Raw genomic sequence first — 57,671 nt, forward strand, 5'->3', positions numbered from 1 at the left:
GCGTTGGGTGGCGAAGCCGCCCTAAAACCATCCACCGCATTGTGTCTGACGGAATGCGGCGGTCTTATTGGGACCGCTTCGCGCTCCAACGCGGGGCAAGCCCGCTCGCCACAATAAGCAAGCCCGCTCACCACAGTTTCACTTTCAGCCACAATCTCATTCCCTGCCACAATCTCACTTTCAGCCACAATCCCATTCCCAGCTCCAACCCTCACAACGACGCAGTAATTCCCCCATCCACATAAAGAATATGCCCGTTGACGAAGCTCGCGGCGTCGCTGGCGAGGAACACGGCGGCGCCGGCCAGTTCGGCCACGTCGCCCCAGCGGCGGCTCGGGGTGCGCTGCACCAGCCAGTCGCTGAATTCGGGGTGGGTCACCAGGTTGGCGTTCAGTTCGGTCTTGAAGTAACCGGGGCCGATGCCATTCACAGTCAACCCATGCGGGCCCCAGTCGATGGCCATGCCCTTGGTGAGCATCTTCAACGCGCCCTTGCTCGCCGCATACGGCGCGATGCCCGGGCGGCCCAGTTCACTTTGCACCGAGCAGATATTGATGATGCGCCCACGCTGGCGCGCGATCATTGCTCGCGCCACGGCCTGGCCGACCAGAAACGCGCTGTCGAGGTTGGTGCTGATCAATTCGCGCCAGTGCTGCTCGCTGTAGTCTTCGAGCGGCCCTCGACGCTGCATGCCGGCGTTGTTGACGAGGATTTCCAGCGGGCCGAGGCGCTCCTCGATATCCGCCACCGAGGCCTGGATCGCCGCGCTGTCGGTGACATCGAATGCCTGGGTGTGCACCTCCAGGCCTTCCAGCGTGAGCATCGCGGCTGCATCGCACAAGTTGCCGCGATTGCGTCCGTTGAGCACCACCCGTGCGCCGGCCTGGGCCAGCCCACGCGCAATGGCCAGGCCGATACCGGCGCTGGAACCGGTGACCAGCGCGAGCCGGCCATCCAGGCGGAAGTTGTCTAAAACACTGTGCATGGAACCGTTCTCCGAACGCGCGGGTGATAACCAAACAGGGCTTGATGGGCTTAACTTCGCTGCAATCCAGGGAGTAGGTCCAATGTTCATTTATGATCTTGTGATCAATATCGGTGATCACCAGGGTAGGGTATGGAGCTCAAACACTTGCGGGCCTTTGTGGTGCTCGCCCAGGAGCTGCATTTCGGTCGGGCGGCAGCGCAGCTGTCGATTGTGCAACCGGCGCTGAGCATGCAGATCAAGTTGCTCGAAAGCGGCCTCGGCGTGCGCCTGCTCGACCGCAATCGCCACTCGGTGGCGCTGACCGAAGCCGGTCGCGTGTTCCTGCCGGAAGCCCAGGCCACCTTGCACCAGGCGACGCGGGCGGCGGATGCGGCGCGCGCCTCCACCCGTGGCGAGATCGGCCGGGTGCGCCTGGGGTTTGTGTCCTCGGTACTCCCGCAGTGGTTGCCCGAGTTGATCCGCGCGGTGCACCAGCGTTACCCGCGCCTCGAGCTGGAACTCAAGGACATGCCCGGCCCCGACCAGGCCATCGCACTGAAGAACGGCCTGCTGGATTTCGGCCTGATGCGCCTGCCGGCCGCGCACCCGGGGATCCAGACCCGCGCGGTGCTGCACGAGAGTTTTTGCGTGGCGTTGCCCGTGGATCACCCGCTGGCGGCACACGCGTCCATCCAGCCCGCCGACCTGCTCGATGTGCCGGTGTATATCCTCGCGCGGCGCTATGCCCCGGGCTTCTACGATGAGTTTATCCAGGCGCTGGGCATCCCCCTGCACATCGCCTCGGAGCTGGGCGAGTTCACCACTATGCTCGCGCTGGTCTGCGCCGGGTTGGGCGTTGGCGTGCTGCCGTTTCAGGCGACGCGGGCCCTGCCGGCCAATTGCGTGTCTCGGCCTCTGCAACTGGGTGGTTTCGAGACCAGCACGGGGCTGGCCTGGACCGCGTTGGACAGCGCCGTCAAGCGCACGCTGTTCGATCTGATCGTCGATTTGTTTGGTGAGTGATTGTTTCACCGGGTGAAATGCTGGATTGTAAAACCTGGTGATTCCATCGACCCGGGCAGCGATGGAACATGCGGTGTGTCGAACCCCTCTTTCGGAGCCTTCCATGTCCCAGCCTGCGATCAAACTCTACGGTTTTCCATTGTCCGGCCACACTCATCGGGTCGAGTTGATGCTGTCCCTGCTGGGCTTGCCCAGTGAATTTATTCTGGTCGACCTCAAGCAGGGCGCGCACAAAGCGCCTGAATTCGTCGCGACCCTCAATAGCTTCGGCCAGGTGCCGGCGATTGACGACAACGGCACGGTACTGGCGGACTCCAACGCGATCCTGGTGTACCTCGCGAGCACCTACGGCAAAGGCCAATGGCTGCCGAGCGATCCCATAGGCCAGGCGCGCGTCCAGCGCTGGCTGTCGGCCGCCGCCGGGCAACTGCATGCCGGCCCCGCTGCGGCACGCCTGGCCTTGGTGTTTGGTGCCCAGGTCGATACCGACACCGCGATCAGCCGTTCCCACGCGTTGCTGCAGTTGGTGGAGCAGCAATTGCGCCACAGCCGCTTCCTGGCCAGCGAACAGCCGAGCATTGCCGACGTCGCCTTCTACACCTACGTGGCCCACGCGCCGGAAGGCAATGTGTCGCTGGACGACTACCCTCATGTACGCGCCTGGCTCGCCAGCATTGAAGCGTTACCGGGGTTTGTCGGCATGCCGCGCACGGCGGTGGGGCTGCAATCACACTGATTTTCACGAGGCCTGTCGATGGACCGATTCCATGAAATGCAGGTGTTCCTGGCGGTGGCCGAGGAGGAGGGCTTTGCCGCCGCCGCGCGCCGCCTCAACACCTCGCCACCCAGCGTGACCCGCGCCATTGCCGCCATGGAAGCGCGGATCGGCACGCAGTTGCTTGCGCGCACCACCCGCAGCCTGCACCTGACGGAAGCGGGCCAGCGTTACCTGGAAGACTGTCGGCGCATCCTGGCTGAACTCGACGAGGCTGAGGAAGCGGCGGCGGGCAGTTATACGATTCCCTGCGGCCACCTGACGGTGACCGCGCCGGTGTTGTTCGGCGAGCTGTATGTCGCACCGGCGCTGGGGGAATATCTCGACCGTTTTGCGCAGGTGAGTATCAATGCGCTGCTGGTCGATCGCGTGGTCGATATGCTCGACGAAGGTGTCGACGTGGCCGTGCGCATCGGCCATCTGCAGGAGCCGGGGCAGCAGGCGATCAAGGTCGGTGAGGTGCGCCGCGTGGTGTGTGCGGCGCCGGCTTACCTGGAGCAGTACGGCCGGCCCCGGCACCCCTCGCAGTTGCGCGATGCGAAGATTGCGACCTCGTCCTCCAGTCAACTTGTCAGCGAATGGCGGTTTGTCGAGGATGGCCAGCCACTGACCGTGCCGATTGAGCCGCGCCTGGTGGTGACGGCGAACAATGCGGCGATCAACCTGGCGAGGCAGGGCTGGGGCATGACGCGGGTGCTGTCCTATCAAGTCGCCGCAGCGGTGGCGGCCGGTGAGCTGGAGATTGTCCTCGAGGCTTTCGAGCCCGCGGCGCTGCCGATCCAGGTGGTGTTCCAGAAAAGCCCGCGAGTGCCGGCCAAGATCAACACTTTCGTGGATTTCCTCACCCACCGCCTGGGCCAGGACGCAGCCCTGAATCCGGCGATGAAGCGGCGCGGATGATGGAGCGATACCGCGATATGCAGCTGTTCGCCGCGCTGGCCGGGCACCCGAGCCTGGCCTCGGCGGCGCGCAGTGTCGCGGTGTCCGGCCCGACCCTGATGCGCGCGGTTGCCCGCCTGGAAGCCCGCCTGCGCGTGGCGTTGCTGGTGCGCAGTACACGCGGCGTCAGCCTGACCGAGGCTGGCCAGGCCTACCTGGCCGACTGTGTGCGTCTGCTTGCCGCCGTGGACGCTGCACAGGCTTCGGCCAAGGGCATGCACGATCAGGCCCAGGGTAATTTGCGCGTGTTCCTGCCGCTGCTCTTCAGCCGTTATGTGATGGCGCCCGTGTTGGCCGGTTATATGGATCGCTACCCCGACGTGCACCTGGTGGCGCACTACCACGACTATTACCCCAACCTGCACGAAGAGGGGCTGGACGTGGCGATTTTGGTGGGCGAGCTGCCCAGTTCATCCCTGGTTGCGCGACCGGTCGGGCATGTGCGGCCGATCCTGTGTGCCAGCCCTGGCTATCTCGCTGCCCATGGCGAGCCGCGGCACCCGGACGCGCTGAAACAGCATCGACTGATCGCCAGCACCGACCCGGTCGATTGGGCTTTCAAAGGCGGCCCGCTCAAGGCGCGTGCGCGCTTGAGGAGCACCACGGTGCAAGGTGCGATCAATGCGGCCGTGCAGGGGGCGGGGCTGATTCGCTGCCTGAGCTATCCCGTGCATGAGCACCTCCTCAGCGGCGAGCTGTGTCGTGTGCTGCCGGACTATGAGCCGCCGCCGTTGCCGGTGCACGTGGTGTACCGCGACGGCCGCCATGCGCCGATGCGCGTGCGCAGTTTTGTCGACCATTGCGTGGCGGCGCTGCGGGATCATCCGGCATTTCAGTTGGTGTAACAGTCGATTGCCCGGCGTGGGCATTCTTCTGTGGGGTGCCAGCGCGCACCATTGGCCTATCCACTCGGAGGTGAGCAGCATGAATCCCATCGAACATTCCCCCTGGCATGCCGGCGAACGGTATCTCCAGCACAACGCCGGCGCCGCCGAACGCATGGCCGTGGTCGGGCCCAAGGTGATCCGCGATCACTTGCCGGAGCAGCATCGGGACTTCTATCCCCTGTTGCCGTACCTGGTGCTCGGCGTGGTGGATGAACAAGGGCTTCCCTGGGCGACGATGATCGAAGCCGCGCCAGGGTTCGCGCATTCACCCGACCCGCAGACCTTGCAGATCGACAGCGTGCCGTCCGTGAGCGACCCCGCCCGTGCTGCGTTGCATCGCGGCGCCAGCGTGGGCGTGCTTGGCATCGACCTGAACACACGCCGACGCAACCGCCTGAATGGCCGGATCGGCAGCCTGGGGCACGAGGGTTTTTCGATCGAGGTGGTACACACCTACGGCAATTGCCCCAAATACATCCAGCTACGGCCGGTGGTTGGCGTCGCACGCAGACCCGACACGCGGGTCGAGCGCCTCGACGGCCTGGATGCCGCGGCCCACGCAATGATCCGCAGCGCCGACACGTTCTTCGTCGCCAGCTACGTCGACGTCGCCGACGAACGCTCGGTGGACGTGTCCCATCGCGGCGGCTACCGCGGCTTTGTGCACGTGGAAGGTGATCTGCTGACCATCCCCGACTTCGCCGGCAACCTGTTCTTCAACACCCTGGGCAACCTGCACGTGAACCCGGTGGCGGGGTTGTTGTTCATCGATTTCGAATCGGGGGACGTCCTGCAGGTCACCGGGCGCACCTCGTTGATCCTCGACGGACCGCAAGTCGCCCGCTTCGAAGGCGCGCAACGCTTGTGGACCGTCACCGTGGAGCGTCTGGTGCGGCGTCCGGCAGCCCTCGCGTTGAGGTGGCGCTTCGTGGAGTTCTCGCCGCACAGCCTGGCTATGGGAAATGGGTAGCCTGGGGATTGGCATAGGAGGCTGCAGGGAACAACTGGTTGGTCATCTCGATGATCTTGTTCTGTGCGCTGATGAACTTGTCCGGGCGCCCGCCACCCCAGGTCGCGTCATACAGCGCCTGGCCGACGCGGTGACCGTTTTCAAACACCTGGATGTCGGCAAAGGTCATGTACAGCGCAAAGTCCCAGCTCCAGGTGCCGATGTAGGTGGTCGACAGTGCACAACTCGCGGGCGGACTGCCCGGCGGCAACTCGCGGGTCTGGAAACCCTTGCTGCGCAGCTGCGCGGTGTAGGTGCTGTTGAACCCGCTGCGCAGGCCCGCGGCGGGAATCATGCAGATTTCAGCGGACTGGGCGGGTGACAAGGCCACCGGGGTAACGGTCTGCGTAATGCTGCACCCCGAGAGGAAAAGGGCGGTCAGCACAACAGCGGAAGCAGATAGCGGGCGCATAGGGACGGTCCATGTCATGAGTGGTGGCTTAATGATAGCTGATCCCTTGCAGGAGCCCGGCTTGCCGGCGATTGCATCAGGGTCGCTATCGCCAGCAAGCGCGATGGCCCTTCGTGGGCTCAAGGCATTCGTGCCCTGCGGTTAAAACTCAATTGCGCCATCGCCGGTGTTTACCCCCGGGTCATCAGGCAATACTGCGTCGGGATTTTTCCCGAGGTTTCAAGCATGAACAACCCGAGCCGACTGGCACTCCTGATCACTGCTGCGGCGGTTCTGACTGCCTGTGGCGAATCGTCCAAGCTGCCCTTCCAGGCCGGTGTCGGCCCCACGCCCCAACTGCCGGAGCCCAGCACTTCGTTGATGCCCACGCTCAAGGTGTCCAAGGCCGTGGGCTGGCCCGAGCAGGTGCAGCCGCGTGCCCCCGAAGGCTTCACCGTCACCGCGCTGGCCGACCATCTCGACCACCCGCGTTGGGTCTACACCTTGCCCAACGGCGATGTGCTGGTCGCCGAAAGCAATCACCCGCCGATGCCAGAAGGCACGACCGATGGGGGCACCGGCTTGATCGCCTGGGCCCGCCGCACCGCGATGGGCATCGTCATGGGCCGCGTCGGCGCGGATACGCCGAGCGCCAACCGCATCACCCTGCTGCGCGATGCCGATCACGATGGGCATGCCGAGGTGCGCAGCGAGTTCCTCACCGGTCTCGCGTCGCCCTTCGGCATGGCACTGGTGGGCGATGAGTTGTACATCGCCAATGCCGACGCGGTGGTCAAGGTGCCTTATACGCCGGGCCAGACGCACATCGACGCCACCCCGGTCCACGTCACTGACCTGCCGGCCGGCATCAACCACCACTGGACCAAAAACCTGCTGGCCAACCCGGAAGGCACGCGGCTCTACGTGACCGTGGGGTCCAACAGCAATGTCGGCGAAAACGGCCTCGACGCCGAAGCAGGCCGCGCGGCCATCTGGGAGCTGGACATCGCCAGCGGCGCGAAACGCCTGTTTGCCAGCGGCCTGCGCAACCCCAACGGCCTGGCGTGGAAACCCGGCTCCACGCAGCTGTGGACGGTGGTCAACGAACGCGACGAAATCGGCAGCGACCTCGTACCCGACTACCTCACCTCGGTGCAGGACGGCGCCTTCTACGGCTGGCCGTGGAGCTACTACGGCGCCCACGTCGACATCCGCGTGCAGCCGCCACGCCCGGACAAAGTCGCCCAGGCCATCGCCCCCGACTACGCCCTCGGCACCCACGTCGCGCCGCTGGGCCTGACCTTTTCCGACGCCCGCAGCATGCCGGCGGCGTTTGCCGATGGCGTGTTCGTCGGCGAGCACGGCTCGTGGAACCGCAACCCGCAGGCGGGCTACAAAGTGGTGTTTATCGCCTTCAAGGACGGCCAGCCGACGGGCACACCGGTGGACTTCCTCACCGGTTTCCTCAATGCCGAGGGCGAAGCCCAGGGCCGTCCGGTGGGCGTGACCCTGGACGCGCAAGGCGCATTGCTGGTGGCGGATGATGTGGGGAATACGGTGTGGCGGGTGATGCGGGACAAGCCTTGAGGCTGGGGTAGTTGCCCTGCTTAAGAATCAAGCCAGTGCTGAATGTGCGTCGTTAGCCGTTCGACACCTATGCCGCCCTTTGAAAATTCGCTGATCGCACCCACCGCGTTCTCTCTCAAGTACTCCTCGGTCTCCAGCGCAGTGATGCATGCACGGCCCGGAAGCAGCAAAAGACAGGGGTTGGGAATATTGCCGTCCACCCTGAGGCTGTCGTGGTAAATGTGCGCAGACTCCATGGCCTCCAGTACGTTGCTGCGGCCACTGCGCCATTTGGCATCGAGGATCATGCTACGGGTTTTCAGGCTCTGCTTTTGGACGAGCAGGATATCGGGGTAGCGTTCGCGAGAAAGGCTGCGTGCGAACGGCTTATTGAGTTTTGCGATCGATCGGAATCGTGCTTGGAACAGCACCTCCAGAGTGGACGCATCGGGCAGTAGGAACAGGTACGCGAGTTGAGCGTGGGGTACGGGCTTGGAGATTGGCGTAGGCTCGGCGCCTGTTAACCGCGCAATAATTGCCAGCACCTCGATGTAGCACCACGTCTCGAAAATTCCCCACGTGGGCTGACTGTGTAGTCGGTCCGCCGGGTTATCGCCAGCCACTCCGGTCATCAGCGCTGCGCAGCCAAGCCGGTAGGCCTTTTGGTATCGGGGGTGGGCAGCTATTTGTGTGAGGCCACTTGCACTGGCACCGCTATCCGACACTTGGCTGAGCGTTGGGCCTTGAAGAAGACTTTGGCTAAGAGAGAAAAAACCGTCGAGGAGCTCCAGGCGACGTTCGCTGCGTGCTGCCTGGTCTTCTTTGGACCCTGCCAATGAGTGGCTGCGAACCTTGATTGCCAGATTTGCGCAGGTGACAGAGAAGCGCTTGAGCAGCGCTCGCAAGGTACGGTTTGCAGGCGTGTCGCAGGTGTGTCTCGAACTGATGCCATGGATGAGCAGATCAGTGTCATGCGTGGGGCCGCTGCCATTGAGCAACGAGACAAGTCGACGGTCCCTCAACGCGTCAGTGGGCAGTCGTCTGATTTGAGCAAGCGGAACGGGTTGGCGGGAAGCACTGAGTCTTTGATGCGGCTCGTACAATGCACGCTCCGCTGCTGTTAGAAATGCCTTTGCATACTGACGCAATCTTGCCAACAGAATAGTGTCGGCCAGCAGAGTTTTTTGAGCCCCGTTGCCGAAGCCCAGCGTCGAGGCGCACTCTCCTAATAGCAGTGCCGGGTCAAAGGTGCGCAAGGCGCCAATCATCTCGTTGAAAACTTCGACGGTTGATTTTTGCGCTTTGGCGTCAACCTGCAGTCGACAAGTTTTGACAGTGCCGCATACGGCAATGACTTCGACCGTAACGTGACCGGCATAGAAACCGGGTTGCCACTCGAAAATACCGCCTTTGGAGAGCAATTCGAGATCATCGATAATCAACCTTGAACCTTGATCAATGCTGATTTGATACCGAAGGTATTCTTCATAGCCCTCCGACAGTTCATCCGCGCTAATCGTGTTCCAAGCTTCAGTACTGTGTAAGCGGATACGTAACATAGTCACGGACGCCTACCGCCAAAACCGTGCAGAACCCGTCACCTGCAAGTCGTCCTGCATACTGCTGACTTTTTCGGCACATCGTGCCAGACCATGGGAGGTGAGACAGTCCAACACTGCGGCCAGGGCTTTCTGAAATGGCGCAATCCCTTCACCGCGAATCTTCGGCAAGACTTTGGCGTAGATAACGTCATCAAGAGCGGTTTCCAGAGACATAGCGCCCTGGTGCTGGAACGTCAAATAGTTGATGACGTCATTGATGGTCCGCCAGCCAAAATGCAAGCGCACCGGCTCAAGCGCTTTGACCAGACTCACCATTACTTGCTTGAGTTTTGCCAGGTGCTCTGGGGGGAGTGTCGAGTCACTCCAGCCAGGAAACGCGTCGACGTCAATCTTCCAGAATTCGAGGGTATAGGCGCGGTCGAGCACTTTGTCCGAAAGGCCGTGGGTGGTCTCATCCATATTCACTGTGCCGATAATGGCCAGGTTGGCTGGATAACGCAGTAGTTCCGGGATATGCAGGGTATCGTCGCCCAATTGGTGCAGGTCCAGATCTCCCCCTGTTTCCATCGCCGACAGGATAGGCGCGAGGTATTGCTCGGGATGTGACAGGTTCATCTCATCGAGAATGACCACATAAGGCGTTTGCGGATCCTCGCAGGCTCGCATCAAGACGTCGAGGAACGGCGTACTGCGGTAGGCACTATCACTTAGAGGGTTGACGTAACCCAGAAGCGCACCCGCGTCGTACCATCCGGGCTGGACCGGAATGACTTTTATATTAAGGGACTGCCCTGACGCACTGGCACACAGCGCATGGGCGTAGTGAAGAGCCAACTGGGTTTTGCCAGAGCCGGATATGCCGGTCAACACGGCGAAGTGTCGTAGCGGATGCGACCACAAACCCGCATGAAGTTGGGCGACAAGCTGTGGGTCAAAAGCCATTTGCTGCTGGGCGGTACGTGCTTGTAGTCGGGAAAGGAGGGCGGGCCAGGCAGGCAGTACCAGGTTTTCATGTTCGTTGGCCTGCGATGGTTCGGCCAGGATCACCAAGCCCTCGGACAGTTTTTCCGGCTTCCAGGTAATCATTTCTGCCCAGCGTCTACCGCGCTCGCTCAACAGTAAATGCTTGTCGCTGTCCTGTTGCACCACCTCCATGCTCGCCAGCCAGTTGAGAATCGAGTACGGAACTGCTGGGGATGTCCAGCCAGGATGCACTGTTTGCAAAAGCGCGATCAGCTCAGGCTTGCTGCTGGGTTCTCTACTTAAATGATCAATAACGTGGTCAATACCGAGTATGCGTGTCAGCAGATGGTCCGCCAATTCATCCGGTTCCTGCGTTTCCAGCAAATTCAACCCGCGTGCGTTCAGAATGTAGAGATCACCTTCGCGCTTGCAGATATCCAGTTCGCGTACGATTACGTTTTTTGCTGAAAGTATCGCTCGGTCTCCGGCGTCGGGGCTCAGCACCCTGAGAATGTCCGAAAGCTCACTGCTGGTGACACCCTCATTCAGCTCTGCAAGGATTCCCAATACGCTGGGTAAACCTCCGCCGAAGGGTGTCAATCCTTTGCGGCGCAGTGTGGCCGGCAGGGGAGATAAACCCAGTTCCGTGGGCTCAATCTTGCCTTCCTCCACGGGGTCAGTGGTTGTGTTGAGTTTTTTGTACAACAGCCATGGCAGGCACAGACGCAGTGACCATGAAACGGGTGTGTCGGTCGATTCAAGTGCGCTATCGATGCGAGCTCGAATATGTTGGTGCATTTGCACCGGATGATCTTTCGCGTCTCCGCCCAATTCCCGGTGGAGTTCAGTCAACCTTCCGACGTCAGCGATCGTTGTGTAGTGGTTTGGAAAAAACGCACACATGATTCGGTTGATCTTGAGTCTGGGCGTTCGTTTGCACAGGGCGTGCATACGTTCGCTCATCTCGTTGTACAACGACATCAACGTGCGTTGAACCAACACAGGATCATCAGGTAGCGGGGCGGAAAATTGGGTGGCGAACCACTGCACAAAGTCCGGGTCTTCAAGTGCTGGTTCAATAGTGACGTGCCCGTTACCCGTCTTGCTGAGAGCTTGGGCGTTCCACAGATGACGCAGGAACGTGCGTTCAGTGAGTTGCTCGGGTTTGCCGGCTTCGGCCTTGGCGATAAACGCCTCGACGTTTGAAGCCCATTCCAGGTTGCCTGGCAACATGGCCGGGCCCGCTAGAATCGCCTGCAAGTGAGTATTCAAAACCGCATCGTTCTCGATCTTCACGCCAACATCCTCCCTGGTGGGCGTCGATAGTATCAAAGTGATATCTCGCGAGGCATCAAATAACGTCACAAGTGTTGCGGGATGTTGAACTGTCAGATTGACGACTATTGCTGGGTTAGCCTTATTTTCCTACTGACAACAAGGATTAGTCATGCAACGAAAGGTCATCAATCCCACGACGGTATTCAACTCCTTGCAATATGGTTTCAGCCAGGCTCTCGAAGTCCCTGACGGCCGGCGCATTCTGCTTTCCGGCCAAGTGGGCGTAGATGCCGAGGAATGCACGATGGGCCTGGGCATTGCCGAGCAGACTGCGACCGCCTTGGACAATATCGAAAAAATCCTGGCCGAGGTCGGCGGCGGCCTGGCCAACGTGGTCATGCTGCGGTTATATATCGTCGAGTCCGCACGTGAGCAGCAGGAGCCGATAGCGCAAGCGTTGCGTGAGCGTTTCCCGCACAACCCGCCGCCCTCGTCGTGGATCATCGTCAGCGGGTTGTCGTTGCCGCAATGGTTGATCGAGATCGAGGCGGAGGCAGTGATTGCGCGCAGGTGAACAAAAAAGCCATGGCAGCGTCGGCTGTGTTCTGTAGTGAGCCCGCTTGCCACACAAAAGCTTTCTTGCCACAGGGGAGCAAGCGCCAGGCCTCAGTACCGAATCATCACCGACTTGAGCTCGGTGTAGTCCTCGATGACCGCACTGCCAAACTCCCGACCAATCCCCGCAGAACGGTTGCCGCCAAACGGTACTGCGGGGTCGAGCAGGATGTTGTGACTGACGCCGGTGCAGAAGGGCATGTGCTGACAGTGCGCCAGCAACGAATGTGGGCCTTGATCGACGCCGACCCCAGCCTGGCCTCCGGTGCCGCGTGTGTGGCGCTGACCGCAGACGCCGAAGGCGTGGACGCGCTGTTCGAAGCGCTCAGCCGTGAGATCAACGGCGAGCAACCGGGGCGCGCCGCCGCGCTGGAGAGCCTGACGCGCTTGATCATGATTCGCCTGCTGCGCCTGTGTGCCCATTCGCTGCCGGCGCGCCCGACAAGGCAGTCGGAGTTGCGCTGACGTCCCAAGCGCCGCCCAGTGCCGTGTACAGGTTCACTTCGGCCACCAACTGCGCGAGCCGATCGATGATCAGCGCCTGCTGCGAACTGAACAGCGAACGCTGGGCATCGAGGAACGTCAGGTTGCTGTCCACGCCACTGCGGTAACGGTGTTGGGCCAGGTCGTAATAAGCCTGGTTGGCCGCGACGAAGTCGCGTTGGGCCGCGAGCTGGTCGGTGAACGTCTGGCGGGCGGCGAGGCCATCGGCGACTTCCTGGAAGGCGCTCTGGATGGATTTTTCGTACTGCGCCACGCTGATGTCTTTTTGCAGCTTGGCGTAGTCGAGGCTGGCGCGCAGGCTGCCGGCGTTGAAGATCGGCAGGTTGACCTGCGGCTGGAACGTCCAGGTGCCCGAACCGCCCTTGAACAGCCCCGATAGTTCGGTGCTGGTGCTGCCGGCGTTGGCCGTGAGGGTGACCGACGGAAAGAACGCCGCGCGGGCTGCGCCGATATTGGCGTTGGCCGCCTGCAGCTGGTATTCGGCCTGGAGGATATCCGGACGGCGTTGCAGCAGATCGGACGGCAAGCCAGCGGGCAGGCGCGCCACCAGTTCGTCGGCGAGTGGGCGTGACGGCAGGTGTTCATCCACCGGGCTGCCCACCAGCAGCGTCAGGTTATTCAGGTCCTGGGCGACCTGGCGCGCGTAGCGGGCCACGCTGGCGCGGGTGCTGTCGACGCTGGTACGCGCCTGCACCACGTCCAGCGCCGAGGCCTTGCCGGCGATTTTACTGCGCCGGGTCAACTGCCAACTGTGCTCGTCGGCGGCCAGGGTTTGCTGGGCCAGGGCCAACAGTTCCTGGTCGGCGCGCCAGGTCAGGTAGGCATTCGCGACATTGGCCACCAGGCTCAGTTGCGTGCTGCGCCGCGCCTCTTCGGTGCCCAGGTAAGTCAGCATCGCCTGTTCGCTGAGGCTGCGCACACGGCCGAACAGATCCAGCTCGTAGGCGCTGAGGCCCAGGGTGGCGGAGTAGTTCGAGGTGATCGCGGACTTGCCCGTACCGGTCACATCCCCCGGCAGTTTCTGGCGCTTGCCGGCACCGGTGGCGGACACGGCGGGGAACAGGTCGGCACGCTGGATGCGGTACTGCGCCTGGAAGGCTTCGACGTTCAGCGCGGCCACTCGCAGGTCGCGGTTATTGAGCAGCGCCGCGCCGATCAGTTGCTGCAGCGCCGGGTCGTGGAACATGCCGTGCCAGTCCGAGGTGGGCATGGCGCGGTAGACCCCACCCTGGGGGTACTGCGCCGGCACGGGGGACTCGGGCCGCTGGTACTCGGGGATCAGCGAGCAACCGCCCAGCATCCAGGCCAGCGCAAAGGGGATGAGCGCGGGTCGGTTCATCAGGCGCCGACCATCCATTTGGCCAGGCCGTGTCGGCCGCTCACACCAAGCTTGGCGGCGGCGCGCTTGAGGTAGGTTTCGATGGAGCTGTTTTTCACGCTGAGTTTTTCCGCCATCTGCGGCACGGTGCCGCCCGTCAACAGGCCGAGGCACACCTCTTGCTCGCGCGCCGACAGGGTGATGTCGCCCAGGGACAGGCGTTTGTAGAACGCGTGCTGCAACTGCGACTGCTCCAGCAGGGTGTGGGCCGGCTCCAGCACGGGAGACGGCGCCTGGCGCAGGCTCTGGGCGTGGCACTCGATCAACGGCAGCAACGTGTCCGACAGGCACTTGAGAAACGACAGCTGCGCCAGGGAAAACCCGCGCTGGGTCGGCGGGCGGTAGAACGAAATCACGCAGCGCCGATTGCCCTGGCGTGACACCAGGTTGCACTGGTGCGAGGTGCCCCGTGGGTGCGCGCTGTCGGCCTTGGCCTTGAGCTGGATCAGCAACGGGTCCTGCATGCCGAGCATGTCGCGCAGCAGTGGGTGGTCGTTGATCGAGTGCAGGGTCAGGGGCGGCGGCAGGTCCTGGTTCTGGCCGGCACTGCCGAGCAATTTGATATCGAGTACGCGGTCGCGCAACTCGTCCAGGGTCCATTCACTGAGGTCCACCAGGTGGATCGGTACCCATTTGTCCACCAGGTGCAGCATGTGGGCAGCAAAATCCGCGTGCCCACAGTTGGCAATCAACTCGCCCATTTCGGCATAAAAATGCGTGCTTTGCGTGTTGGCAAAACTGCTCGTCAAACTCATAGCCATCTCATCCTTGATGTCGAAAACCGTCACAAACTCCCTGGGCCTCTACGGGGCGATCCGTTCTTCATGAAGCAGAGTCGGCACTCGAGCGTGTAGTTAGCCTGGGGATTCGTCCTACGTATGTAGCAGAAACGAGGGACACAACGTGCCATAAAAACATCGTCATTAATTCGACGTTTCTGACGGTCCATTCCGGCCGAGATAAATCGAAAATGGTTTTTAGAGTGAATTAACTAGCTGATAAATAAGATAAAATAATCCTTAAAAATCATTCCTGAAAAAATGACATCGGCCGGATATAGCCAATTTCCTACAGCCCTTTAATCGTTTCAGCAGTGAGCCATCAGCCAAGCCCGTTTCGCGCCTTCCGGCTGTCCGGGTTTCGGGTGTCAGAGGGCCTGCGGACCCCATGCTCAAATCCGGCCATTTCGCCGTCCCCGAGTGGCCAGCGCCTGATACCCATGAGAAGGATCTTATGAAGCATTCTCCCAGCTTCCCCCTCACCGCCGCCCAGCAGGACATCTGGCTCGACCAACTGCGCGCGGGCGATTCGCCGCTGTACAACATCGGCGGCTATGTCGACTTCGCGGGTGCGGTGGAGCCCGCGCTGATGCAGCGCGCCATCGAGCAGTTGGTAGCGCTGCACGATGCCTTGCGCACCCAACTGCACAGCGACGCCGACGGCTTGCCGCGCCAGACCTTCGCCGCCAGCTTGACGGTGCACGTGCCCTTGCACGACCTGTGCGCCCATGCCGATCCGCAGGCGGCGGCCCAGGCCTTGATGCAGGCGCACATGGCCCGGCCCTATGCCTTGGACGGCGGGCCGCTGTGGCATTTTTTCCTGGTCAAGCTCGATGACCATCACTATCGCCTCGGTACCCAGGCCCACCACCTGATCCTCGACGGCTGGGGGTTCGGCCAGATGCTGCAATCGCTGGCGCAGCTGTACAGCGCGCTGGAGCAAGGCCGGCAGCCTGAGTGCCTGGCACCGTCCTATGGCGACTTTATCGAGGCCGACCAGCGCTACCACGCGTCCGCGCGCTACCCCCGCGACCGTGCCTATTGGCTCGACCGCTACCCGACCTTGCCCGAGCCATTGCTGGTGCCACGCCACGCCACGCCGATAGCCAGTCACACACTGGTCGAGCCGTTCCCGGTGGCGTTGCTGGACCGCATGGAGGCGGTGGCCAGCCGTTACCAGGCCTCGGCGTTCCATGTGCTGCTGGCGACGCTGTATGTGTATTTCACCCGCGCCTACCAGCGCGAGGAGTGGGTGGTGGGGCTGCCGATTCTCAACCGTTCCAACGCGGCTTTTCGCGCCACGGTCGGCTTGTTCACCCAGGTCAGCGCGGTGCGTTTCAGCTTCAGCGAACAGCTGACGTTCGGCGCGCTGGTGCGCGGTGTGCGGGATCAACTCCAGCAGGATTTTCGCCACCAGCGTTTTCCCCTGAGCGAGATGAACCGCGAACTCGGCCTGCGCCGCAGCGATCGCGGCCAGCTGTTTGATCTGTCGGTATCGTTCGAACAGGACGACCACGATCTGCGCTTTGGCCAGGTCCAGGCGCGTGCCGTCAAAGTCTCCAACCACCATGAAGCGCTGCCCCTCGCCATCCACTTGCGCAGCAACCGCTGCCAGGCCACCGCGAGCCTGCATTGCGTGTACCACCAGGCGTACTTCCAGCACGACGAAGTGCAGGCGCTGGCACGACGGTTTAGCTGGCTGCTGGAACAAGGCCTGGCGGACACCGCGCAGCCGATCGGCGAGTTTTCCCTGGTCACGCCTGCCGAGCACGACCAGTTGCAACGCTTCAATGCCACCGCGCAGCCCAGTGCCGAACCGTACACCCTGCACACCCGTATCGAAGCGCAGGCCGCGCGCGCACCGGATGCCGTCGCCGTGGTGCAGCAGGGCCGGCAACTGAACTACGCCCAGCTCGATCAACAGGCCAACGCCCTGGCCCATCAGTTGCTCGAACATGGGGTGCAGCCGGATGATCGCGTGGCGATCCTGGCGCGGCGCAGCCCGGACACGCTGGTGGCACTCCTGGCGATTCTCAAGTCCGGCGCCTGCTACGTGCCGGTGGACCCCGCGCATCCGGCGGAACGCCTGCATTACCTGCTGCACGACAGCGCGCCGGTGGTGGTGCTGACCCAGCACGCGCTGCTGGCGCGCCTGCCGGCGCTGGACGTGCCGGTAGTCCTGTTGGATCGCCCGACCTCTCACCGGGCCGGCAATCCGCGCGTAGCGGTCAGCGCGGCGAACCTCGCCTATGTGATCTACACCTCCGGTTCCACCGGGTTGCCCAAGGGCGTGATGGTCGAGCACCGCACCGTGGCCAATCTGGTCGACTGGCACTGCCGGGCCTTCGACCTGCACGCCGGCAGCCACACCGCCAGCGTCGCCGGTTTCGGGTTTGATGCGATGGCCTGGGAAGTCTGGCCGGCCTTGTGCGTCGGCGCGACGCTGCACCTGCCACCGGCCCACGATGGCGCGGAGGACATCGACGCGCTGCTGCACTGGTGGCGCGCCCAGCCGTTGCAGGTGGGGTTTCTGCCGACGCCGGTGGCCGAATACGCCTTCAGCCAGCAGCAGGGCCATCCGACCCTGCGCACCTTGCTGGTCGGCGGCGACCGCCTGCGCAGCTTCAACCAGGCGCAGACCTTCGAGGTCATCAACAATTACGGCCCTACGGAAGCCACGGTGGTCGCGACGTCCGGCCGGGTGGAGGCGGGCCAGCCCGTGCATATCGGTGGGCCTGTCGCGAATGCCCGCGTCTACCTGCTGGACGCCCGGCAGCGCCCGGTGCCGATTGGCGCAGTGGGGGAGTTGTACGTCGGCGGCCGGGGCGTGGCGCGTGGTTACCTGAATCGGCCCGAACTGAACGCCGAGCGCTTTCTCGATGATCCTTTCAACGCTGGCCGGATGTACCGCACCGGTGACCTCGCGCGCTGGCTGCCCGACGGCAACCTTGAGTACCTGGGGCGCAATGACGACCAGGTGAAAATCCGCGGCGTGCGCATCGAACTGGGGGAAATCGAAGCGGCGCTGGTCACCCATCCGGCGGTCAAGGACGCGGTGGTGCAGTACCGTGAAGGGCAACTGCTGGCGTGGTTTATCCCGCAGCATGCGATTGCGCCCGAAGCCCTGCGCACCCATCTGCACGCCTCGCTGCCGGACTACATGTTGCCCGTGGCCTATGTGCAGCTGGACGCGTTGCCCCTGACCAGCAACGGCAAGCTGGATCGCAAGGCGCTGCCGACACCGACCCAGGCGGCCTTTGTGACGCGCCTTTTCGAGGCCCCCCGTGCAGGCGTGGAAACCACCCTGGCGCAGCTCTGGGCCGAGCTGTTGCAGGTGCAGCAGGTGGGTCGGCATGACCACTTTTTTGAACTTGGCGGGCACTCGTTGCTGGCGGTGCAACTGGTGCAACGCATGCGCCAGGCGGGGCTGCAGGCCGATGTACAGGTGCTGTTCGGCCAGCCGACCCTGGCCGCGCTGGCGGCCGTGAGTGAAGGTCGCGATGAGCGGGTACCGGCCAATCGGGTGCCGGCGGATTGCCTGCGGATCACCCCGCAGTTACTGGTCCTGGCCGAGCTGGATCCGCCGAGCATCGAGCGCATTGTCGCCGGCGTCCCCGGTGGCGCCGCCAATGTGCAGGAGATCTACCCGCTGGCGCCGTTGCAGGAAGGCTTGCTCTACCACCATCTCACCGACGAGCGCGATCCCTATCAGCAACACGCGTTGTTCAGCTTCGCGCGCCGTGAACAGTTGGACGCCTTCGCGCAGGCGCTGCAGCAGGTGATCAACCGCCACGATATCCTGCGCACCAGCCTCGCGTGGGACGCCCTGGAGCAGCCGATGCAGGTGGTGTGGCGCCATGCGCAATTGCGCGTCGAACCGCTGCGCGAACCGGCTGAACCGCTCGACTTGCGCCAGGCCCCGCTGATGGCCCTGGACTACGCCGAAGAGCCCCAGCACCGGCGTTGGATCGCGCGCCTGCGGTTTCATCACCTGATCAACGACGCCACCTCGACCGCCGTGCTGGTGGATGAAATCCGCGCTCACTTGCTCGGTGAGCAGGCCCAACTACCGCCATCGGTGCCGTATCGCAACGTGGTGGCGCAGGCCCGCATGCCAGCGCGCCAGGCCGCCCACGAGGCGTTCTTTCGCGAGCGCCTGGCCGCTGTGGATGAACCGACCCTGGCCTTCGGTGTGCAGGCGCGCCAGGCGGATCGTACGCACATCGACGCCTTCGAACAGCCGGTCGGCGATGCCCTTAACCAGCGCCTCAGGGCCCAGGCGCGTGCGCTTGGGGTCAGCGCCGCCAGCCTGTTCCACCTGGCCTGGGCCCAGGTGCTCAGCCGCGTGGCCGGCCGCGAGGATGTGGTGTTCGGCACCGTCTTGCTCGGCCGCCTGCAAGCGGGCGAGGGCGCCGACCGCGCCCTGGGCATGTTCATCAATACCCTGCCGCTGCGCCTGCGCCTGGCCGGGCAGACAGTCATCGAAGCCGTGCACGACACCCATCGGCAACTCAGTGCCTTGCTGGCCCACGAACATGCCTCGCTCGCCCTGGCCCAGCGTTGCAGCGGTACGACACCGTTGTTCAACAGCTTGCTCAACTACCGCCACACCGGCGCCGACCCACAGCCGAAACTGGTCCCCGGCATCGCCTTGCTCAGCAGCGAAGACATCCTCAGCTACCCGTTGATGCTCACCGTGGACGATACCGCCAGTGGCTTCCAACTCAAGGCCAAGGCGCCGCGCCAGGTCGGCGCCGAGCGCTTGCTGGGCTACCTCGACAGCGCATTGGACGGCTTGGCGGCGGCGTTGGAGCACGCCCCGCAAACGCCGTTGCGCGAGGTGCAAGTGGTGCCCGCCCACGAGTTGCAGACATTGCTGGTGGGCTTCAATGCCACCGCCAGCGACTACCCCGACACCCTTACCGTGCAAGCATTGTTTGAAGCCCACGCGCGGCAAATCCCGCATGCCATTGCGGTGCAGGCCGGCGAGCAGCACCTGACTTATCGACAGCTCAACGAACGCGCCAACCAGCTTGCCTACGCTCTGCGCGAGCGCGGCGTGCAGCCGGATTCGCGGGTGGCGCTGTGCGTCGAGCGCGGGCTGGACCTGGTGGTCGGCTTGCTGGCGATCCTCAAGGCCGGTGGCGCCTACGTGCCGCTGGATCCGGGCTACCCGCGCGAGCGCCTGGCCTACATGCTGCACGACAGCCAGCCAGTGGCGTTGCTGGTGCACGCCGCCACACGCGAGGTGATGGGTGACGTGACAATCCCGGTGATCGACTTCGACCGCTGCGCCTGGAGCCAGGCGCCGGACGGCAATCCACGGGTACCGGGCCTGAGTGTCGCCAACCTCGCGTATGTGATGTACACCTCGGGCTCCACCGGTACGCCCAAGGGGGTGATGATCGAACACCGTGGCCTGGGCAACCTGCTGCACTGGGGCTCGCAGCTGTGCCCGAATGCCGAGGGCGGCGCGGTGTTGCAGCGCGCGCCCTTCAGCTTCGATGGCTCGGTGTGGGAGCTGTTCTGGCCGCTGGCCAACGGCATGCGCCTGGTGCTGGCGCGGCCCGATGGGCATCGCGAGCCGGCGTACCTGGCGCAGGTGATTCGCGAGCAGCGGATCACCGTGATCAAGTTCGTGCCGGCGATGCTGCAGCAGTTCCTCGAACTGCAAGAATCCGCCCTGTGCACCAGCCTCACCGACGTGCTGTGTGGCGGCGGCGAACTCACTGAAGCCCTGGCGCGTGGCGTGCAGGCGCGCTTGCCCCAGGTGCGCTTGCATAACGTCTACGGCCCCACCGAAGCCACGGTGGACAGCAGCGCGTGGACCCTGGCCCCCGGCGCACCCGTGCCCGCGCGGCAACTGCCGATCGGCCGCGCGATCAGCAACACCCGCCTGTATGTGCTGGACGAGCACGATGCGCCGGTGCCGCTGGGCGTCAGCGGCCAGTTGCATATTGGCGGCGTCGGTGTTGCGCGCGGCTACCTGGGCCTGGAGCAAATGACCGCCGAGCGCTTTATCGACAGCCCGTTCGTGGCCGGTGACCGCTTGTATCGCACCGGCGACCTGGTGCGCTATTTGCCCGATGGCAACCTTGAATTCCTCGGGCGCAATGACTTCCAGGTCAAGCTGCGCGGCGTGCGCCTGGAGCTGGGGGAGATCGAATCGCGCCTGCTGGCGCACCCGGCGTTGCGCGAAGTGGCGGTGTTGATTCGGGATGAACGCTTGGTGGCGTACTTCACCGTGCGCGCCGAGCCGCCGAGCCTGGAGGCATTGCGCGCGCATATGCTGGAGCAATTGCCGGAGGTCATGGTGCCGGCTGCGTTTGTGCAACTCGACACCTTGCCACTCAACCCGGCCGGCAAACTCGACCGCAAGGCGCTGCCGGAGCCAGGGATGGAGGCGGTGGTCAGTCGCGCTTACGAGGCTCCACTGGGCGAGGTGGAAACCTTAATGTCGGGCATCTGGGCCGAGGTCTTGAAGCTGGAGCGGGTAGGGCGCCACGATCATTTCTTCGAGCTGGGCGGGCATTCATTGCTGGCGGTGAACCTGGTGGCGCGCCTGCGCAAGGCCGGGTTGGCAGTCGATGCGCGGACGCTGTTCAGCCACCCGACCCTGGCGCAGCTGGCCGCCGCCACCGTGATCCCGGTGCAACGCGTGGAAGCGCCGCCCACGGCCATCCCCCACCTCAACCGCCGCCGTCGACTCTGACCCAACAACCTATGGGCGCCGGCTTGCCGGCGATGGCGGTCTATCAGCAACGAGTAAAGTCGATGACCCGCCGCCATCGCCAACCCGCCACCTCCGGCAGGTTGGCCACGGTCGAACGCGCCAATACATGCGGCCTGCCTACAGGTCCTATACGTACGAGGATAACTGCCTACGGCGCGCTGAAAGAAATTCGCTTAAAGAACGACAGTTGTCTCACATTCCCGGGAACTATTTCGTCGCCGTCACCAATAACGTGAGCGTCCCTGATGCATTAAGGGGGACGTTCCAGTGCAATTGAACTTTGAAAACAAGGTAGCCATGAGCTTTTATATTAACGATAACCCTGCAATTTCCCCGCTTTCTCAAGTCGCCCAAAACACGCAACCCGGCATCACAAATAATCAGGATAATCCCGACGGTGAAGCGCGCTTGCAGCAGGTCCTCAAGGACAACCCTATTCTGAACCGGGGAATCCTGTCGAATGACGATGCTTTCAGGCCTGACAAGCAAAGGTTGTTTGAGGGTCTAAAAAAACACGTAGGTGATTTCACCGACGCCAATAAAGATCCAAGCAAGCGCGCCGATGCGTTGCAGAAGTTAGCCGATAAAGCCAATGAAATTGATAAAGACTCAAGTCTTTACAGGCATTCGGGCAGCACACCCGGGGATGGTTTTTTGGATCAGAAATCCGAGGTAGAAGCACTGCGCAAGTACAGCGAAGAACCCGTGCCGGCCCAGAAACAGTCACAGTAACCCGGTTCTACTGGCGGTCGCCCTGACCGCCAGTGTTGCGCAGCAGCGGCAACACCTCCGCCCCCACATGAATCGCCTCTTCCAGGTGCGGAAAACCGGACAGGATAAAGCTGTCCACGCCCAACTGGTGATACTCCTCGATCCGCTCAGCCACCCGTGCATAACTGCCCACCAGCGCGGTGCCGGCGCCACCCCGCACCAGGCCGACCCCGGCCCACAGGTTGGCTGACACTTCCAGCTCCCGCGCCCCACGGCCACGGCCTTGCATCAACTGGGTCTGCCGGCTCTGGCCGACGGACTCATACGTCGCCATCTGCCGTTGCGCCTGGTCGATGGCGTCCTTGGGGATTTCCTCCAGCAAACGCTCTACATGCGCCCATGCCGCCTCATCGGTAGGCGCGGCGAACACGTGCAGGCGCAGGCCGAAGCGCAGGGTACGGCCCTGGGCGGCAGCGAGGTCGCGCATGCGCTGGATGCGTTCGGCGATCATCGCAGGCGGCTCGCACCACATCAGGTAGGTTTGCCCATGGGCCGCGCCGACGCGTTCGGCGGCTTCGGACGCGCCGCCGAAGTAGATCGGCGGCGCAGTCGCCCCCGGCGCCATGGGCGTGTGGATGCCGCTGCGGTAATAACGGCCGGGGTGCGTCGATGGCTGGCCGGCCCAGACGGCCTGGAACACTTGCAGGAACTCGGCGGTGCGCGCGTAGCGTTCGTCGTGCTCGAGAAAGTCGCCGAGGGAGCGCTGCTCGAAGCGGCTGGAACCGGTCACCACGTGCAATGCCAGGCGGTTTTCGCTGAGCAGTTGCAAGGTCGCCGCGCGGTGCGCGGTGTAGGCGGGCAGCTCCAGGCCAGGACGCAGGGTCAGCAGGAATTTCAGGCGACGCACTTCCTGGGCCAGCACGGCGGTGATCAGCCAGGGGTCTTCAAAGCCGCTGGCGGTCGGCACCATGATGCCGTCGAAGCCGGCCTGTTCGGTGGCGCGCACGATCTGGCGCAGGTAATCCAGGGTCGGCGCGCGTTCACCTTGCTGGAACAGCCCGACCTTGGGCAAGCCGCTGCTGGTGAGGTGGCGCCCGTCGCCATTGGTGGGCAGGAACCAGTCCAGCTGGATCGGTGGGCGTGCATCAGTGTTCATGAGCGCTCCTTGCGCAAGAGAGGGACAACCTGTTCGCCAAAGCGCAGCACTTCGCTGACCGCAGGGCCACCTTCCAGGATCAATTGGCTCAAACCCAGCCCGTGCAGTTCCTGCAGGCGCGTAGCGATCTGTTGCGCCGTGCCGACCAGGATCAGCGGCTGGCCCGGCGCCAACTGCAGCAGGTTCGGGTGCACTTCCCATTGGCGCAGCGGGTGACGGGCGCGGGGCAGGGTGGCCAGCAGCTCGTCGGGCAACGCCGGCACCGGCAGCAGCGTGGCGGCGGTTTCCCAGGCGAGGTCTTCGCTGTCGCCAAGGATCAGGCCAAAGGTGCAGGCAAACTTGAGCGACGGTTGAATCGCGCGCCAGCCCTGGATTTCCTTGGCCAGCGCCTTGGGAGGGCCGGGCGCAAGCAGGCAGGTCTGGGCATGCGCGGCGAGCAGCGTGTGGCTCTGGCTGTCGTCCAGCACCAGCGCGGGCGCGGGCAACTCACGGCGGGCGACGCCGGCGTTTTCCAGCTGGAAGTAACGGCCTTGGTAGTCGAGGCCGGTGTCATTGGGCGCGAGCAGTTGCTGGAGGATGTCCAGGTATTCGCCGATGCGTTCGCTGCGCTGGTCGCGGTTGAGCCATTCGCCAAACGCGCTGCGCTCACTGTTGGGCAGGTGCAACTGCACGCGGTGGTTGCTGATCGATTGCAGGCTTTGCAAGGTCGTGGCCAGCGCCGCCGGCAGCATCACCTCGGGCGGCACGCTCACCGACAATTGCACCCGCCGCGTGTGCGCGCACAACGCCGCCGCCACGCCCAGGCTGTCGGCACACAAGGCCCCGCCGGGAATCCACAGGCCGTCGAGGCCGGCGTATTCCACGGCTTGGGCCAGCTGAATCCACTGCCCCGGCCGCGCTGCCCAGTCAGGGGTACACAGGGGCATCAGCCAGCTGAATGCTAAGGGCATGCACACGCTCCACTCTTCATGGTCTTTTCCAACCCAAGGCCGGGGCAATGTCCCTGGCGAGGATTTCCAGGCGCTTGAGAATCTGCGCCTGGGTCGAACTTTCGGCCTGGACGACAGCGATCAGGTCATCAGCATAAGGCAGCAGCGAGGGATCGTGCTGCATGCTTTCAATCACTTCATCGGGATGGCCGTGGTGCACATTCATCAGGCGCAGGTGTTCCTGCAGGTCGACGGCCTGGTCGATCAGGCCTTCGCGTTGCAGGCGCGGGATGTGCCGCTCGATATCCACCGCCAGCTCCGCCTGGGCGCTGGCGCGGTCCGCCGCCGGGAACACCGCCCGGACCACGCCGATACGCGGCGCGCGGCCTGGATGTGACCAGGCCTTGAGGTACGCATCGGCCAAGGGCTTTTGCACGGTCAGCGGATCATGGGTCGCGGTGCCCAGCAACAGGCCGTTGCCCTGTTCGGCGGTGTAGGTGGCGCCGTCGATGCTGGCGTGGGAGTGCCACAGGCGCTGGCGCAAACCGCGCGCGGGTGGCTGCAGTGTGAGCCCACCCGTCAGTGGCTCGCCCTCCAGCAGCCGTTGAAGCGTTTGCTGGCGCTCGGCGAACTCCGCCTGGCGTCGACTCGGGTCGCGCTCGAACGCGCTGAAATTGTCCAGGTTGGCGCCGCCGCTGCCCAGGCCCAGTTGCACACGGCCGCCGCTCAAGGCGTCGAGCACGCTGGCGTCCTCGGCCAGGCGGATCGGGTCTTCGAACGGCAATACGATCACGCCGGTACCCAGCTCGATACGCTGCGTGCGCTCGGCCACCGCCGCCAGCAACACCAAGGGTGACGGCAGGCGCCCAAAGCCGTTGCTGAGGTGGTGCTGGGCAATCCAGCCGCTGTCGAAACCGAGGGCTTCGGCCACTTCGAATTGTTCGATCAGGTCGCGGTAGACCTGCTGTGGATCATCGCCAAAAGCGTGGCTGAGAAAGCCCAGTTTGAACGTCATGACGGGGTTCCTGTGGGCTGCCAGCCCAGGGCTGGGGCAATGTGTTCGCGGATGATCTCCAGCGCGCGAATGGCATCGCGCAACGGCGTGCTGACGGTCTGCACCTGCAGGATCAACTGGTCGTGGGCGGTCAGCGCCGGACCTTGCTGCAACTGCTCGATCATCTGCTGTACCGGGCCGTGCAGGACGCCGAGGCGCTTGAGGGTCGTGTCGAAATCGTCATCGATCGCGCCCTTGAACACGCCAATGCGTTGCTGGCGCTGCACATAGGCGCGGATGTCGTTGCGGGTGGCGTCGTCCGGTGCCGGGAACAGCGCCTGCACCCGCGCGACCCGCGCCGGGGTGCCGTTGTCGCCGGTCCAGGCGTTGCGGTAGCGGTTCACCAGGTCTGTGCCGGCGTCGGCGGGCTGGTGCGGGTTGGGCGCCATGATCAGGCCGTGGCCGCGTTCGGCGACCAGTTCCACGCGGGAGGTCGCCTCCCACAACCGATGGCTCAAGCCGTTGGCGCGTGGCAGCAGGCGCGAGCCGCTGTCGGTCAAGGGCGCGTTGCCGAGTGCGTTGAGCAACTGGTGCAGGTGTTGTTCGTAGTCACGGTGGCGCGCGTCATGTTCGCGGCCGAAGGCGAGGAACGTCTCGGGGTCGAAACCTGCGCCGAGGCCCAACTCCAGGCGGCCATTGCTCAGCAGGTCGAGCACCGCCGCGTCTTCCGCCAGGCGCAGCGGGGGTTCCTGGGGCAGCACGATAATCCCGGTGCCGAGGCTGATGTGCCGCGTGCGTTGGGCCACGGCGGCAAGCAATACCAGCGGCGCGGGCAGGCGTCCGTGCTCACTGGCGAAGTGGTGCTGCGCCACCCAGCCGCTGTCGAAGCCCAGCGCCTCGGCGACCTTGAACAGTTCCAGGGTGTCGCGGTAGACCTTGGGGTCAACGCTGGGGCTGTAGACCCGGCTGAGGAACCCCAGGGAAAAGCCGCCACTCATGGGTTCACCTCCTGCGCCAATTGCTTTTGCAGCGCCGGGCCGGCGCTGACCGATTCCGGCAGGCCACTGAACGGGCTGATGGTCAGGTAACCCTTGTTCAGCCAAACCGCTTCGTCGTTCTGTTGCGCAGCCGTCGCGGCAGGGCTGTACTGGAAACCGATACCCGGCTTGCCCGGCAGGTTGAACTGCTTGAGGTCGTCGGTGTAGAGCGCCTCGAAACCCACATAGCTGCCGACCCGGGTGAGTTTCACGCCTTTGATCTGCGCGTCCTTGGGCAAGTTAATGTTCAGGCCCAGGCCCGGCGGCAACAGCGCGCCGTTGGGCTGGCGATGTTGATCGAGGGCCTTCACCAGTTTCGCCACCAGCAGGGCGGCGCGCTGCGGGTCTTTTTCCTTCAGGTCGGTACTCACCGCCAACGCCGGGATCCCGGCCTGCAACGCCACGCTGGCAGCATTGAAGGTGCCGGAGGCCATATTGATCGCGCCCAGGTTGTTGCCGGGGTTGGGACCGACGATCACCAGGTCGGGGTGCGGCAGGATTTTATTCAGGCCCATCAGCAGCGCCATCACTGGTGTGCCGCTGATTTCGATCTGCACTTCCTTGCCGGCGCAGTCGGCGCTCTGGCACACGCCTTTTTCAAGGGTGCTGAGGTAATAGCTGTCCGGATAGGCCGGGTCGCTGTCGTGGCCAACGGTCACTTCGCGGCCGAAAAAGAACGCGCCGCCACGTGCACTCTGGTCACTTTGCGGCGCGGCAATCTTGACGTTGTGGCCCTGGGCCTTGAGCTCGGTGTACAGGGCGCGAATATTGGGGTGTTGATAACCGTCGTCGTTGCTCAGCAAAATGTTCAAGGCAAACGCCTTGGAGGCGATCAGGCTGCCAAAGGCGAGCATCCATGCGCTGCGTTTCATGCGGTGGCTCCTTGGGTAAAGCGGTTGGGCGGGCGCGGCAGGCCGAGGTTGTCGCGCAGGGTGGTGCCTTCGTATTCGAGACGGAACAGGCCGCGCGCCTGCAGCAGCGGAATCACCTGCTCGACGAACAGGTCGATGGCGCCGGGAAAGTACGGGAAGAACACATTGAAACCATCGCAGGCTCGAGCCTGGAACCATCGCTCGAAGTAATCGGCGACGTCCTCGGCGGTCCCGATCACCGGGTTGCCGCCAGCCAGGCGCAGGTACAACTGGCGGATGCTGAGGTTTTCACTGCGCGCCAGTTCCAGCACTTTGTCGCGACGGCTGCCACGCTGGCCCACCGGGGTGTCCGGCAGCGGGCCGTCGAGGTCATGGCCGGACAGGTCGATGTCATCGCCCAGGGTGTCGGCCAGTAGGCGCAAGCCCAGCACCGGGTCGATCAGCGCCTGGAATTCCTCGAACAGCGCCTGGGCCTGCTCGCGGGTGTCGGCGATGAACGGGGTGACACCGGGCAGGATTTTGACGTGGTCCGGGTCGCGCCCGAGGGCGGCGGCGCGTTGCTTGATGTCCTGGTAGAACGCCTGGGCGCTTTCAAGGCTATGGGCGTGGGCAAAGATCAGTTCGGCGACGCGCGCGGCCAGTTGCTTGCCCGGCTCCGAAGCACCGGCCTGTACCAGCACCGGGTGGCCCTGGGGCGGACGTGCCACGTTGAGCGGGCCCCGGACGGCAAAGTGTTCGCCCCGGTGGTTGAGGGTGTGCAACTTGGCCGGGTCGAAGTATTCACCGCTGGCCTTGTCGCGGGTGAAGGCGTCGTCGTCCCAGCTGTCCCACAGGTCCTTGACCACGTCGTGGAATTCTTCGGCGCGCTGGTAGCGGTCGCCATGGTCCACGTGGTTTTCCCGGCCGAAATTCCAGGCTTCGTCGGAGACCACCGAGGTCACCAGGTTCCAGGCGGCACGGCCCTTGGACAGGTGGTCGAGGGAGGCGAACTTGCGCGCGATATGGTACGGCTCGTTGTAGGTGGTGGTGGCGGTGGCGATCAGGCCGATATTGCGGGTCACGGCGGCCAGGGCCGACATCAGCGTCAGCGGCTCGAAGTGTTCGGCGCGGGCGGTGCGGCTGAGGGCGTCGTGGTGATGGCCCCACAGCGCGACCACATCGGCGATGAACAGCGCGTCGAATTTGCCGCGCTCGGCGGTCTGCGCGATGTGCTTGAAGTGCTCGAAATCCAGGCTGGCATCGGCCTGGGCGAGGGGGTGACGCCAGGCAGCCACGTGGTGGCCGCTGTTGGCGAGGAAGGCCCCCAGTTTGAGTTGATCGGTGCGGCGGGTCATGAACAGGCTCCCATCGAGGTCAGGCACGGAGCCGGCGAACCGGCCCCGTGGGCTGGGTCAGAAGTTGTAGGTCACGCCGGTGTACCAGTAGCCGCCGGTGGTGCCGTAGGGCGAGAAGTTGCCGTAGGGGAAGCCGCCCGAGCTGCTGGCCAGGTCGGTGCGTTCCGGGTACTTGTTGAACAGGTTGTTGGCGCCGGCATTCAGGGTGATTGCCGGGGTCAGGTGGTAGTCGATATTGAGGTCGGTGATCCACGCCGGCGAGAAGGTGCGGTCGTAGATTTCAGCCGTACCGTACTGGGTGTATTCGCCGTAGCGGGTCAGGTTGAGGCCGACTTCCAGCTTGTCGTAGGTCCAGGTGGTGCCCAGCAGCAGCTTGGATTGCGGCAGGCCGTACTTGAGGTTGCCCTGGCGCTGACGGTCGTAGCCACCGTCCGGGCCGAGGGCCTGGGCAGCGACGGCGGACGCGTGGATGTCGTCGATCTGCGTGGTGTTCCAGTTGAAGCCCGCAGAGTATTTCAGGCTGCCCCAGGCGCCGATGTCCTGGCGATAGTCGCCGACCAGGTCGATACCTCGGGTGGTGGTGTCCAGGGCGTTGGTGAAGTAGGTGACGGCCTGGTTCGGGTTGAGCCCGGCGGCGGCGAGAATCGCGCTGATCTGCGGGGTGCCGCCGAGGTAGCCGGTCTGGGCGATCCGGTCCTTGATTTTGATCTGGTACGCATCGAGGGTGATGTTGGTGGCGTCAGTGGGTTGCAGGGTGATGCCAAGGCTGAAGTTGGTGGATTTTTCCGGCTTGAGCTTGCTCGCGCCCAGGGCCTTGGCCACGTCGGAATCGACCGCCACGTTGCGGTAGTCGAACAGCTGGCCATTCACGCTGGTCTGCGAGGTGGCGCTGTAGATCTGCTGGGCCAGCGATGGTGCGCGAAAGCCGGTGCTGACGGTGCCGCGCACGGCCAGGATCGGGGTCAACTGGTAGCGCGTGGAGAGCTTGCCGTTGGTGGTGTTGCCGGAGCCATCGTCGTAATGCTCGTAGCGCCCGGCCAGGTCGACGTGCCATTTATCGGTGAAGTCCTGGCCGATTTCGCCGTAGGCGGCCAGGCTGTCGCGGCTCTTCTCGGCGGCGTCGGCGGGCGTGGTGCCGGCACCGGAAATGGTCCCAGGCGGGATCAGCGCGCCGTTGGCACCGGTGCTGAACGGCCCGCTGGCGTAGGAGGCTACGTCACCCTTGCCGATCTTGTAATCCTCGTAGCGATGTTCCAGGCCCCAGGAAATCTGCGTGGGCTTGTACAGGCCGAGGTCGAAGGCGCGGGTCAGGTCGAGGTTGTTGGTCCACTGGCTGAAGGTTTTTACCCCGGTGTCCACCGAGGTCGGCGACGTCGGGCCGTAGCTCAGGTTGTAGGTGTCGGTGAGGGTGGCGCGCGCGTGGTCCTGGCCGAACGTGCTGGACAGGTCATAGTCCCAGCCGGCGGCCTTGCCCTTGCCGCCGAACGCGACCTGGAAGTCTTCTTCGATAAAGCGCAGGTTGTCTTCAATCCCTTCCGGATAGGGCGTCTGGATGCCGTTGAAGCTCGACGGCTGGTGGAAGGCCAGGGGCTTTTCCGAGTTGCGGTGGGTGTAGGTGGAAAACGAATACAAGGTCAGCGCATCGTCCACCGGCAGCTCGGCGTTGTAGCCCAGGCTGAAGTTCTTCGCCTCGGGCAGGCCGGTGCCGTAGTAGGTGTGCTGCAGACTGGTGTTGCCGGCAGAGTCGGTGTACGGCGCGTTGTCGGAACGGTCGGAGATGTTTTGTTTTTTCACGTCCAGCGCCAGGTTGATAAACCCGTCGTTGGGCAGGGCCAGGCCGATATTGCCGGTCTGGCGCGCGGTTTCGCCGTCGCCGTTTTCATAGTTCTGGCCGTAGCTGGTGGACAGGCTGCCGCCGTGGTCGGTCTGCTTGAGTACCACGTTGACCACGCCGCCGATCGCATCCGAGCCGTACTGGGCCGAGGCGCCATCGCGCAGCACTTCCACGTGATCCACCAGGGCGGTGGGGATCATGTCCAGGTCCACCGGTTGCGAGCCGGAGTTGAGGTAAGTGCCGTTGTTGAGCAGCGCGCTGTTGTGGCGGCGCTTGCCGTTGACCAGCACCAGCACCTGGTCGCCGTTGAGGCCACGCAGGCTGATCGGGCGGACCACCGAGGTGGAACCGAAGCCGGAGGACGCCGGCTGATTGAGCGACGGCAGCACCTTGCTCAAGGCGCGGGTCAGGTCGCCCTGGCCGGTGGCGAGCAGTTGCTTGGAGGAGATCACATCCACCGGCGCCGGGCTTTCGGCGAGGGTGCGCGCCTGGCCACGGTTGCCGATCACCACCACGGTGTCCAGGGGGTTGTCGCTGGCCGGGGTGTCGGCGGCGAGGGTCAGGCTGCTGTAACTGGCGGCCTCGCACAGGGCGAGGAATAACAGCGTGTGGGCGAAGGCCTTGCGGGGCCTGCGGCCGGCGGCGCGGGATGCATTCATGATGGGCAACACTCCAATGGGTAGGGTGGCTTGTTGAGTTCAAGCTCTGGTGGGAGGCTTGAGAGCAAGGCCTGTGCCATGTGGAAAAGTTTTTTAAAAACAATGAGTTGATGAGTTGTTGAACAGGACGCTGGTGTTTTTCTAACAGGCGCGAAGGCAGGGTGTTGGTTTTTGTGCAGGGGTTTTTCCGGGCCATCCGGTTTTGCCTCGCGAGGCCGGGGCGCCGATGCTTGGCACACCCCTTGCTCTCCCCACGCCATACCTAAACCCAAGGAAGCTTTTTCTGTATGCCTAGACCCGGCCCGCGCAACGCCCTCACTGATATCCCAGGCCTTACGGTCGGCCACGCCACGGACCTGCACGTCGACACCGGCGTCACGGTGATCCGCCCCGATGGTTTCTGGACCGCCAGTATCGACATCCGCGGCGGCGGCCCCGGCGGGCGCGAGACGGCCGCCCTGGAGCCGGAAAACATGGTCGGCCAGCTGCATGCCCTGGTCTTCGCCGGCGGCTCGGTGTTTGGCCTCGGCGCCGCCGATGCCGTGGCCGCGAAGCTGTCCCAGGACCAGGTCGGGTTGCACCTGAAACCGGGCGCCCCGGCGATCCCCATCGTGCCCGCTGCGGTGTTGCATGACCTGGCCAATGGCGGCGACAAAGCCTGGGGCCTGGAACCGCCTTATCGGCGCCTGGGCTTTGAAGCGCTGGCAAATGCCGCCGAGGACTTCGAGCTGGGCTCGGTCGGCGCTGGCCGTGGCGCCATGGCCGGGGTGTTGAAGGGCGGGCTGGGCACGGCCTCGCTGGACCTGGGCGACGGGCTGATCGTCGCGGCCCTGGTGGTCGCCAACCCGATCGGCTCGGTGTACATGCCCGACGGCAAGACTTTCTGGGCCTGGCCCTGGGAAGTCGCCGGTGAGTTCGGCGGCCAGCGGCCCGAGGGCGTGATGGACTGCAGCGACCCGATCCCCGAGCTGTCGCGCCTGGATTCCATGGGCCGCCTGCAAGCCGGGGCGAACACCACGTTGGTGGTGGTCGCCAGCACTGCGCGCCTCAGTGTTGCCGAGTGCAAGCGCGTGGCGATCATGGCCCAGGACGGCATCGCCCGCGCCGTGCGCCCGGCGCATTTGCCGTTCGATGGCGACACGGTCTTTGCGCTGGCGTCGGCGGCAGTGGAGCTGACCGACGGACCACGGCGGCAGGTGGAGATTGGCTGTATTGGTTCGGCGGCGGCCGATTGTGTGGCGCGGGCGATTGCCCGGGGGGTGTTTGCCGCGCGAAGCCAATGAGCAGCACGGATTCCTGTAGGGGCTGGCTTGCCGGCGATGGCAATCTGTCAGTTGGGCCACATGCCGCTGACCGACCGCTATCGCAGGCAAGCCAGCGCCTACTGTTTGGATCTGTGAACATCAGGCAAAGCGTGCAAGCCGCTCCTGGGCTTTTGCTGCCTGCTCCGGCAATCCCAGCGCCTCATACACCCGCACCAGGCTGCGATTGGTCGGCACGTCCCAGCCGTCATACCGGCGGCGCAACTCCAATGCCTGCTGGGCGCCGGACCAATCCCCGGCTTGCAAGCGCGCATCCAGCTCGACCTGGGCGAACAAGTCGCGCTGGGCGTGGCTGCCGCCAATTTCGTTCAGGCGCGGCAGGGCAATGCCCAGTTGTTCAAGCGCGACGTGGGCATCGCCGCGTGCATGGGCGAGCAGGCCACGCGCCAACGGCAGCGTCACTTCGCCCCACACCGGCCGTGCGTGAAGGCTGTGGTGCTGCAGCGCCGCCAGCAGGGTGTCTGCCTCCGGCTGGCCCGCGCGAGCCAGGCCATACAGGTACTGCACGCTCAAAAACGGCTGCACGGTGTCGGCGGTACGGCGTTGCAGGTAGGGCGCCAAGGCCTGCCAGCGCTGGCCCACGTCGATGCCGGCCAATTCCAGGCGCGCCAGCAGGGACACGGCGCCGACTTGGTCCTGGGAGTACTCCGGGAGGATGCCCCACACATGCTGGTCGTAAATCGCCAATACGCGTTGATCCTCGCCCCGGGCCAGGTAAAACAGCGCGAGGTGCCACCAGTTGTGGGTGTACATGAAGGAGTTCAGGCCGTCCCAGTGGTGCTTGACGCTTTCCAGGAACGCGGTGCCTTCCTCGATGCGCCCGTGGGTCAGCAACACGTGGGCGAGGGCGTGTTGAGCCCAGGGCTCCGACGGTTGCAGGCGCAGGGCTTCGCGGGCGCTGGCTTCGGCTTCTTCGAGCAGGTGGCACTGCTCGTAGGCGAAGGCGAGCAGGCCGTGGCTGTGGGCAATGTCGGGCGCGCCGGCACGGGCCTTGAGCCCGATGCGCAACAGCGCCGGCCAGTTGCCGCGGTTGAACTCCAGGTACTGGTTGAGCTTGGCGGCGAACAGGTCGCGAGGGTAGCGGTCGAGCAGGTTTTCGCTCAACTGCAGGACCTGATCGAGGTCGTCCTTGATCCAGGCATGCAGCGCGTTAAGGTACAACTGGGCGCGCGGGTGGTCGGTGTTCACGGCTACGCCGCGCTGGCGGTATTTTTCCGCCAGCGCCGGGCCTTGCGGAGACTCGATGAACATCAGCAGCAAGCCGGCAAACGCATTGGCCAGTGCCGAGTCCGGGTTGGCATCGGCGGCGGCAAGGATGCCTTCGGCGCGGGGCTGGTAGCCGAGGAAGCCGCCGATGAAATCGTCCAACCCCTGGCGGGTGATGGGGTCGGTGGTGTCGATGGGGTTGCCCAGGTAATCCAGTGGCATGGTGAAGAGGCTCTTGGTTTCAGATGGGTTTGGAGGGGCAAACCTTGTGCCAGCTGACACCGTGGCGCTCATGTGGGCGCTGGCGTGCCGGCGAGAGCGGTGGGTCGGCGATGGATTTGTTGGCTGAGACACCACCATCGCCGGCAAGCTGGCTCCTGCAGGGGCTGTTGCTTTTTGCACACTCACGCAGGCCGCTGTGGTTTTTTCATCACCTTGCCGGGCCTTTGGCTCAGCAATCCCCCGCCAATACCCCCATGGCACAGCCCTTGCAAAATCCCTCGCCTGTCTTTCCAGTCGAGGAGCCTTCATGCGCCCATTTTCTTTCCGCCGTGCCCTCACCTCCGTGGCACTGTGCACCGCGTTGCTGGCCGGCCAGGCACTGGCGCAACCCCTGGAGGGCGGGGTGCTGAACCTGGTGGCCCAGCCGGAGCCGCCATCGCTGATGCACGGCGTGGTCAGCCACGTGTCCACCCAATACGTGAGCGGCAAGGTGCTGCAGGGCTTGTTGACCTTCGACACCGACCTCAACCCCAAGCCGGTACTGGCCAAGGCCTGGACGATTTCCCCCGACGGCCTCACCTACACCTTCGACCTGCAGGACGGCGTGCATTGGCACGACGGCCCGGCGTTGACCGCCGATGACGTGGTGTTCAGCTTCCAGACCTTCTACCCCGAGGTCGACAAGCGCCTCGGCGGGATCATCACCGAATACGTCGACAGCATCACTGCCAAGGGCCCGCTGCAAGTGGTCTTCCACCTGAAGAAACCCTTCGCGCCATTGCTCTCGGCCCTCGGCAGCGGCCTGCGCCCGGTGGTGCCCAAGCACCTCTATGAGCACACCGATTTTCGCAACAACCCCTACAACCTCAAGCCGGTGGGCACCGGGCCGTTTGTATTCGTGGAGTGGAAACGCGGCGCCTACATCAAGCTGGCCAAGAACCCCAATTACTGGAAAAAAGGCCTGCCGCACCTCGACAGCATCATCTTTCACGTGATCCCCGATGGCTCTTCGCGCGCCGCCGCGTTCGAGCGCAATGACGTGCAAGTGCTGCGCAGCGGTGATGCGGATTACGCCGACCTCAAGCGGCTCAGCGCCTTGCCGAATGTGCAGTCCTCGGAGAAAGGCTGGGAGCTGTATGCCGGTCTGGCCTTCCTGCAGATCAACACACGCAAGCCACCGCTGAACAACCCCAAGGTGCGCCAGGCGATCCTGTATGCGCTGAATCGCCAGTTCATCGTCGACAATATCTTCTTCGGTTCGGGCAAGGTCGCCCAGGGTGAGTTTGTCTCGACCACGCCGTACCACGACCCGCAGTTGCCGCAGTACACCTATGACGTGAAAAAGGCCAAGGCGCTGATTGCCGAATCCGGCGTGGACGTCGGCGCGGTGCGCATCCGCCTGCTCAATGGCGAGAAGGGCGGTGCCTGGGAGCGCCTGGCCGAATACACCAAGCAGGCCCTGCAGCCGTTGGGCTTCAAGGTGCAGGTGGTGACGTCCGATGCGGCGACCTGGTTCCAGCGCGTGAGTGATTGGGACTTTGACCTGACCTACAACTTTATCTTCCAGATCGGCGACCCGTACCTGACCAGCGCCTACCTGTTCCGCTCCGACTACATCCTCAAGACCTCGCCGTTCGCCAACGTCAGCGGCTACAACAGCCCCGAGGCGGATGCGCTGTGGAGCAAAATCGCGGATACCCCGGAAGGTCCCGAGCGCAAGCAGCTCTTCAGCCAACTGGAGAACGTACTGAACACCGACCTGCCCATCGCGCCGATCTTCGAAATGCGCTACCCGACGCTGTTCCACACCCAGGTGAAAAACCTGCTGCAGACCGCCACCAGCCTTAACGAAGACTACGAAAGCGTGTACCTCGAGGCGCCGGCACCATGAACGGCGTGCTGTATATCGGTGGGCGCCTGGGCAAGGCGCTGCTGATGGTGGTGGCCGTGCTGGTGTTGAGCTTTTTGTTGATTCACCTCGCGCCGGGTGACCCGGCGCTGCTGCTGGCCGGCGAGGCCGGGGTGGATGATGTGCAGTTCATCGAGCAATTGCGCCAGACCATGGGTTTGGACAAACCGCTGCTCCAGCAACTGCTGATTTACCTGGGCAATATCGCGCACCTCGACCTCGGTTACTCCTACCGCAACCAGACCGCGGTGTGGTCGCTGATCGCCGAGCGCTTGCCGGCGACCCTGGCGTTGATGGGCTCGGCGTTCGTGCTGTCGTCGGTGCTGGGGGTGACCCTTGGCGTGCTGGCGGCGCGCGCGCGGCAGAAGCGCCATTGGCTCGATGGCCTGATCTCCCACGGCGCCTTGCTGCTGTATGCGATGCCGCCGTTCTGGCTGGCGATGCTGCTGATCCTGCTGTTCTCGGTGAGCCTGGACTGGTTGCCGGCGTTTGGCATGGAGACCGTGGGCCGCGACTTTTCGCTGCTTGATCGCCTGCAGCACTTGCTGTTGCCGTGCCTGTCGCTGAGCGTGATGTTCCTCGCGTTGTACATCCACCTGACCCGCGCCGCCGTGCTCGATGCCCTTGCCCAGGAGTACGTGCGCACCGCGCACGCCAAGGGCTTGCACCCACGGCGGATTCTCTGGGTGCATGTGCTGCGCAACGCGTTGTTGCCGGTGGTGACCTTTGCCGGCTTGCAACTCGGCCAACTGGCCAGCGTCGCCTTGCTGGTGGAGGTGGTCTATTCCTGGCCTGGTATCGGGCGCTTGATGTATGACTCGCTGGCCCAGCGCGACTATGGCGTGTTGATGGGCGGCTTCCTGGTGATCTCGATGCTGGTGGTCGGTTTCAACGTGTTGACGGACGTGCTCTGCCGCGTGCTCGACCCGCGTATTGGCGCTGGAGGGCGGGGCTGATGCGGTTGTTGAAGCGCTTTGTGCGCCAACCCTCGGCGCTGATCGGCGCGGTGTTTTTGCTGGTGCTGGCCGCCTTGGCGATTGCTGCACCGTGGCTGACCAGCAGCTCGCCGTGGGAAATGAACGGCCAGCCGATGCTGGCGCCGTTCCATGATCCGGCCCATTGGCTGGGCAGTGACCTGCTTGGCCGCGACCTCGGTGTCGGCTTGCTGTATGGCGCGCGAGTGTCACTGGCCGTGGGCGTGCTGACCAGCCTGGCGACTTTGCTGATGGGCCTGCTCGTGGGCGCCATCGCCGGCTACTTCGGCGGTTGGGTCGACGGCGTGCTGATGCGCATCGCCGAGTTCTTCCAGATCATCCCGCAACTGGTGCTGGCGGTGATCCTGGTGGCGGTGCTGGAGCCGTCCCTGGGCACCATCGTGCTGGCGATTGCACTGGTGGCGTGGCCGGCCGTCGCGCGGTTGGTGCGCAGTGAATTCCTCACCCTGCGCCAGCGCGAATTCGTGCAGGCGGCGCGGGTGTTGGGCCAGTCGCCGTGGGGGATCATCAGCCAACAGATCCTGCCGAATGCGCTGGCGCCGTTGCTGGTGGTCATGACCTTTGTGATGGCCACGGCGATCCTCACCGAATCCGCCCTGGCATTCCTCGGCCTCAGCGACCCCGAGGCGATGAGCTGGGGCTACATGATCAACGCCTCCCGTGGCCTGCTGCGCGATGCGTGGTGGATGAGCTTCCTGCCGGGGCTGGCAATTGCATTGTGCGTGCTGGCGGTAAATCAGGTCGGCGAAGGCCTGCGCGTGGCATTTGAACCAGAGAGGTCGCTATGACGTTATTGAGTGTCGAGCACCTGCGCATCGCCTTGCCGCCGGGAGCCGACCGCAGCCATGCGCTGTATGACCTGTCGCTGCAGGTGCGCAGCGGCGAATGCCTGTGTGTGGTGGGCGAGTCCGGGTCGGGCAAGTCGATGTTGGCCAAGGCGCTGTTGCGTCAGTTGCCGCGCCCGTTGAGCGTGCAAAGCGGGCGACTCCTGTTTCGCGGCGAAGACCTGGCGGCGCGCAGCGAAGCGGCCATGCGCGAACTGCGCGGGCGCCACATCAGCATGGTCTTTCAGGAGCCGATGAGCGCGCTGAACCCGCTGTTGCGGGTGGGCGAGCAGATCGATGAAACCCTGCGCGCCCACGGGGTGAAATCCGCCAGTGCACGGCGCGCCCGGGTGGTGGAGTTGCTCGGCTATGTCGGCCTGCCGGACCCTGAGCGCCTGCGCCTGGCCTATCCGTTCGAGCTTTCCGGTGGCCAGCGCCAGCGCGTGGTGATCGCCATGGCCCTGGCGTTTGATCCGGCGCTGTTGATTGCCGATGAACCGACCTCGGCCCTGGACGTGACCACCCAGGCGCAGATCCTCGAGCTGTTGCGCCGCATCCAGCAGGACAAGGGCATGGCGTTGCTGTTTATCACGCATGATTTTGCCGTGGTCGAGGCGATTGCCGACCGCGTGCTGGTGCTGGAAAAGGGCCAGGTGGTGGAGCAGGGCAGCGCCCGGCAGGTATTGCGCGAGCCGCAGGCCGCTTACACGCGGCAATTGCTTGCGGCAGTGTCGGCCCAACCCTTGGCACCGCGCACCACGGTGGACGGTGCGGTGGTGCTCAAGGCCGAGCGACTGGGCAAGGTGTTCAGTCGCCGCACGGGCTGGTGGAGCAAGCACACCACGCGGGCGCTGGACGCCGTGGGGTTGCAGGTCCGTGAAGGCGAGACCCTCGGCATTGTCGGTGAGTCGGGCTCGGGCAAATCCACCCTGGGCCGCTGCCTGGTGCGCTTGCTGCGCGCCGACAGCGGCCAGATCGAATGGCTGGGCCAGGACGTTGCAGGGTTGTCCGAAGCCCGCCTGCGCCCGTTGCGCAGCGAAGTGCAAATGATCTTCCAGGACCCGTTTGCCTCGCTCAACCCACGCCAGACCGTCGGGCGCATCATCATGACCGGGCCGTTGGTGCAGGGGCGCACCCGCGCCGACGCCGAACAGCGGGCGCGGGCCTTGCTGGAACTGGTGGGCCTGCCCGCCACGGCGTTCGAACGCTACCCCCATGAGTTCTCCGGTGGCCAGCGCCAGCGTATCGGCATCGCCCGCGCCTTGGCGGTGGAGCCCAAGGTGCTGATTGCCGATGAGTGCGTTTCGGCCCTGGATGCGTTGATCCAGGTGCAGATCCTGGAGCTGCTGGAGTCGCTGCAACGGCGGCTGAAATTAAGCATCATTTTTATCACCCATGACCTGCGTGTCGCGGCGCGTCTGTGCGACCGCATTGCGGTGATGCAGAACGGCCGGGTGGTCGAGCAGGGCGACACGGCGACGCTGTTTGCCGATGCGCGCCATCCCTATACCCGGACCTTGTTGCACTGTGGCGGTCGGCGTGCCGACGATAGCGCCCTGTCGAGCGCTGCCACGTCCGAATCTTTCATCGCCGGCACACCGGCGCCTACCCAAGGCTGTGTATGACGTTCTCTTTTGCCGATCTACCCGTGGTGCGCGGCGAGTTGCTGGAAATCCGCCCCAATCGCACCTTGAGCATTGCCCACCACGTGGGCACCACCCAGGCCGACACCGTGGTGTTTTTCTGCCATGGCGCCGGCGGCAACAAGGACCAATGGCGCCTGCAATGGCCGGCGCTCAAGGCCGCAGGCTACAGCCTGGTGGCCTGGGACCTGCTGGGCCATGGCGACAGTGGTCGGCCACGCAATGCCCAGGCCTACGCCTGGTCCGAGCTGGTGGCCGACTACCTGGCGATCCTGCAGCGCTACGCCGGCACGCGTAACCTGCTTGTCGCGCATTCCTTCGGCACCGGCCTGAGCCTCAGCGCGTTGCTGGCCAAGCCCACCGCGCGCATCGACGCGGCATTGCTGTTGGGCGCGCGCCTTCACCGCCCTGTGGTCAACGGCGGATTGATGGCCTTGCCGGCGTGGCTCCTGGAATGGCTGCGCCCGGTCTTGGCCAAGGGCTTTCGCAAGCATGCCTGGCATGCCTCGGTCGACCCGGCGCTGGTGGCTTACGAAGAGAAACTCACCGAGCGCAACCGCCTGCACATGTTCAAGGCCCTGACCAGTAAGGCCCAATGGCCGGATGCGCAACAGATCCCCGGCCTGACATTGCCGGTCAGTGTGCTGGCCGGTGACAGCGATGGCCTGACCCCTGCCAGCGGTGGCCAGGCGCTGGCTGAACAGTTACCGAACGCTGACTTCCAGCTGCTGGAGGCCTGTGGTCATCAATTGATGCTGGAGAAGCCTGCCTTGGTGCTGAAAGCATTCAACAAACTGCTGGCAAGGGGCTTATAACTCAAAATCTATTTCCTATGCGATTCAGCTATTGGATTGTTCATAAGGTAATGCATTTAATCCGAGGCCTAACTCATTGTTGTGCGGAATAAATCAGCGCCCTTGTGCGTTGCAATGAGCCATCGTTACGCCTTAGAGATTCGCCATGAGCAACCTCGTTGCCCCCGTGCCCCTGGTCCGCCTGCTGGACCTGAGCAAGTCCTTTGGTGCCCAGCGGGCGCTGGATCAGGTCAATCTGGATATTTATCCGGGGGAAGGGGTGGCGGTTTTGGGGGCCAGCGGCGCGGGCAAGTCGACCCTGGTGAAAATCCTCAGCGGCAGCCTCGCGCCGGACACTGGCGAAGTGTGGGTGGAGGGGCAGCGCCAACGTTTCACCTCGCCGCTATCGGCGCGCCGCGTTGGCATTGTGGCGGTACACCAATGTCCCGATGATGCCATCGCGCCGGGGCTGAGCGTGGCTGAAAACCTGTTGCTCGACGAACTGGGCCAGCCTGACGCCGACTTCCTGCTCAACCGCAAAAGCCTGTTGCAACGTGCCGAAGCCATCGCCGCCGGGCTGGGCCTGGAGCTGCCGTTGCAACTCCCGGTAGAGCGCCTGGGCCAGGCAGACCGCCAACTGCTGGTGCTGGCGCGCGCGTTTGCCCTGCACCCCAAGCTGCTGATTCTCGACGAACCCACCGCGGCCCTCTCGGCCGTCGACGCCGAACGCCTGCTCGGGCTGATCGACAGCCAGCGCGCGCGTGGCGTGGCGATCCTGTGCATCTCGCAACGCTTGTCCGACCTGCAGCGGGTGACCAACCGCGCGATTGTGCTGCAGCAAGGGCGCCTCACCGGCGACCTCAATACCCGGCATCTGCCGAGCGCGGCTTACACCCTGTTTGGCGACGCGGCCGAACATCCGCCCATGACAGCGGACAAAGTTTTGCCGGTGCCATTCCTGGAACGCTTTACCCGCGCCGGGTTTATCCGCAACCGGGCGGAGGGGCGGGCGGTGCAGGAGCAGGTGCTGGGCAGCGGCGTCGCACCGACCGAGGAGGTCAGCCCTACAACGTCCAAACCGCGCTGACCTCACTGCAACGGCGGATACACAATCAATTCCAGATAGCCTTTGTGATAACGCTTGCCGCCCGGCGGCAGTTGCCCGGCCTCACGCATTTCACTGGTGCTGTTGACGCGCATCAGCACGCCGACCGAACCGTGCTGGCGGGCCTCGCTGATCCAGGCCTGGACCTGTTCCAGTTCCACCTTGCGGTGCATCGAGCCCGCGTACTGCAAGCCGTAGCGCAGTTCACCTTCGGTGTCGTACAGCGACACTTGCGTGCGCTTGAGACGCCAGGCCAGGGCGCTGGCGTTTTCCAGGGAGTTGGCGAGCAACGCCTGGGTTTGCTGCAGTTCGTTCATATGCTCCAGCACGAACTGGTCGGGCATTTCGTTATCGGCGATCTGTGCCGGCATGCTCGCCGGCAACAGGATCACCAGCAAGCCAATGCCCAGGGTCGGCATCGCCCACAGCGTCAACGGGCGGAAGGCTTGCAGCAGGTTGCTGAGGATCCACACCAGCAGCACGATAAAGGCCAGGGACAGGCCGAACATTTCGGCATGGCTGTGGCCATACAGCGGCCGGGCGATTTGCAGGTAGATCAGGCCGATCATCGCGGCCATGCCGATTGCGAAGTTGAGCAGGCCATTGAGGCTGATCGTACGTGCGCGGCCGTTGTCGAGGAGGTCGACCAGCGTGTGCCCCATCAACAGCGCCAGGGGCAGCAGGCACGGCATGATATAGGTCGGCAGCTTGCCGTTGCTCAGGCTGAAGAACCCCAGCGGCAATAGCAGCCACAGGGCCAGGAAGGCGATCGCCGGCTGGCGTTTTTCGCGCCAGGTGGTGCGCAGGGTCGAGGGCAGCAGGCCGGCCCAGGGCAGGCAGGACACGGCGATGATCGGCAGGAAAAACCACCACGGGCGTACGTGCTGCGCATCGTCGGCGCTGAAGCGGCGAATGTGTTCATTCCAGAAAAAGAAGCGCCAGAAGTCCGGTTCCTGCAGATGGATCGCCACCACCCAAGGCAAGCACACCAGGACCGCCACGCCCACGGCCAACGGGCCATAGCGCAGCAATTCGCCCAGGCGCCGTTGCCAGAGCATGTAGGGCACGGCAATCAGCACCGGCAACGCCCAAGCGAGGAACCCCTTGGTCATGAAGCCCATCGCGCAGGCCAGGCCCACCACGGCCCAGGCTAGCAGGCGTCCACGGGTGCTGGTGCTGTCGAGGGCAAACCACAGGGCAACCAGGCTGAGGTTGACCCACAGGGTAAATTGCGGATCGAGGTTGGAATACCCGGCTTGCCCGGCCACCAGGCCAAAGCTCAGGTACAGCAGGGCGCAGGTGAAAGACTTGCGCGGGGTGTTCCACAGGCGGCGGGCGATCACATAAGCCAGCAGCACACTCAAGCCGGTGGTCAGGGCCGAGGCGATGCGCACACCGAACAGGTTCTGGCCGAACACGGCCTGGCCCAGGGCGATCAGCCAATAGCCGCCGGCGGGTTTTTCGAAATAGCGAATGCCCATGTAATGCGGCGCGACCCAGTTGCCGCTCAGCAGCATTTCCTGGCTGACCTGGGCGTAGCGGGTTTCGTCCGGGGTCCACAGGCCGTGCAGGCCCAGCGGCAACAGGTAAAAGGCGGCGAAGGCCAATAACAACAACGGCAGGGGTTTGAATCGGATCGTCACAACGTCGCTCCTTGACGTGTACTGGCAAATATTTGCAGTAAGAAAGTAATAGCGAAAAACATCAAAGCGTTCACTGAGTGACAGAAGATATTCATGACGTCCTTAATTAAAAGGCGCAACTAAACATGCCAGAACATGGCTGTCTTTTTGCTGAACATAGAGGGCGGCGGCGGGCAGGAAAGTACTTACAGTTGTTTTAACGCGGCCGGCCAGTCCTGATTATTGACCAGGCCCAAGGTCTTGAATTTGCCGTTGGGCAAGACCTGCACGAACAGCGCGCTGCCGTACTCGGGGAAGGTGGCGTGGGGGAAACCCAGGGTGCTTTCGAAGTCGGCGATGCAGCCGCTGTGGGTGACGAACACCAGGTTGCGCCCCGGGGTCTTGTGGCTGAGCAACTCTTCGCCCATGGCCGCACCGCAGACGGCTTGCTGGCCGGAGGTCAGCTCGTTTTTACCGAACATGAACCGCAGCGTCTGGGCGGTCCGAATGGCCGGGCTGGCGAGCACATCGCTGCCGTCCATGCCCAGTGCCTTGAAGGCCTTGCCGAGGTTTTCGGCTTGTTGGCTGCCTTTGATCGTCAGGCCTTCCACCGGCCCCAGGCAAGCATTCGACGAGCGGTCGCAGCGCTCTTCATGACGCACCAGCACGATCAGGTCACCGTCGCGCCACAGCGGCAGTACCTGGGAGGTCAGCAGGCGGTTGCCCACCCCCAGGTCACGCGGTGACGCCGGCCACAGCAGGCTGGCGGTAAGCAACAGGCTGATCACTACAATCCCCAGCCACAGCGGTTGCAGTCGCTTGATGACGGCCCTGCGCGAGCGTGGTTTGGTCAGGGTCAGGTCAACCACTTCATTCACCTTGGGCACTGTTGGCAGTGTTGTATTAGTTAGCTGACGCAACGTGTTGGCGAATGCCTGCAGTATGACTTGAGGCTGGCACAGGACGGCTGTCTTTTCGCTGAACACGGGGCGGGTAAAAGTTGTCAGGCGTGGCAACTAACAAGTTGCCGATACCTGACGCTTGGCCGGTAATTTAAAGTGCGGTGGGTGGGCAACCGGTGAAATCCATGTGAAAAATTTGCGTGGCCGCCATCACCAGCCGTTATTCTCGATGGCCACCCCTCACACGAGTGTTCCCATGCTGCAGGTGCAAGGTGTTTTCAAAAGCTATGCCACGCCCCAAGGCCCGTTGGCGGTGTTGGCCGGTGTCGACCTGCACCTGGCCGCGCGCAGCAGCCTGGCGCTGATGGGCGAATCCGGCAGCGGCAAGAGCACGCTGCTGCACCTGGTGGCCGGGCTCGATCGGGTGGACGGCGGCAGCATCCAGGTGGGCGAGCAGCGGCTCGACCAACTCGGCGAAGCGCAACTGGCGCATTGGCGACGCACTGAAATCGGCCTGGTGTTCCAGCAGTTCAACCTGATCGGCAGTTTGCGCGTCGACGACAACCTGGCATTCCAGGCGCGCCTGGCGGGGCGCTTCGATGCCCGGTGGCAGGCGCAACTGGTGGAGCGCCTGGGCCTGGGTGACTTGCTCAAGCGTTATCCGGAACAACTCTCGGGTGGCCAACAGCAACGGGTGGCGGTGGGGCGCGCACTGGCTTCGCGCCCGGGGTTGCTGTTGGCCGACGAGCCCACCGGCAACCTCGACGAAGCCACCAGCGACGAAGTCCTGCAACTGTTGCTGGACCTGCTGCGTGACAGCCCCACCAGCCTGTTGATGGTCACCCACAGCCCGCGGATCGCTGCGCGACTGGACCGCCAGGTGGTGTTGCATCGCGGACAGGTGGTGGCGACGTGAGTGTGTTTTATTGGACGGTGCGCGCCTTGCTCAGCCATTGGCGGCGCCATCCGGTGCAGTTCTTCAGCGTGCTCACCGGCTTGTGGCTGGCCACCGCCCTGTTGACCGGCGTGCAGGCCCTCAACAGCCAGGCGCGCGACAGTTATGCGCGCGCCAGCCAGTTGATCGGCGGCGAGCCCCAGGCCAGCCTCAGTACGCCGGACGGCGCGAGTTTCCCGCAGGTGCTGTTTGCCCAATTGCGCCGCGCCGGGTGGCCGGTGTCGCCGGTGGTACAGGGGCGGGTGCAGCTCCAGGGCCACGAGGACATGCGCCTGCAACTGATGGGCATCGACCCGGTGTCACTGCCCGGCAGTGGCGCAGTGGCGGGGCAGCGTCTGAGCCAGGCGCAAATGCTGGCGTTCTTCGATCCGCCGGGGCGTACCTGGATCGCGCCGCAGACCTTGCAGGCCCTGGGGCTGCGCGCCGGTGAGCAGCCGCTCACGCTGAACGGGCAGCGCCTGCCACCGTTGCAAGTCCAGCCGGACATGGCGCCGGGATTGTTGCTTACCGATATCGGCTTCGCCCAGCCGCTCCTGGCGATGCCCGACCGACTGTCACGACTGCTGGTAGGCAAGGCGTTTGCCGCCGGCCATCCCACGCCACCTGCCGAACTGCAACTCAAGCAGGGCGAGGACAACAACCTCGCGCGCCTCACCGAGAGCTTTCACCTGAACCTCGACGCGCTGGGCTTCCTGTCCTTCGTGGTCGGGCTGTTTATCGTGCACGCGGCCATCGGCCTGGCCCTTGAGCAACGGCGCGGGCTGCTGCGCACCCTGCGTGCCTGTGGGGTGAGCGCACGCATGTTGATCCTCGGCCTGGGCGTCGAGCTGGGCGCCTTGTCGTTGCTTGGCGGTGTACTCGGCGTCGCCAGTGGCTACCTGCTCGCGAGCTTGCTGCTGCCGGACGTGGCGGCCAGCCTGCGCGGCCTGTATGGCGCCGAGGTGCCAGGGCAATTGAGCCTGAGCCCAGGGTGGTGGCTGGCGGGACTCGGCTTGAGCCTGCTCGGTGCCTTGCTCGCCGGTGCCAGCAGCCTGTGGCGGGCGGCGCGCCTGCCGTTGCTGGCGCTGGCCAATGCCCAGGCCTGGCACGAGGCCCACGGGCGCTGGTTGCGACGCCAGGGTTGGGTCGCAGGCACGGCCTTGCTGATCGCGGTGCTGGCGCTGTGGCTGGGCAATAGCCTGGCGGCCGGCTTTGTGCTGATGGCCGCGCTGCTGCTCGGCGCCGCCCTGGGTTTGCCGGTACTGCTCAATGCCTTGCTCAAAGCGGTACTCGGACGCAGCCGCTCGGTGCTCGGCCAATGGTTTCTCGCCGACTGTCGCCAGCAATTGCCGGCCTTGAGCCTGGCGCTGATGGCCCTGCTGTTGGCGCTGGCAGCGAATATCGGCGCGGGCTCGATGACCTCGGGTTTTCGTCACACCTTCAATAACTGGCTGGAGCAGCGCCTCACCGCCGAGCTGTACCTCAATCCCCAGACCCCGGTCCAGGCCGAACAACTCAACACTTGGCTCAAGCAACAACCGCTCGTGCAGACCGTGCTGCCGACCTGGCAGGTCGCCGTGCAATTGCAGGGCTGGCCGGCGGATCTGTTTGGCGTGGTCGATGACCCGACCTATCGCCAGCACTGGCCATTGCTGGAGGCGGTGAGTGAGCCGTGGGATCAGTTGCAGCACCACGACACGTTGATGCTCAGCGAGCAATTGGCGCGGCGGCTGGCGATCAAGCTGGGCGACACGCTGAGCATTCCCACGCCGCAGGGCGTGTGGTCACCGACACTGGTGGGGATCTACGCCGATTATGGCAACCCCAAGGGCCACATGCTGGTCAATGCCGCACACCTGCTGGCCCACTGGCCGACCCTATCACCGGCGCGGTTCAACCTGCGGGTGTTGCCGGCGGATGTGGCGCCGTTGGTCCAGGCGGTGCAACGGGCCTTTGCCCTGGAAGACAGCCGCATCGTCGATCAACAGCAGCTCAAGGGCTGGTCGAGCCAGGTGTTCGAGCGCACCTTTGCCGCCACCGCGGCGCTGAACAGCCTCACCCTCGGCGTGGCCGGGGTGGCGCTGTTTATCAGCCTGCTGACCCAGAGTCAAAGCCGACTGGGCCAACTTGCACCGCTGTGGGCGCTGGGCGTGACGCGCCGCCAATTGATGCTGCTGAACCTGGGCCAGACCTGGCTGCTGGCGGTGCTCACGCTGATCCTGGCATTGCCCCTGGGCCTGCTGCTGGCGTGGTGCCTGGATGCGGTAATCAACGTGCAAGCGTTTGGTTGGCGCCTGCCTCTGCAGGTATTTCCTTGGCAACTGGCGCAATTGCTCGGGCTGGCATTGCTCGCCACGTTGCTGGCCTCGGCCTGGCCGTTGTGGCAGTTGTACCGCAGCCGTCCGGCGGACCTGTTGAGGACGTTTGCGCATGAAGATTAAATCCTTGCTGTGGCTGGCGCTGTTACTGGTGAGCGCGTGCGACCAGGCGCCCGCACCACCGGAAAGTTTCGCCGGCCTGGGCAGCGATGCGGCGGACTTCACCCAGGTAGTGCCGGGCAAGGTCTACAGTTTTCCCGAGGACCATGGGCCGCATGCGGGCTTTCGCATTGAATGGTGGTACGTCACCGCCAACCTCAAGGATGCGCAGGGCAACGTGTTTGGCGTGCAATGGACGCTGTTTCGCAACGCCCTCAAGGCCGGGCCGACGCAAACCGGCTGGCAGGACGCGACAGTCTGGCTCGGCCACGCCGCCGTCACCTCAGCCACCCGCCATTACGCCGCCGAACGCTATGCCCGCGGCGGCGTCGGCCAGGCTGGCGCCCAGGCCGTGCCGTTCAACGCCTGGATCGACGAGTGGAACTTCGCCAGCCGCCCCGGTGCCGTGAGCCCCTTGTCCGATATGCAACTCAAGGCGAGCGGTGCGCACTTCGCCTATGACCTGCACCTGACTTCCAGCCGCCCGCTGGTGCTGCAGGGTGATAACGGCTACAGCCGCAAATCCGACCAGGGCCAGGCCTCGTACTACTACAGCCAGCCGTTTTTCAGTGCCAGCGGCAGCGTGAGCATCGACGGCCAGATGTACCAAGTCACGGGCCCGGCGTGGCTGGATCGCGAATGGAGCAGTCAACCCCTGAGCGCGAGCCAGACCGGCTGGGACTGGTTCTCCCTGCACCTGGACCGTGGCGAGCAGTTGATGCTGTTTCGCGTGCGGCAAACCGATGGTGGGTCCTACCTGACCGGCACCTGGATCGACCACGAAGGTCACACGCAAACCCTGCACAACGCCGATATCCAACTGACCCCGTTGGACACCACGACGCTCGACGGGCGCAAGCTGCCTACGCGCTGGTCCCTGAAAATTCCCGGCAAACAGCTCGACATCACCCCTGAGGCCGTCAACCCCAACGCCTGGATGAACCTGAGCATTCCGTACTGGGAAGGACCCGTGCGGTTCGACGGTGGGGTGGGTTACCTGGAAATGACCGGTTATTAAGGTATTTCTGTAGGGGCTGTTTCTTCTTCAGGTAGGCAACTTCCTAAATGCAATTTGACCGCCTTGGGCTTGTGTCCGGGGCGGGGTCGCTTGCTTATATTCCGACGCCATCTTCATTGCATACGGGATGTCGGGCATGGCGCAGGGCTTTATCAACGACCGTACGACGGACTACCCGAGTTTGAAAGTCCGGTTGATGGGCGGCGGTTCGAGCCGCGAGCGCTCTGCGCATTTCGATGTACTGAACCGCCACCTTCGCCCTGGCCTGGTGACTCCGGGGCAGTTGGTGATTGTTCCCGACATCCATAGCGTGAGCTGCTCCGTCGAGGAAGCCTGGTTAATGCGCCATGCCGAAGAGGTCCGTCGCAACCTGGAGCTGAACAACTCGTCCGGCGCCGCGGTGATCAACAACTACGACTTGCTGCAGAGCTTCCTGGCCTACGGCTCGATTGGCATCGGCAGCGCCACATCGGCTTGGGCGCGGCACCTGGATGAAGTGGCGCAGACCCTGGAGGACATCGAGCGGTTGCATCAGCGCTTGAAGGACGGTGCGTTGGAGCGGGATGGCTTTATCAAACAGCGCAAGGCCTTATTCCGGCGCTTGGATCTGCAACTGCAAGGCGCGGCACGGTTCGGCACGGGGTTGCAGGGCAATGAGTCGTTGAAGAAGGTGCTGGGGATTTCGACCAGGAGCTATCTGCATAAAGGCGAGATTGCGGGGTATGCACAGCGCATGCGCGAGATTGCGCAGATGTCGAAGTGGTTGGGTAAAGGGACTTTCATTGGCATCGCGCTGGATGTGGGCGTGACCGGGCTGGAGATCAAGGAGGCGTGTGTGACGGGACGGGAGGCGCAGTGCAGGAGGGCTAAGTATGTGGAGACGGGGAGGTTGGTGGGGGGAGTGGCGGGGGCGGCTGTCGGGGGAAAGTATGGTGCAGCCTTCGCTCTTCGTGCTTGTCACCTATTTTTGGGTATTTCGATGAAGGGCCAAGGTGCGCTTGCGTGCGCAGTTATTGGCGGCGCTGCGGGTGGGCAGGCGGTAGGCTCTGGTCTAGGTGATGAAGGTGCCTTATTGGGTGGAAAGATCCTGAAGGTCAACGGTGATTTGATCTTCGAGCCAGAGGGGGCTTAATCGTGTCGCTTTTTCTTGCCTTCACCATTGTGCATTTTGTTGGGGCGTTTGTCGTTTTGGGGCTGGCGCTGTTTGCCGAATATACAAAACTCGACGAGGTGGAAGGTTATTTCAGTCATAACGAAAGGGTCCGCGCCAATAAGCGATTCTGGAGACGAAACCGATGGATCGACAGGCAATACCGCATGCTGTTGATGTTTGATTTCCTATCTGACTCGGCACGCTATGTGAAAGCAGGTGTTGTGACCGAGGCCGAGCTGGCGTCTATTCCATTAGGACTGAAGCGTTGGGTGTTGTGGCCCTATTACGTTGGCTTTATTTGGGTTATCGCAACAGTCGTTTGGACTGTTTGGCGTAGATGGGCCGACATCCCCATCTGAAAGGGGCTGCATTTTTTTCATAAAAATACTGTACATCCATCCAGCCTTATCCTACATTCCATCCCAGGTGACCGGATGTCACCTGAGCTTCACTTTTTAACTATGGATGGATAAAAAATGAAATCGAAAAAAGCTCTCATGCTGGGCGCGGCCATGGCGGCCACCTGCTTTGTCTCGGCCTTTGCCCTCGCTGAACAATACCCTCACCTGGCTGCGCAAGCGGCGTCTCCCACGGTCAAGCACGGCTTGAAAAGCGCTGTGAAGATCAACGCCAACAAGGCGACGGCTGCCCTCAAGCAGCAACTGCTGGCGGGGGCCCAGCAGAAGAAACCATTGTTTGCCGCCAAGGCGAAAGCCGACTCGGTGGTCGAAGACAACACCGCGCCGGCCAGGGTGACCAAGGTACAAAAAGCCGCGGCCCAGTCGGCGCCCGCCGTACAGGCCGCGCTGGTCCAGGGTTGTGAACAGACGCTGGATATCAACTCTCTCTACACGATCAATGGCGTACAAACCGGCGATCTGCTGTGCTACCACTTCAACCTGCCGCAGAAAGCGCGGATCAACGTTCTGCTGGTCAACCAGACTGCAGGCACCGATATGTCGTTGTCGCTGTTCCAGGACGATGGCCAGGGCAATCCGCTGCCCCTGGGCACTTCCAATAACCCCGGCACCGGCGATGAAAGCCTTGGCGGCGTGGTGCCGGCCGGTGACTACTACTGGTTCATGGAGGCTAACGCGGCGGTCCAGGGGTCGAGCTTTCAGTTCGGGGTTGCGGTCGATACCAACCTCGACGCCTATGAGCCCAATGACACCCCGGACACAGCCTTCCAACTGCCGGACACTCTGAACTACATCAACGGCAATGCCGACAGCCTGGATGACGTCGATTACTTCGATTTCACCGCCGTCCGTGGGCAGAGTGTCGGTATTGCGCTGACGGCCGATGCGGCCAGTGGCAGCACGCGTAACAAGTGGATCCTCGAGCGTTTCGATGGCGGCCAGTGGGTCACCGTGGGTGCCAACGTCGTGTCGACCTCGATCCCCAGCCCGGGCGTCGGTGGCGTAGTCAAGGTGCGTGTGCGGCCGAACCAGCACCCCAATGAGCCGTGGAGCGCGACGGGCAAGTACAACCTGTCGTTTGGTTCCAACCCGCGGGTCAACAGCCCGGATGTGAAGGGCGAGGCGAACGTGTTGCGCATCCCGTATTCGGCTTCCAACGTGGGCTATGGCTACATGACCACCCAAGCCTATCGGGACCTGACCTGGACCATGGGCCTGTCGGACAGCACCGGTGCACCGCTGGTGGGCCTGCACCCGATCGTCTATCTCGACCAGCGGATCGACCCGGCCAACGGCGACATCGTCTACAAGGCGTATTCGGCAGCGACCGACAGCTCGGGGCAAGCCTCTGGCACGATCAATGTGGGCGCGTGCAGCGGTGGTGATTTCCAGACCACCTTTGTCGATTACTCCCAGGGCTACAACAACACCTGGCGTACCGACTTCAACTACGGCGTGTGGCGCATGGAAGTGCTGGAATACCCGGGCATCGGTGTCGGTGGCGAGAATACCCAGTTCGTCAGTTTTGGCCACCTGTGCAAGCAGACCCTGCTGAGCAGCACCAAGAGCTGACATGATTGACCCGTAGTACCCAGGGCATACAGGCCAGGCGCCTGTATGCCCTTTTTGCGTCATGGCGCCAACGCCAGCTTCAACGGCAGGCGCGCCATGCTCGTGCTCTTCAGCGAACCCAGGTACAGCCACTCGCCATACTCCCGGGCGGTGGTGATCGGCGAGTAATTGCCGGTGCTGCCATCCTGCAGGTTGGCGATGACGTTACCGTCGGTGTCCAGCCCCAGCACGAAGGCTTTGCGCTCGATCGGCTTGGGCACCACCATCAGCGCCCGCACCATGACTTTGCGCAGCAGTGGGTAGCCGGCAAAACTGTCCAGCAGTGGGTTGCGCGGCGAGTAAAGTGCCACCCAGAAGCGGTCCTGGCCGTTGAAGCTGAGGTTGTCCGGCAGACCGGGCAGGTTGTCGATAAACAGGTCGTGCTGCCCAGCGCGCTCGCCCTTGAGCCAATAGCGGCTGATGCGATAGGCGCCGGTTTCATTCACCAGTACATAGTTTTCCTCCGGCCCCAGGGCCACGCCGTTGGCGAATTGCAACTGGTCGAGCAATACCTCGGTGTTGCCGTTGCTGAAGTCATAGCGCAGCAGCCGGCCGTCGCCGCCGTGCTCGATCACTGCCTCGCCGTCCTGGCCATAACCCCAGCGGCTTGAAGCATCGCTGAAGTAGGCATAGCGCCCGCTGGCATCCACCGTGACGTCATCGGTAAAGCCAAAGGGCACGCCATTGGCGGCGGTGCTCAGCGACGTCAGTTGGCGATGGGCGTCGAGTGCGAGCAAGCCCTTGATCCCGTCGGCAATGATCAAGCGCCCATCCGGGTGCAGCGCCATGCCCAGCGGGCGCCCGCCGGTATTGGCCAGCACTTCCAGGCTGCGGCTGTCGGGCGAGGTACGGATGATGCGCCCGTCGTGCAGCCCGCTGATCAGCAATCCCTGGGCATCCATCAGCAACGCCTCGGGCCCGTCGATGTCCTGGGCACCGATTTTCTGCACGCCCTTGAGGCGTTGGTTTTCCGCGTAGGCGCCGTCCTGCATGGAGGGCGCCTTGGGCGGTGTCCAGTTCACCGGTTGCACCTTGGTGGGCATCAGCAGCAGAAACGCGATCACGACCAGCAGCAACACAAACAGCAGATGACGCAGTTTTCTGGGACGGGTACTCATGACGATTCCTGGTTGTCGTGGGCGCCGGGCTCCCAGTACAGGGTGCCGAACAGGTAATCCATCAGCGGCATGACGATATTGAAGTTGCGCCCCTGCATCAGCTCGCGGCGGTGATGCAGCGCGTGCAGGCGGTGCATCTGGCGAATCCACGGCAGGCGCGCGAGCGGGTGTTCGACAGGCAAGTGCTCGCAGGCGTGGAACACTTCGTACAGCAAGTAGCCGAGAATCATGCAGCCAGCAAACAGCCCGGCGACGTTGGGACTCAGTTGCTTGAGCAGCCACCAGGCGGGCAGCGTGATTGCCAGGCTGTGCAGCACGATCAGCCAGGCCGGGAACAGGATCACGCGCCAGTCCCTGGGGCTGTCGTAGGTCATGTGCCCGGGGGTGAAGAAACTGTGGTGATCGCCGGTGTGGCGGGCGTAGAACAAGCGGGCGAGGGCGTGTTTGTGGTGGCCGAGGTGACGGTGCACGAGGTAGATGCACAGATTGAAAAACACCAGGGTCAGGGGAACGCTCAGCCACTGGAGCGCGGTGATGTTTTCCGTGGAGGACCAGGCCAGGGTGATGCACAACGCCCCATAACCGAGGACGAAGCTGGCGTGCAGCCAGGGGTTGTAGAGGGGGCTGACGGCCGCGCGGTAACGTGCGCGGAAGGTCTCGGTGGGATGGGGCATGGCGGGCAGCTCAGGGTTTTTTTATTGGAAACTGAGCTTAGTTGGTGCGCGCAAATGTGCGAGTTTTTGCCCCGTGCGCGGGTTAAATCAAGGGGTCCCAGCGTTGCGACCAGTCACTCTCGGCCTTGACCACGTCGCGCAGTAACGCCAGGGCCTGTTGCAGCACTGCCGAGTCGCGCGCCCGCGAATACACCACGAAGGTCGGGAAGTTGAATTCCGGGGCCTTGGGCACGCGCTGCATCACGCCGCTGTCCAGGTAGCTTTGCACCACCCGCGTGCGGAAGTAGCCGGCGCCGCCATTCTCCAGGATGTACTGCAACGCCAGCGGCCCGAGGTTGAAACTCAGCGCGGCACGGGCCCGGTCGGGCAGGGCGGCGTCATGCTGCTGGCGAAAGCCCGGGCCCCAGTCGATGTAGACGTACGGGTCCGGCTTGCTCACCAACTGCACCAGGATGAGTTTTTCTTCCAGCACCTGCTCGACCTGCAGCCCAGGCCAATATTGGGGTTGGAACACCAGCGCGGCATCGAGTACACCGAGTTCGAGTTGGCGCAGCAGGTATTCGCCCTCACGCACTTCGGTGCGCAGCGCATGCCCAGGGATCTGCTCGCGCAGGGCCTGGGCCCAACCGAGCATCAATGGGTTGCACAGGCTCACTTCACCGCCGATATGCAGCACGTTGCGATAGCCATCGGGCAACGGCAGGTCACGCCGCGCGGCTTCCCAGGTTTGCAGCAGTTGGTTGGCGTACACCACAAAGGCCTCGCCGTCGGCGGTCAGGCGCGCACCGGCGCGGTTGCGGATAAACAGCGTGCTGCCCAACTGGCTTTCCAGGCTCTTGACCCGCGCGGTGATGGCGGTCTGGGTAACGTGCAGCTTCTCGGCCGCGGCGGCGAGGCTGCCGCAGCGGGTGATTTCGAGGAAAGTGCGTGCCAGTTCGATGTCCATGAAACCCCCGGGAATGAATGGGCACAGTGTAATGGAATGCGATCAAGACCGGGGGCGGGTGCCCACTACAGCTTCCATAGGGGATTGGCGGTGTCGGCCTGATTTCAATCCCCTGTGTGATCGCAGTAGCCGGCGCGACGAAGCCCAAGTGTGGGAGTTGTCGAGCCCCAGCGAGGCTGCGAAGGCGGCGGCATTGCTGGCATTTTCTGCGCCTGAGACACCGCTTTCGCAGCCTCGCTAAAGCTCGACAACTCCCACAGGGGATTGGCGGTGTGGCCCTTATTTCAATCCCCTGTGGCATCGCAGTAGCCGGCGCGACACAGCCCAGGTGTGGGAGTTGTCGAGCCCTGGCGAGGCTGCGAAGGCGGCGGTATTGCTTGCATTTTCTTCTTCTGAGGCACCGCTTTCGCAGCCTCGCTAAAGCTCGACAACTCCCACAGGGGATTGGCGGTGTCGGCCTGATTTCAATCCCCTGTGGTATCGCAGTAGTTGGCGCGACGCAGCTCAAGTGTGGGAGTTGTCGAGCCTTGGCGAGGTTGCGAAGGCGGCGGCATTGCTGGCATTTTCTGCGCCTGAGACACCGCTTTCGCAGCCTCGCTAAAGCTCGACAACTCCCACAGGGGATTGGCGGTGTCGGCCTGATTTCAATCCCCTGTGTGATCGCAATAGCCGGCGCGACGCAGCTCAAGTGTGGGAGCTGCCGAGCCTTGGCGAGGTTGCGAAGGCGGCGGCATGGGCGATAGAGGGGGTGGCTGACCTGCCACCCCCGAAAGCCACCCAGTTAAGTCGGCTTCAGGTCGGCGTCTGCGGCGCTTGCAAGTGCGGTGTGGGGAACGCTTTGGCGTACACCTGGCAGACCTTCAGCACCTGTTCATCGGCAAACCGCGCGCCCACCACATGCAACCCTACCGGCAGACCATTCGCCGCCAGCCCGCATGGCACCGATGCCGCCGGTTGCTGGGTCAGGTTGAACGGGTAGGTAAACGGCGTCCACTCCATCCATGCCTGCATCCCGGAAGCCGGCGGCACGTTGTGCCCGGCGTCGAACGCGGTGATCGGCAGCATCGGCGACACCAGTATGTCGTAATGCTCATGGAACGCGGCCATCTTCGCCACCAGCGCCGCGCGGGCTTCGAGGGCGTCGTTGAAGTCGCCAAGACTGAGCTGTTCACCGCGTTGTGCGATGCGCAACAGACCGGGGTCCAGCAGCTGTTTTTGCGCATCACTCATGGCGCCGGTCAGGCGTGCGGCACCGGCGGCCCACAGGGTATTGAACACTTCCAGTGGGTCGCTGAAGCCTGGATCGATCTGCTCGACATGGGCGCCCAATTGCACCAATCCCTCGACTGCCTGGGCCACGACCTTGGCAACCTGCGGATCGACCTTCACATAGCCAAACGTCGGGCTATAGGCCACGCGCAACCCTTTGAGGTCCGCAGCGCCCGTCAACCAGGGCGTCGTCCGCGGCGCGCCGATCAGGCCGTCCCGCGCGTCTGGCTGGGCGATGGTCTGCAGCATCAACACGCTGTCTTCCACGGTGCGGGTCATCGGCCCCAGGTGCGACAGAATCGTCATGGAACTGGCCGGCCACTGCGGCACATAACCGAACGTCGGCTTGATCCCGAAAGTGCCGGTAAACGCGCACGGAATCCGGATCGAGCCGCCGGCATCGCTGCCCTGGTGCAATACGCCGAGGTTCAACGCCGCCGCTGCACCGGCGCCGCCGGACGAACCGCCCGCCGTGGTGCGTGTGTCCCACGGGTTGCGCGTGATGCCGTACAGCGGGTTGTCGGTCACGCCTTTCCAGCCGAACTCCGGGGTGGTGGTCTTGCCCAGCAGCACGGCGCCGGCCTTGCGCATCAAGGCTGAGAACGGCGCGTCGACGTCCCACGGCCCTTCGGCGGATGAGGTGCGCGAGCCCTTGCGGGTGGGCATGCCGATTGTCAGCGTGAGGTCCTTGATCGACGCCGGTACACCGTCCAGCGCGCCGCAGGGCTGGCCCTTGAACCAACGCTGTTCCGAGGCTCGCGCAGCCTGCAGCGCGCCTTCGGGGTCGACGTGGCAGTAGGCGTTCACCACCGGGTTGTAGCGTTCGATACGCAGCAGGGCGTCCTCGGTGACGTCCACCGGTGACAAGGTCTTGTCGCGAAAATGCTGCAGCAGTTGCACCGCCGTCAGTTGGCCCATCTCACTCATGCCCGGTCCCCCTGTGCCGCATTGACCATGGCGCGCAACAGCACCGCGCAGCCTGCCGCGAGGTCATCCGGCGCGGCGTTTTCGATTTCGTTGTGGCTGATGCCGCCTTCGCACGGCACGAAAATCATCCCGGCCGGGCCGAGTTCGGCGACGAAAATCGCGTCATGCCCGGCACCGCTGACGATGTCCATATGGCTCAAACCCAGCGCGCCTGCCGCGTCGCGCACGGCGTTGACGCACGCCGGGGCGAAGTCCAGGGGCGGGAAGTCGGCGGTCGGCGTCAGCTCGAACGTCAACCCATGCCGGGCCGCGCTGGCTTCGATCACGCTGCGCACTTCATCGACCATCGCTTGCAGCTTGTCCGCATGCAGGTGGCGCAAGTCGAGGGTCATGTGCACCTGGCCGGGAATCACATTGCGCGAGCCGGGGTGCAGGCTCAGGCAGCCGACGGTGCCACAGGCGTGAGGTTGCTGCTGGTAAGCGATGCGGTTGACCGCGCTGACCACCTCGGCGGCGCCGACCAGGGCGTCCTTGCGCAGGTGCATCGGCGTCGGGCCGGCGTGGGCTTCGACGCCGGTGAGGGTCAGGTCGAACCACTTCTGGCCCAGGCAACCCATCACCACGCCAATCGTGGTGGCCTGGTCTTCCAGCACCGGGCCCTGTTCGATATGCGCCTCGAAATACGCCCCCACGGGATGGCCGAGCACCGCACGGGAACCGGCATAGCCGATGCGCTGCAGCTCGGCGCCCACCGACAGGCCCTGGTCGTCGAGCTTGTCGAGCGTGTCCTGCAGGTCGAATTTCCCGGCAAACACCCCGGAGCCCATCATGCAGGGCGGAAAGCGCGAGCCTTCCTCGTTGGTCCAGACCACCACCTCGATCGGCGCCTGGGTTTCGATGTTGAGATCATTGAGGGTGCGGATCACTTCCAGCCCGGCCATCACCCCGTAGCAGCCGTCGAACTTGCCACCGGTAGGCTGGGTGTCGATATGGCTGCCAGTCATCACCGGCGCCAGGGCCGGGTTGCGCCCAGGGCGACGCGCAAAAATATTGCCGATGGCGTCGACACTCACGCTGCACCCGGCGGCCTCGCACCACTGCACAAACAAGTCGCGGGCCTGGCGATCGAGGTCGGTGAGGGCCAGGCGGCACACGCCGCCCTTGACCGTAGCGCCGAGTTGGGCGAGGTCCATCAGCGATTGCCACAGACGGTCGCGATTGATCAGTGGGGCATTGCTCTGGAGCGGTTGCGCAAAGCTATTCATCAGTGTTCTCCGGTCAGGCGCTCAGGGCCAGGTAGCGGTTCTTGATGGTCGGGTCGGCGCGGAAGGCGGCGGCGCTGCCCTCGTAGACCACGCGGCCCTGTTCGAGCACGTAATGGCGGTCGGCGAGCTTGTCGCAGACCATCAGGTTCTGTTCCACCAGCAGCACGGGGAGGCCGTCGTCCTTGACCTTGCGCAGGATCTTCACCAGCTCGTCGACGATCACCGGGGCGAGGCCTTCGGTGGGTTCGTCGAGGATCAGCAGCTTGGGATCGTTGAGCAGGGCGCGGGCGATGGCGAGCATCTGCTGCTCGCCGCCGGACAGCGCGTGGCCGGCGTTTTTGCGCCGCTCCTTGAGGCGCGGGAACATGCCGTAGACGTCTTCCAGCTGCCAGCGGCTGGTCTTGCGCGCGGCGATGCGCAG

General features: G+C 63.9%; 44 protein-coding genes and 2 pseudogenes (1 of these 46 running past the window's edge). 23 read left to right on the top strand and 23 right to left on the bottom strand.

Going from position 1 to position 57,671, the window contains the following annotated elements:
* Positions 1-211: 211 nt before the first annotated feature.
* Positions 212-985, bottom strand: a complete 774-nt coding sequence (locus tag QMX97_RS11410) for a glucose 1-dehydrogenase (protein ID WP_282396946.1) — start codon at positions 983-985, stop codon at positions 212-214.
* A 132-nt stretch (positions 986-1,117) separates the two neighbouring features.
* On the opposite strand from QMX97_RS11410, the gene QMX97_RS11415 reads away from it, so the two are divergent.
* The 5 genes from QMX97_RS11415 (at position 1,118) to QMX97_RS11435 (ending at position 5,561) form a co-directional block, all read left to right on the top strand.
* Positions 1,118-1,990 (top strand): LysR family transcriptional regulator, encoded by an 873-nt coding sequence (locus QMX97_RS11415; RefSeq protein ID WP_282396947.1) that lies wholly within the window; start codon positions 1,118-1,120, stop codon positions 1,988-1,990.
* A gap of 103 nt (positions 1,991-2,093) precedes the next feature.
* A complete protein-coding gene (locus QMX97_RS11420; protein ID WP_282396948.1) occupies positions 2,094-2,726 on the top strand; it encodes a glutathione S-transferase in 633 nt (210 codons plus the stop codon).
* An 18-nt stretch (positions 2,727-2,744) separates the two neighbouring features.
* Positions 2,745-3,665 carry a LysR family transcriptional regulator gene (locus tag QMX97_RS11425; protein WP_282396949.1) on the top strand — a complete coding sequence of 307 codons (921 nt, stop codon included), beginning with the start codon at positions 2,745-2,747 and terminating at the stop codon, positions 3,663-3,665.
* Positions 3,665-4,549: a LysR family transcriptional regulator gene (locus tag QMX97_RS11430; RefSeq protein WP_282396977.1), complete on the top strand. Its 885-nt coding sequence runs from the start codon at positions 3,665-3,667 to the stop codon at positions 4,547-4,549. The genes QMX97_RS11425 and QMX97_RS11430 overlap by 1 nt, the downstream gene beginning before the upstream one ends.
* 79 nt (positions 4,550-4,628) lie before the next feature.
* The gene (locus QMX97_RS11435) at positions 4,629-5,561 is read left to right on the top strand and encodes a pyridoxamine 5'-phosphate oxidase family protein (protein ID WP_282396950.1); all 933 of its coding nucleotides are present in this window, start codon (positions 4,629-4,631) and stop codon (positions 5,559-5,561) included.
* On the opposite strand, the gene QMX97_RS11440 is transcribed toward QMX97_RS11435, so the two are convergent.
* Positions 5,545-6,012: an Sbal_3080 family lipoprotein gene (locus tag QMX97_RS11440; protein WP_065904154.1), complete on the bottom strand. Its 468-nt coding sequence runs from the start codon at positions 6,010-6,012 to the stop codon at positions 5,545-5,547. The two genes, QMX97_RS11435 and QMX97_RS11440, sit on opposite strands and share 17 nt — an antisense overlap.
* 225 nt (positions 6,013-6,237) lie before the next feature.
* Here QMX97_RS11440 and QMX97_RS11445 point away from each other — a divergent pair, with 225 nt between their 5' ends.
* Positions 6,238-7,578 carry a sorbosone dehydrogenase family protein gene (locus QMX97_RS11445; RefSeq protein ID WP_282396951.1) on the top strand — a complete coding sequence of 447 codons (1,341 nt, stop codon included), beginning with the start codon at positions 6,238-6,240 and terminating at the stop codon, positions 7,576-7,578.
* A gap of 20 nt (positions 7,579-7,598) precedes the next feature.
* Here QMX97_RS11445 and QMX97_RS11450 read toward each other — a convergent pair whose 3' ends face one another.
* Both QMX97_RS11450 and QMX97_RS11455 read right to left on the bottom strand, forming a co-directional pair.
* On the bottom strand, positions 7,599-9,116 hold the full coding sequence (locus QMX97_RS11450) for a DUF2357 domain-containing protein (RefSeq protein WP_065904142.1): 1,518 nt from the start codon (positions 9,114-9,116) through the stop codon (positions 7,599-7,601).
* Positions 9,117-9,128: 12 nt separating this feature from the next.
* Positions 9,129-11,378: a hypothetical protein gene (locus QMX97_RS11455; protein WP_282396952.1), complete on the bottom strand. Its 2,250-nt coding sequence runs from the start codon at positions 11,376-11,378 to the stop codon at positions 9,129-9,131.
* Between the two features lie 151 nt (positions 11,379-11,529).
* Between QMX97_RS11455 and QMX97_RS11460 the strand changes: the two genes are divergently transcribed.
* Complete coding sequence (locus QMX97_RS11460; protein WP_282396953.1) at positions 11,530-11,934, top strand: Rid family hydrolase; 405 nt, start codon at positions 11,530-11,532, stop codon at positions 11,932-11,934.
* 92 nt (positions 11,935-12,026) lie between these two features.
* On the opposite strand, the pseudogene QMX97_RS11465 reads toward QMX97_RS11460, so the two are convergent.
* Positions 12,027-12,158: pseudogene (locus tag QMX97_RS11465) on the bottom strand (aldehyde dehydrogenase family protein); the annotation flags it as partial.
* Between QMX97_RS11465 and QMX97_RS11470 the strand changes: the two are divergent.
* Positions 12,150-12,437: pseudogene (locus QMX97_RS11470) on the top strand (4-hydroxyphenylacetate catabolism regulatory protein HpaA); the annotation flags it as partial. The pseudogenes QMX97_RS11465 and QMX97_RS11470 sit on opposite strands and share 9 nt — an antisense overlap.
* On the opposite strand, the gene QMX97_RS11475 reads toward QMX97_RS11470, so the two are convergent.
* Together QMX97_RS11475 and QMX97_RS11480 are read right to left on the bottom strand one after the other, a co-directional pair.
* Positions 12,367-13,818 (bottom strand): efflux transporter outer membrane subunit, encoded by a 1,452-nt coding sequence (locus QMX97_RS11475; RefSeq protein ID WP_282396954.1) that lies wholly within the window; start codon positions 13,816-13,818, stop codon positions 12,367-12,369. The pseudogene QMX97_RS11470 and the gene QMX97_RS11475 sit on opposite strands and share 71 nt — an antisense overlap.
* Positions 13,818-14,612: a helix-turn-helix transcriptional regulator gene (locus tag QMX97_RS11480; protein ID WP_282396955.1), complete on the bottom strand. Its 795-nt coding sequence runs from the start codon at positions 14,610-14,612 to the stop codon at positions 13,818-13,820. Before QMX97_RS11480 ends, QMX97_RS11475 begins: the two co-directional genes overlap by 1 nt.
* Positions 14,613-15,090: 478 nt before the next feature.
* Between QMX97_RS11480 and QMX97_RS11485 the strand changes: the two genes are divergently transcribed.
* Both QMX97_RS11485 and QMX97_RS11490 read left to right on the top strand, forming a co-directional pair.
* Positions 15,091-21,348, top strand: a complete 6,258-nt coding sequence (locus QMX97_RS11485) for a non-ribosomal peptide synthetase (protein WP_282396956.1) — start codon at positions 15,091-15,093, stop codon at positions 21,346-21,348.
* A gap of 288 nt (positions 21,349-21,636) precedes the next feature.
* Entirely contained in the window at positions 21,637-22,101 is a 465-nt protein-coding gene (locus QMX97_RS11490; protein WP_157955066.1) for a hypothetical protein, read from the top strand.
* Positions 22,102-22,108: 7 nt separating this feature from the next.
* Here the strand turns inward: QMX97_RS11490 and QMX97_RS11495 are convergent, their stop codons facing one another.
* The 7 genes from QMX97_RS11495 to QMX97_RS11525 are packed head-to-tail and all read right to left on the bottom strand — an operon-like array spanning position 22,109 to position 30,895.
* A complete protein-coding gene (locus QMX97_RS11495; RefSeq protein WP_282396957.1) occupies positions 22,109-23,236 on the bottom strand; it encodes an LLM class flavin-dependent oxidoreductase in 1,128 nt (375 codons plus the stop codon).
* Positions 23,233-24,186 (bottom strand): LLM class flavin-dependent oxidoreductase, encoded by a 954-nt coding sequence (locus QMX97_RS11500; RefSeq protein ID WP_065904116.1) that lies wholly within the window; start codon positions 24,184-24,186, stop codon positions 23,233-23,235. The genes QMX97_RS11495 and QMX97_RS11500 overlap by 4 nt, the downstream gene beginning before the upstream one ends.
* Before the next feature lie 16 nt (positions 24,187-24,202).
* Positions 24,203-25,180 carry an LLM class flavin-dependent oxidoreductase gene (locus tag QMX97_RS11505; RefSeq protein ID WP_065904114.1) on the bottom strand — a complete coding sequence of 326 codons (978 nt, stop codon included), beginning with the start codon at positions 25,178-25,180 and terminating at the stop codon, positions 24,203-24,205.
* On the bottom strand, positions 25,177-26,157 hold the full coding sequence (locus tag QMX97_RS11510) for an LLM class flavin-dependent oxidoreductase (protein WP_282396958.1): 981 nt from the start codon (positions 26,155-26,157) through the stop codon (positions 25,177-25,179). The genes QMX97_RS11505 and QMX97_RS11510 overlap by 4 nt, the downstream gene beginning before the upstream one ends.
* A complete protein-coding gene (locus QMX97_RS11515; RefSeq protein WP_065904108.1) occupies positions 26,154-27,068 on the bottom strand; it encodes a 5'/3'-nucleotidase SurE in 915 nt (304 codons plus the stop codon). The genes QMX97_RS11510 and QMX97_RS11515 overlap by 4 nt, the downstream gene beginning before the upstream one ends.
* A complete protein-coding gene (locus QMX97_RS11520) occupies positions 27,065-28,402 on the bottom strand; it encodes an LLM class flavin-dependent oxidoreductase (RefSeq protein ID WP_065904105.1) in 1,338 nt (445 codons plus the stop codon). Before QMX97_RS11520 ends, QMX97_RS11515 begins: the two co-directional genes overlap by 4 nt.
* Positions 28,403-28,459: 57 nt before the next feature.
* A complete protein-coding gene (locus tag QMX97_RS11525) occupies positions 28,460-30,895 on the bottom strand; it encodes a TonB-dependent receptor (protein ID WP_282396959.1) in 2,436 nt (811 codons plus the stop codon).
* 287 nt (positions 30,896-31,182) lie between these two features.
* Between QMX97_RS11525 and QMX97_RS11530 the strand changes: the two genes are divergently transcribed.
* Positions 31,183-32,178 carry a P1 family peptidase gene (locus QMX97_RS11530; protein ID WP_065904101.1) on the top strand — a complete coding sequence of 332 codons (996 nt, stop codon included), beginning with the start codon at positions 31,183-31,185 and terminating at the stop codon, positions 32,176-32,178.
* Between the two features lie 120 nt (positions 32,179-32,298).
* On the opposite strand, the gene QMX97_RS11535 is transcribed toward QMX97_RS11530, so the two are convergent.
* A complete protein-coding gene (locus QMX97_RS11535) occupies positions 32,299-33,645 on the bottom strand; it encodes a tetratricopeptide repeat protein (RefSeq protein WP_282396960.1) in 1,347 nt (448 codons plus the stop codon).
* Positions 33,646-33,952: 307 nt separating this feature from the next.
* On the opposite strand from QMX97_RS11535, the gene QMX97_RS11540 reads away from it, so the two are divergent.
* The 6 genes from QMX97_RS11540 (at position 33,953) to QMX97_RS11565 (ending at position 40,897) form a co-directional block, all read left to right on the top strand.
* Positions 33,953-35,536: an ABC transporter substrate-binding protein gene (locus tag QMX97_RS11540; protein WP_282396961.1), complete on the top strand. Its 1,584-nt coding sequence runs from the start codon at positions 33,953-33,955 to the stop codon at positions 35,534-35,536.
* Positions 35,533-36,510 carry an ABC transporter permease gene (locus QMX97_RS11545; protein ID WP_282396962.1) on the top strand — a complete coding sequence of 326 codons (978 nt, stop codon included), beginning with the start codon at positions 35,533-35,535 and terminating at the stop codon, positions 36,508-36,510. The genes QMX97_RS11540 and QMX97_RS11545 overlap by 4 nt, the downstream gene beginning before the upstream one ends.
* A complete protein-coding gene (locus tag QMX97_RS11550) occupies positions 36,510-37,337 on the top strand; it encodes an ABC transporter permease (protein WP_282396963.1) in 828 nt (275 codons plus the stop codon). The genes QMX97_RS11545 and QMX97_RS11550 overlap by 1 nt, the downstream gene beginning before the upstream one ends.
* Positions 37,334-38,998: an ABC transporter ATP-binding protein gene (locus QMX97_RS11555; protein WP_282396964.1), complete on the top strand. Its 1,665-nt coding sequence runs from the start codon at positions 37,334-37,336 to the stop codon at positions 38,996-38,998. Before QMX97_RS11550 ends, QMX97_RS11555 begins: the two co-directional genes overlap by 4 nt.
* Positions 38,995-39,831: an alpha/beta fold hydrolase gene (locus tag QMX97_RS11560; protein ID WP_120449088.1), complete on the top strand. Its 837-nt coding sequence runs from the start codon at positions 38,995-38,997 to the stop codon at positions 39,829-39,831. Before QMX97_RS11555 ends, QMX97_RS11560 begins: the two co-directional genes overlap by 4 nt.
* Before the next feature lie 145 nt (positions 39,832-39,976).
* A complete protein-coding gene (locus tag QMX97_RS11565; RefSeq protein WP_282396965.1) occupies positions 39,977-40,897 on the top strand; it encodes an ATP-binding cassette domain-containing protein in 921 nt (306 codons plus the stop codon).
* Between the two features lie 2 nt (positions 40,898-40,899).
* On the opposite strand, the gene arnT is transcribed toward QMX97_RS11565, so the two are convergent.
* The gene (arnT, locus tag QMX97_RS11570) at positions 40,900-42,558 is read right to left on the bottom strand and encodes a lipid IV(A) 4-amino-4-deoxy-L-arabinosyltransferase (protein ID WP_282396966.1); all 1,659 of its coding nucleotides are present in this window, start codon (positions 42,556-42,558) and stop codon (positions 40,900-40,902) included.
* A gap of 185 nt (positions 42,559-42,743) precedes the next feature.
* Entirely contained in the window at positions 42,744-43,424 is a 681-nt protein-coding gene (locus tag QMX97_RS11575) for a histidine phosphatase family protein (RefSeq protein ID WP_262134143.1), read from the bottom strand.
* Positions 43,425-43,695: 271 nt separating this feature from the next.
* Between QMX97_RS11575 and QMX97_RS11580 the strand changes: the two genes are divergently transcribed.
* The 6 genes from QMX97_RS11580 to QMX97_RS11605 all read left to right on the top strand — a co-directional run bounded on the left by QMX97_RS11580 (position 43,696) and on the right by QMX97_RS11605 (position 51,012).
* Positions 43,696-44,355 (top strand): ABC transporter ATP-binding protein, encoded by a 660-nt coding sequence (locus QMX97_RS11580; RefSeq protein WP_120449085.1) that lies wholly within the window; start codon positions 43,696-43,698, stop codon positions 44,353-44,355.
* Positions 44,352-46,814, top strand: a complete 2,463-nt coding sequence (locus QMX97_RS11585) for an FtsX-like permease family protein (RefSeq protein WP_282396967.1) — start codon at positions 44,352-44,354, stop codon at positions 46,812-46,814. The genes QMX97_RS11580 and QMX97_RS11585 overlap by 4 nt, the downstream gene beginning before the upstream one ends.
* Positions 46,804-47,868: a lipocalin-like domain-containing protein gene (locus tag QMX97_RS11590; protein ID WP_282396968.1), complete on the top strand. Its 1,065-nt coding sequence runs from the start codon at positions 46,804-46,806 to the stop codon at positions 47,866-47,868. The genes QMX97_RS11585 and QMX97_RS11590 overlap by 11 nt, the downstream gene beginning before the upstream one ends.
* Before the next feature lie 136 nt (positions 47,869-48,004).
* Positions 48,005-49,000, top strand: a complete 996-nt coding sequence (locus QMX97_RS11595; RefSeq protein WP_282396969.1) for a hypothetical protein — start codon at positions 48,005-48,007, stop codon at positions 48,998-49,000.
* A gap of 2 nt (positions 49,001-49,002) precedes the next feature.
* Positions 49,003-49,380, top strand: coding sequence for a hypothetical protein (locus QMX97_RS11600; RefSeq protein WP_282396970.1), 378 nt, complete (start codon positions 49,003-49,005; stop codon positions 49,378-49,380).
* A gap of 117 nt (positions 49,381-49,497) precedes the next feature.
* The gene (locus QMX97_RS11605) at positions 49,498-51,012 is read left to right on the top strand and encodes a hypothetical protein (RefSeq protein ID WP_282396971.1); all 1,515 of its coding nucleotides are present in this window, start codon (positions 49,498-49,500) and stop codon (positions 51,010-51,012) included.
* 59 nt (positions 51,013-51,071) lie between these two features.
* Here QMX97_RS11605 and QMX97_RS11610 read toward each other — a convergent pair whose 3' ends face one another.
* From QMX97_RS11610 to QMX97_RS11635, 6 genes are all read right to left on the bottom strand, one after another.
* On the bottom strand, positions 51,072-52,169 hold the full coding sequence (locus QMX97_RS11610) for an SMP-30/gluconolactonase/LRE family protein (protein WP_282396972.1): 1,098 nt from the start codon (positions 52,167-52,169) through the stop codon (positions 51,072-51,074).
* Entirely contained in the window at positions 52,166-52,843 is a 678-nt protein-coding gene (locus tag QMX97_RS11615; protein ID WP_282396973.1) for a sterol desaturase family protein, read from the bottom strand. Before QMX97_RS11615 ends, QMX97_RS11610 begins: the two co-directional genes overlap by 4 nt.
* 82 nt (positions 52,844-52,925) lie before the next feature.
* Positions 52,926-53,789, bottom strand: coding sequence for a LysR family transcriptional regulator (locus QMX97_RS11620; RefSeq protein ID WP_065904037.1), 864 nt, complete (start codon positions 53,787-53,789; stop codon positions 52,926-52,928).
* A gap of 792 nt (positions 53,790-54,581) precedes the next feature.
* Positions 54,582-55,985 (bottom strand): amidase, encoded by a 1,404-nt coding sequence (locus QMX97_RS11625; RefSeq protein ID WP_282396974.1) that lies wholly within the window; start codon positions 55,983-55,985, stop codon positions 54,582-54,584.
* Positions 55,982-57,250 (bottom strand): Zn-dependent hydrolase, encoded by a 1,269-nt coding sequence (locus QMX97_RS11630; RefSeq protein ID WP_282396975.1) that lies wholly within the window; start codon positions 57,248-57,250, stop codon positions 55,982-55,984. Before QMX97_RS11630 ends, QMX97_RS11625 begins: the two co-directional genes overlap by 4 nt.
* 13 nt (positions 57,251-57,263) lie before the next feature.
* Positions 57,264-57,671: the 3' portion of an ABC transporter ATP-binding protein gene (locus QMX97_RS11635; protein ID WP_106803310.1), read on the bottom strand. 288 nt of this gene lie beyond the right edge of the window; the window shows 408 of its 696 coding nt (coding positions 289-696); its start codon lies off the right edge, out of view; the stop codon is at positions 57,264-57,266.

Source organism: Pseudomonas sp. PS01298 (assembly GCF_029959745.1).
Taxonomy (GTDB): Bacteria; Pseudomonadota; Gammaproteobacteria; order Pseudomonadales; family Pseudomonadaceae; genus Aquipseudomonas; species Aquipseudomonas aylmerensis.

Coding starts and splice junctions, on each gene's coding strand:
- QMX97_RS11410 (WP_282396946.1), bottom strand. CDS start 985: ATGCACAGTGTTTTAGACAACTTCCGCCTGGATGGCCGGCTCGCGCTG.
- QMX97_RS11415 (WP_282396947.1), top strand. CDS start 1,118: ATGGAGCTCAAACACTTGCGGGCCTTTGTGGTGCTCGCCCAGGAGCTG.
- QMX97_RS11420 (WP_282396948.1), top strand. CDS start 2,094: ATGTCCCAGCCTGCGATCAAACTCTACGGTTTTCCATTGTCCGGCCAC.
- QMX97_RS11425 (WP_282396949.1), top strand. CDS start 2,745: ATGGACCGATTCCATGAAATGCAGGTGTTCCTGGCGGTGGCCGAGGAG.
- QMX97_RS11430 (WP_282396977.1), top strand. CDS start 3,665: ATGGAGCGATACCGCGATATGCAGCTGTTCGCCGCGCTGGCCGGGCAC.
- QMX97_RS11435 (WP_282396950.1), top strand. CDS start 4,629: ATGAATCCCATCGAACATTCCCCCTGGCATGCCGGCGAACGGTATCTC.
- QMX97_RS11440 (WP_065904154.1), bottom strand. CDS start 6,012: ATGCGCCCGCTATCTGCTTCCGCTGTTGTGCTGACCGCCCTTTTCCTC.
- QMX97_RS11445 (WP_282396951.1), top strand. CDS start 6,238: ATGAACAACCCGAGCCGACTGGCACTCCTGATCACTGCTGCGGCGGTT.
- QMX97_RS11450 (WP_065904142.1), bottom strand. CDS start 9,116: ATGTTACGTATCCGCTTACACAGTACTGAAGCTTGGAACACGATTAGC.
- QMX97_RS11460 (WP_282396953.1), top strand. CDS start 11,530: ATGCAACGAAAGGTCATCAATCCCACGACGGTATTCAACTCCTTGCAA.
- QMX97_RS11475 (WP_282396954.1), bottom strand. CDS start 13,818: ATGAACCGACCCGCGCTCATCCCCTTTGCGCTGGCCTGGATGCTGGGC.
- QMX97_RS11480 (WP_282396955.1), bottom strand. CDS start 14,612: ATGAGTTTGACGAGCAGTTTTGCCAACACGCAAAGCACGCATTTTTAT.
- QMX97_RS11485 (WP_282396956.1), top strand. CDS start 15,091: ATGAAGCATTCTCCCAGCTTCCCCCTCACCGCCGCCCAGCAGGACATC.
- QMX97_RS11495 (WP_282396957.1), bottom strand. CDS start 23,236: ATGAACACTGATGCACGCCCACCGATCCAGCTGGACTGGTTCCTGCCC.
- QMX97_RS11500 (WP_065904116.1), bottom strand. CDS start 24,186: ATGCCCTTAGCATTCAGCTGGCTGATGCCCCTGTGTACCCCTGACTGG.
- QMX97_RS11505 (WP_065904114.1), bottom strand. CDS start 25,180: ATGACGTTCAAACTGGGCTTTCTCAGCCACGCTTTTGGCGATGATCCA.
- QMX97_RS11510 (WP_282396958.1), bottom strand. CDS start 26,157: ATGAGTGGCGGCTTTTCCCTGGGGTTCCTCAGCCGGGTCTACAGCCCC.
- QMX97_RS11515 (WP_065904108.1), bottom strand. CDS start 27,068: ATGAAACGCAGCGCATGGATGCTCGCCTTTGGCAGCCTGATCGCCTCC.
- QMX97_RS11520 (WP_065904105.1), bottom strand. CDS start 28,402: ATGACCCGCCGCACCGATCAACTCAAACTGGGGGCCTTCCTCGCCAAC.
- QMX97_RS11525 (WP_282396959.1), bottom strand. CDS start 30,895: ATGAATGCATCCCGCGCCGCCGGCCGCAGGCCCCGCAAGGCCTTCGCC.
- QMX97_RS11530 (WP_065904101.1), top strand. CDS start 31,183: ATGCCTAGACCCGGCCCGCGCAACGCCCTCACTGATATCCCAGGCCTT.
- QMX97_RS11535 (WP_282396960.1), bottom strand. CDS start 33,645: ATGCCACTGGATTACCTGGGCAACCCCATCGACACCACCGACCCCATC.
- QMX97_RS11540 (WP_282396961.1), top strand. CDS start 33,953: ATGCGCCCATTTTCTTTCCGCCGTGCCCTCACCTCCGTGGCACTGTGC.
- QMX97_RS11545 (WP_282396962.1), top strand. CDS start 35,533: ATGAACGGCGTGCTGTATATCGGTGGGCGCCTGGGCAAGGCGCTGCTG.
- QMX97_RS11550 (WP_282396963.1), top strand. CDS start 36,510: ATGCGGTTGTTGAAGCGCTTTGTGCGCCAACCCTCGGCGCTGATCGGC.
- QMX97_RS11555 (WP_282396964.1), top strand. CDS start 37,334: ATGACGTTATTGAGTGTCGAGCACCTGCGCATCGCCTTGCCGCCGGGA.
- QMX97_RS11560 (WP_120449088.1), top strand. CDS start 38,995: ATGACGTTCTCTTTTGCCGATCTACCCGTGGTGCGCGGCGAGTTGCTG.
- QMX97_RS11565 (WP_282396965.1), top strand. CDS start 39,977: ATGAGCAACCTCGTTGCCCCCGTGCCCCTGGTCCGCCTGCTGGACCTG.
- QMX97_RS11580 (WP_120449085.1), top strand. CDS start 43,696: ATGCTGCAGGTGCAAGGTGTTTTCAAAAGCTATGCCACGCCCCAAGGC.
- QMX97_RS11590 (WP_282396968.1), top strand. CDS start 46,804: ATGAAGATTAAATCCTTGCTGTGGCTGGCGCTGTTACTGGTGAGCGCG.
- QMX97_RS11595 (WP_282396969.1), top strand. CDS start 48,005: ATGGCGCAGGGCTTTATCAACGACCGTACGACGGACTACCCGAGTTTG.
- QMX97_RS11605 (WP_282396971.1), top strand. CDS start 49,498: ATGAAATCGAAAAAAGCTCTCATGCTGGGCGCGGCCATGGCGGCCACC.
- QMX97_RS11610 (WP_282396972.1), bottom strand. CDS start 52,169: ATGAGTACCCGTCCCAGAAAACTGCGTCATCTGCTGTTTGTGTTGCTG.
- QMX97_RS11615 (WP_282396973.1), bottom strand. CDS start 52,843: ATGCCCCATCCCACCGAGACCTTCCGCGCACGTTACCGCGCGGCCGTC.
- QMX97_RS11620 (WP_065904037.1), bottom strand. CDS start 53,789: ATGGACATCGAACTGGCACGCACTTTCCTCGAAATCACCCGCTGCGGC.
- QMX97_RS11625 (WP_282396974.1), bottom strand. CDS start 55,985: ATGAGTGAGATGGGCCAACTGACGGCGGTGCAACTGCTGCAGCATTTT.
- QMX97_RS11630 (WP_282396975.1), bottom strand. CDS start 57,250: ATGAATAGCTTTGCGCAACCGCTCCAGAGCAATGCCCCACTGATCAAT.